32 protein-coding genes (1 of these 32 cut by a window edge) are annotated in these 43,850 nt (G+C 74.3%); 19 read left to right on the top strand and 13 right to left on the bottom strand.

Annotated features, from left to right (window positions below):
- Nucleotides 1-83: 83 nt before the first annotated feature.
- Nucleotides 84-602, top strand: coding sequence for a GNAT family N-acetyltransferase (locus ACFSJS_RS19820; RefSeq protein ID WP_380902223.1), 519 nt, complete (start codon nucleotides 84-86; stop codon nucleotides 600-602).
- Nucleotides 603-605: 3 nt separating this feature from the next.
- Here ACFSJS_RS19820 and ACFSJS_RS19815 read toward each other — a convergent pair whose 3' ends face one another.
- The 5 genes from ACFSJS_RS19815 to ACFSJS_RS19795 are packed head-to-tail and all read right to left on the bottom strand — an operon-like array spanning nucleotide 606 to nucleotide 6,103.
- Nucleotides 606-1,916: a DUF58 domain-containing protein gene (locus ACFSJS_RS19815; RefSeq protein ID WP_380902221.1), complete on the bottom strand. Its 1,311-nt coding sequence runs from the start codon at nucleotides 1,914-1,916 to the stop codon at nucleotides 606-608.
- An 18-nt stretch (nucleotides 1,917-1,934) separates the two neighbouring features.
- Complete coding sequence (locus tag ACFSJS_RS19810) at nucleotides 1,935-2,900, bottom strand: AAA family ATPase (protein WP_380902219.1); 966 nt, start codon at nucleotides 2,898-2,900, stop codon at nucleotides 1,935-1,937.
- Nucleotides 2,897-4,114 (bottom strand): DUF4350 domain-containing protein, encoded by a 1,218-nt coding sequence (locus ACFSJS_RS19805; RefSeq protein ID WP_380902217.1) that lies wholly within the window; start codon nucleotides 4,112-4,114, stop codon nucleotides 2,897-2,899. Before ACFSJS_RS19805 ends, ACFSJS_RS19810 begins: the two co-directional genes overlap by 4 nt.
- Nucleotides 4,111-4,839, bottom strand: coding sequence for a DUF4129 domain-containing protein (locus tag ACFSJS_RS19800; RefSeq protein WP_380902239.1), 729 nt, complete (start codon nucleotides 4,837-4,839; stop codon nucleotides 4,111-4,113). The genes ACFSJS_RS19805 and ACFSJS_RS19800 overlap by 4 nt, the downstream gene beginning before the upstream one ends.
- Before the next feature lie 4 nt (nucleotides 4,840-4,843).
- Complete coding sequence (locus ACFSJS_RS19795) at nucleotides 4,844-6,103, bottom strand: DUF7847 domain-containing protein (protein WP_380902215.1); 1,260 nt, start codon at nucleotides 6,101-6,103, stop codon at nucleotides 4,844-4,846.
- A gap of 145 nt (nucleotides 6,104-6,248) precedes the next feature.
- On the opposite strand from ACFSJS_RS19795, the gene mtnA reads away from it, so the two are divergent.
- From mtnA to ACFSJS_RS19760, 7 genes are all read left to right on the top strand, one after another.
- A complete protein-coding gene (gene mtnA, locus ACFSJS_RS19790) occupies nucleotides 6,249-7,439 on the top strand; it encodes an S-methyl-5-thioribose-1-phosphate isomerase (protein WP_380902213.1) in 1,191 nt (396 codons plus the stop codon).
- Nucleotides 7,436-8,113, top strand: coding sequence for a two-component system response regulator MtrA (gene mtrA / locus ACFSJS_RS19785; RefSeq protein WP_014061181.1), 678 nt, complete (start codon nucleotides 7,436-7,438; stop codon nucleotides 8,111-8,113). Before mtnA ends, mtrA begins: the two co-directional genes overlap by 4 nt.
- A gap of 1 nt (nucleotide 8,114) precedes the next feature.
- The gene (gene mtrB, locus ACFSJS_RS19780) at nucleotides 8,115-10,073 is read left to right on the top strand and encodes an MtrAB system histidine kinase MtrB (RefSeq protein WP_380902210.1); all 1,959 of its coding nucleotides are present in this window, start codon (nucleotides 8,115-8,117) and stop codon (nucleotides 10,071-10,073) included.
- Between the two features lie 79 nt (nucleotides 10,074-10,152).
- Entirely contained in the window at nucleotides 10,153-11,964 is a 1,812-nt protein-coding gene (locus ACFSJS_RS19775) for an LpqB family beta-propeller domain-containing protein (RefSeq protein ID WP_380902208.1), read from the top strand.
- A gap of 10 nt (nucleotides 11,965-11,974) precedes the next feature.
- Nucleotides 11,975-12,694 (top strand): ComF family protein, encoded by a 720-nt coding sequence (locus ACFSJS_RS19770; RefSeq protein WP_380902206.1) that lies wholly within the window; start codon nucleotides 11,975-11,977, stop codon nucleotides 12,692-12,694.
- Between the two features lie 378 nt (nucleotides 12,695-13,072).
- Complete coding sequence (hpf, locus tag ACFSJS_RS19765) at nucleotides 13,073-13,777, top strand: ribosome hibernation-promoting factor, HPF/YfiA family (RefSeq protein ID WP_380902204.1); 705 nt, start codon at nucleotides 13,073-13,075, stop codon at nucleotides 13,775-13,777.
- A 148-nt stretch (nucleotides 13,778-13,925) separates the two neighbouring features.
- Nucleotides 13,926-14,675: a response regulator gene (locus ACFSJS_RS19760; RefSeq protein ID WP_380902202.1), complete on the top strand. Its 750-nt coding sequence runs from the start codon at nucleotides 13,926-13,928 to the stop codon at nucleotides 14,673-14,675.
- A 33-nt stretch (nucleotides 14,676-14,708) separates the two neighbouring features.
- On the opposite strand, the gene ACFSJS_RS19755 is transcribed toward ACFSJS_RS19760, so the two are convergent.
- The gene (locus ACFSJS_RS19755) at nucleotides 14,709-15,878 is read right to left on the bottom strand and encodes a winged helix-turn-helix domain-containing protein (RefSeq protein ID WP_380902200.1); all 1,170 of its coding nucleotides are present in this window, start codon (nucleotides 15,876-15,878) and stop codon (nucleotides 14,709-14,711) included.
- Between the two features lie 81 nt (nucleotides 15,879-15,959).
- Nucleotides 15,960-16,544, bottom strand: coding sequence for a GNAT family N-acetyltransferase (locus tag ACFSJS_RS19750; protein WP_380902198.1), 585 nt, complete (start codon nucleotides 16,542-16,544; stop codon nucleotides 15,960-15,962).
- Nucleotides 16,545-16,735: 191 nt separating this feature from the next.
- Between ACFSJS_RS19750 and secA the strand changes: the two genes are divergently transcribed.
- Nucleotides 16,736-19,561 carry a preprotein translocase subunit SecA gene (secA, locus tag ACFSJS_RS19745; protein ID WP_380902196.1) on the top strand — a complete coding sequence of 942 codons (2,826 nt, stop codon included), beginning with the start codon at nucleotides 16,736-16,738 and terminating at the stop codon, nucleotides 19,559-19,561.
- Nucleotides 19,562-19,640: 79 nt separating this feature from the next.
- Here secA and ACFSJS_RS19740 read toward each other — a convergent pair whose 3' ends face one another.
- Nucleotides 19,641-20,132, bottom strand: coding sequence for an Rv3235 family protein (locus ACFSJS_RS19740; RefSeq protein ID WP_380902194.1), 492 nt, complete (start codon nucleotides 20,130-20,132; stop codon nucleotides 19,641-19,643).
- Between the two features lie 284 nt (nucleotides 20,133-20,416).
- Here ACFSJS_RS19740 and ACFSJS_RS19735 point away from each other — a divergent pair, with 284 nt between their 5' ends.
- The 3 genes from ACFSJS_RS19735 (at nucleotide 20,417) to ACFSJS_RS19725 (ending at nucleotide 27,083) form a co-directional block, all read left to right on the top strand.
- A complete protein-coding gene (locus ACFSJS_RS19735) occupies nucleotides 20,417-20,932 on the top strand; it encodes a DUF6912 family protein (RefSeq protein ID WP_380902192.1) in 516 nt (171 codons plus the stop codon).
- A 104-nt stretch (nucleotides 20,933-21,036) separates the two neighbouring features.
- Entirely contained in the window at nucleotides 21,037-21,720 is a 684-nt protein-coding gene (locus tag ACFSJS_RS19730) for an HAD family hydrolase (RefSeq protein ID WP_380902190.1), read from the top strand.
- Between the two features lie 350 nt (nucleotides 21,721-22,070).
- The gene (locus tag ACFSJS_RS19725; protein WP_380902188.1) at nucleotides 22,071-27,083 is read left to right on the top strand and encodes an NAD-glutamate dehydrogenase; all 5,013 of its coding nucleotides are present in this window, start codon (nucleotides 22,071-22,073) and stop codon (nucleotides 27,081-27,083) included.
- A gap of 85 nt (nucleotides 27,084-27,168) precedes the next feature.
- Here ACFSJS_RS19725 and ACFSJS_RS19720 read toward each other — a convergent pair whose 3' ends face one another.
- From ACFSJS_RS19720 to ACFSJS_RS19705, 4 genes are all read right to left on the bottom strand, one after another.
- Nucleotides 27,169-28,113 carry a carbohydrate ABC transporter permease gene (locus ACFSJS_RS19720; RefSeq protein WP_380902186.1) on the bottom strand — a complete coding sequence of 315 codons (945 nt, stop codon included), beginning with the start codon at nucleotides 28,111-28,113 and terminating at the stop codon, nucleotides 27,169-27,171.
- Nucleotides 28,110-29,474 (bottom strand): carbohydrate ABC transporter permease, encoded by a 1,365-nt coding sequence (locus ACFSJS_RS19715; RefSeq protein WP_380902184.1) that lies wholly within the window; start codon nucleotides 29,472-29,474, stop codon nucleotides 28,110-28,112. The genes ACFSJS_RS19720 and ACFSJS_RS19715 overlap by 4 nt, the downstream gene beginning before the upstream one ends.
- A gap of 22 nt (nucleotides 29,475-29,496) precedes the next feature.
- Nucleotides 29,497-30,882 (bottom strand): ABC transporter substrate-binding protein, encoded by a 1,386-nt coding sequence (locus ACFSJS_RS19710; RefSeq protein ID WP_380902182.1) that lies wholly within the window; start codon nucleotides 30,880-30,882, stop codon nucleotides 29,497-29,499.
- A 249-nt stretch (nucleotides 30,883-31,131) separates the two neighbouring features.
- Nucleotides 31,132-34,425, bottom strand: coding sequence for an FtsK/SpoIIIE domain-containing protein (locus ACFSJS_RS19705; RefSeq protein ID WP_380902237.1), 3,294 nt, complete (start codon nucleotides 34,423-34,425; stop codon nucleotides 31,132-31,134).
- 561 nt (nucleotides 34,426-34,986) lie between these two features.
- On the opposite strand from ACFSJS_RS19705, the gene ACFSJS_RS19700 reads away from it, so the two are divergent.
- The 4 genes from ACFSJS_RS19700 (at nucleotide 34,987) to ACFSJS_RS19685 (ending at nucleotide 40,575) form a co-directional block, all read left to right on the top strand.
- Entirely contained in the window at nucleotides 34,987-36,762 is a 1,776-nt protein-coding gene (locus ACFSJS_RS19700) for a serine/threonine-protein kinase (protein WP_380902180.1), read from the top strand.
- 146 nt (nucleotides 36,763-36,908) lie between these two features.
- Nucleotides 36,909-38,207: a serine/threonine-protein kinase gene (locus ACFSJS_RS19695; protein WP_380902178.1), complete on the top strand. Its 1,299-nt coding sequence runs from the start codon at nucleotides 36,909-36,911 to the stop codon at nucleotides 38,205-38,207.
- A 111-nt stretch (nucleotides 38,208-38,318) separates the two neighbouring features.
- On the top strand, nucleotides 38,319-39,434 hold the full coding sequence (gene prfB, locus ACFSJS_RS19690) for a peptide chain release factor 2 (protein ID WP_380902176.1): 1,116 nt from the start codon (nucleotides 38,319-38,321) through the stop codon (nucleotides 39,432-39,434).
- 277 nt (nucleotides 39,435-39,711) lie between these two features.
- A complete protein-coding gene (locus tag ACFSJS_RS19685; protein ID WP_380902174.1) occupies nucleotides 39,712-40,575 on the top strand; it encodes an LPXTG cell wall anchor domain-containing protein in 864 nt (287 codons plus the stop codon).
- A 180-nt stretch (nucleotides 40,576-40,755) separates the two neighbouring features.
- Here the strand turns inward: ACFSJS_RS19685 and ACFSJS_RS19680 are convergent, their stop codons facing one another.
- Nucleotides 40,756-40,956 carry a hypothetical protein gene (locus ACFSJS_RS19680; protein ID WP_380902172.1) on the bottom strand — a complete coding sequence of 67 codons (201 nt, stop codon included), beginning with the start codon at nucleotides 40,954-40,956 and terminating at the stop codon, nucleotides 40,756-40,758.
- A 295-nt stretch (nucleotides 40,957-41,251) separates the two neighbouring features.
- On the opposite strand from ACFSJS_RS19680, the gene ftsE reads away from it, so the two are divergent.
- From ftsE to ACFSJS_RS19665, 3 genes are all read left to right on the top strand, one after another.
- Nucleotides 41,252-41,941: a cell division ATP-binding protein FtsE gene (gene ftsE / locus ACFSJS_RS19675; protein ID WP_380902170.1), complete on the top strand. Its 690-nt coding sequence runs from the start codon at nucleotides 41,252-41,254 to the stop codon at nucleotides 41,939-41,941.
- Nucleotides 41,942-41,950: 9 nt separating this feature from the next.
- Nucleotides 41,951-42,868 (top strand): permease-like cell division protein FtsX, encoded by a 918-nt coding sequence (gene ftsX / locus ACFSJS_RS19670; protein ID WP_380902167.1) that lies wholly within the window; start codon nucleotides 41,951-41,953, stop codon nucleotides 42,866-42,868.
- A gap of 239 nt (nucleotides 42,869-43,107) precedes the next feature.
- Nucleotides 43,108-43,850, top strand: the 5' portion of a protein-coding gene (locus ACFSJS_RS19665) for a S41 family peptidase (protein WP_380902235.1). 361 nt of this gene lie beyond the right edge of the window; 743 of the gene's 1,104 nt are visible here — the first part of the coding sequence; it begins with the start codon at nucleotides 43,108-43,110; its stop codon lies beyond the right edge, outside the window.

Raw genomic sequence — 43,850 nt, 5'->3', positions numbered from 1 at the left:
GGGTGGAGGCCCGAGAAGCGGGCCTCCACCCCCCTCTCCTTTTTGTGTTGTGGGAGCACGAACCTCGCTGCCACCATCGGAGGATGGCGGTGTACAAGGTCAGGGTCGTGCGTGCCGGCGAATGGCGGAAGCTCAAGGCACTCAGGCTGGAGGCGCTGGCCGATCCGGTGGCCTCCGTGGCCTTCCTCGAGCGCCACGAGGATGCGGTCTCCTACCCGGACGAACTCTGGCAGCAGCGTGCCGCCGAGGGGGAGAAGCAGGAGGACAAGGTGACGTTCGTCGGAGAGGACTCCGACGGACAGTGGTGCGGGATGCTGACCGTCCTGGCCGAGGAGGCGCAGACGCAGCTGGTCGGTGTCTACACACGGCCCGAGCAACGGGGGACCGGGCTGGCGGTGCGGCTCTTCGAGGCGGCCCTCGAATGGTCCTGGACGCGCCCGGAGGTGCGGAGCGTCCGGCTGTGCCTGCACCGGGACAACCTCCGCGCCGAGGCCTTCTACCGGCGGATGGGATTCCGCCTGGTCGGGAAGGCGGTACCCGACCCGGAGGGGCCGGGATACCTGGAGCACCGGATGGTGCTGGAGCGGCCACCCGACCTCTGACGGTCAGAGGCGGCCCGCGGCCTTGAGGGCCAGGTAGGTGTCGGCCAGGGCGGGCGCCAGCTCCGCGGGGTCGGCGTCCACGACCGTGACGCCGTGACGGCGGAGCCTGGCCGCGGTGTCCCGGCGTTCACCCTGCGCCCGTGCCGCGGCGGCGGCCCCGTAGACGGCGTCGAGCGTGCCGCGGGCGCGGGCCATCTCCTCGATGCGGGGATCGGAGACCGACGCGACCACGACCGTGTGGCGTTGCGTGAGCAGGGGGAGCACCGGGAGCAGGCCCTCCTCCACGGGGGAGGCGTCGAGGCCGGTGAGCAGGACGACGAGCGAGCGCTGCGAGGAGCCGCGGAGGACGGCCGAGACCATGCTTCGGGCATCGGACTCCACGAGCGCGGGTTCGAGCGGGGCCATCGCGGTGACCAGGGCGGGCAGCAGGTCCCGGGCGGTGCGTCCCTGCACCGCGGCGCGCACCCGGCGGTCGTGGGCCAGCAGGTCGAAGCGGTCGCCGGCCCGGGAGGCCAGCGCCGCCAGCAACAGGGCGGCGTCCATCGCCGCGTCGAGGCGCGGGACGTTCCCGACGCGGCCCGCCGAGGTGCGGCCGGTGTCCAGGACGGTCAGGATGCGGCGGTCGCGCTCGGGGCGCCAGGTGCGGACGGCGACGCCCGTCTGGCGGGCGGTGGCACGCCAGTCGATGGACCGCGTGTCGTCCCCCGGAATGTACTCGCGCAGGCTGTCGAACTCGGTGCCCTCGCCGCGGGTGAGGACACTGGTGCGCCCGTCGAGTTCGCGGAGCCGGGAGAGCCGCGCGGGCAGGTGCTTGCGGCTGGTGAAGGGCGGCAGGACGCGCACGGACCAGGGGACGGAGTGGCTGCCCTGACGCGCGGCGAGACCCAGGGGGCCGTGGGAGCGGACCGTGACGCGGACCGCTCGCCGGTCGCCGCGCCGGGTGGGCTGCAGACGGGTGGTGAGGCGGCGGCGTTCGCCGGCGGGCACGGTCAGCCGGTGGCGGGAGGCGGCGGTCCCCGAACCGGCGGGCCAGCTGCTGGGCGGCCAGGCGTCGCGGAGTTCGGCGCGGAGGGGGCGGCCGGAGGGGTTCGTGACGGTGAGGTGGACCTCGGCCGACTCACCGAGCCGAACTGACGTATCACCGGAACGGGTGAAAAGGAGCTTTCGGACTGGTGCCGCGCGTCCGAGGTCGTACAGAATTGCGAAAAGCAGGGGGAGTTCGACGGCGAGCAGGCCGATCCAGCTCGGCAGCAGGAAGCCGACGAGGAGCGCGCCGAGCGCGGCGATGAGGGCTGTTCGTCCGGTGAGGGCCATCGTTCGGTCCGCGGCGTCTCAGCGGGGCACGGGGACGTGGGCGAGGAGCGAGGTGATCACGCTGTCAGCGGTGACGCCTTCCATCTCCGCCTCGGGCCGTAGCCGGAGGCGGTGGCGGAGGGTCGGCAGGGCGAGGGCCTTCACGTCGTCGGGGGTGACGTAGTCGCGTCCGGCCAGCCAGGCCCAGGCGCGGGCGGTGGAGAGCAGCGCTGTGGCGCCGCGGGGCGAGGCGCCCAGGGAGAGGGAGGGGGATTCGCGGGTGGCACGGCAGACGTCGACGACGTAGCCGGCGACCTCGGGGGAGATGGCGGTCTTGGCGACTGCGGAACGGGCCGCGTCGAGTTCGGCGGGACCCGCAACTGGGCGCACTCCGGCGGCTGTCAGATCGCGTGGATCGAACCCCTCGGCGTGCCGGGTGAGGACCCTCACCTCCTCCTCCCGGGAGGGCAGCGGGATCTGCAACTTCAGCAGGAAGCGGTCGAGTTGGGCTTCGGGGAGGGGATAGGTGCCCTCGTACTCGACGGGGTTCTGAGTGGCGGCCACCAGGAACGGGTCGGGGAGCTTGCGCGGGGTGCCCTCGACGGAGACCTGCCGTTCCTCCATGGCTTCCAGGAGGGACGCCTGGGTCTTGGGCGGAGTGCGGTTGATCTCGTCGGCGAGGAGGAGGTTGGTGAAGACCGGGCCCGGCTGGAAGGAGAACTCCGCGGTGCGGTTGTCGTAGATGAGCGAGCCGGTGACGTCGCTCGGCATCAGATCGGGGGTGAACTGGACGCGCTTGGTGTCGAGTTCGAGAGTGGCGGCCAGGGACCGGACCAGGAGGGTCTTGGCGACGCCCGGGACGCCTTCCAGCAGCACGTGTCCACGGCAGAGCAGGGCGATGACGAGGCCGGTGACGGCGGCGTCCTGGCCGACCACGGCCTTGGAGATCTCGCTGCGCAGGGCCTCGAGGGCGGCGCGGGCGCTGTCTGCGGAGGGGGCGCTCACGGGGTGCGGTCCTTGTCTGTAGAGGAGGGGGCGATGCGGTTTTCGAGGAGGTCGAGTTCGTCGGCCAGCCGGACGAGTGCGTCGTCGTCGGCCGGGGCGGGGCCGAAGAGGAGAGCGTGGACGGAGGGGCCCTCGCCCCCGGTGCGGGCGGTGAGGGCCGGAACCAGGGCCTGGGGGAGATGGGCCTGGGAGGAGGGGACCCCGACGAGCGCGGCGAGACGTCCCCGGGCGGCGGACCGCAGTGCGTCGGCGGCGCGGTCGCGCGCATTCGTCTGCCGGTACAGACGGGCCCGCCCCTCGGTGGTCTCGGAGGCCGGAACGGTGACGGGCAGCCGTTCCGGGACGAGGGGGCCGAGGCGCCGGGCCCGCCACAGGGCGGCGAGGGCGGCGGCGACGGCGAGTTGGAGGGCGCCCCACTTCCAGCCGGAGGGGACGAGCTCGGTGAAGCTGCGGTCGCCGTTGCCGGCGGTGCCGTCGTCCGGGGAGGGGAGGTACCAGACCAGATGCGGGCGGGAGCCGAGGAGTTGCAGGGCGAGCGAGGCGTTGCCCTGTTCGGCGAGCCGGTGGTTGTACAGCAGGTCCGGGGCGCCGAGCAGCACCGTGTCGCCCCCGCCCTCCTCCGGGAGCCGGAGGAGGGTGGGCAGGCCGGCGCTTGGGTAGCAGGCGTCGGCGCCTTCCAGGGAGGTGGTGTAGGTGATGCCCCCGAGGTCGGCCCGGCCGGCCCGCCGGGCGTAGGGAGCGTCGCAGGCGGGAGGCAGTCCCCGGACCGAGGTGGGTTCCACGGCCCGTGCTCCGGGGGTCAGGAGGTCCATGGAGGCGGGGCCGGGAGCCAGCAGGACGGTGCGGCCGCCGCTGCCGGAGGCCGCGGCGCGCAGGGAGGACTGCTGGTGGGCGCTCAGCAGGTCGGGACCGACCACCAGCAGGGTGGTGTCGGGCCCCGCGGCGGCGGCCGCCTCGGCGGTGGTGGTGACGACGGTGGTGTCCACGCCGCGGTCGGCGAGGAGCTCGGCGGTGGCCCGGCTGCCGTAGCGGTCGGCGGACCGGGGGTCGAGCATGCCGTGCCGGTCGCCGGAGCGCAGGGCGGCGATGGCCAGACCCGCCAGTGCCAGGACGGCGGCGGCCAGCAGCAGGCCCCGGGCCTTGGCCCACAGTTCGCGGGCGGTGGGCGAGACCGGGGCGGCCGGCGCGGGGGGAGCGGGCGCGGGGGTGGTCACGGTGTGCCTCCGCCGGTGGTCGCGGTGCCGGAGAGGCGGCCGTCGAGCCGGGGCCTGCTCCGCCGGACGGCGTCGTCGACTTCGCGCAGCCGGTCGTACGCGGCCCGGTCGGCGGGCCGGTCGGCATACGTGACCTCGTCGAAGGCCAGCGCGGCGGCGCGCAGGGCGGCGGCGTGCTGCGGCAGGGCGCGGGAGGCCTCGGCCGCGGCCTCGTCGGCGGTGCGGCCGGGGCGGGGATCGAGCAGGGCGCGTTCCTCCAGGGAGCGGACCAGGGCCCTGGTCCGCTCCTGGAGGGCCTCGCTCCAGCGGCCCTCGGCGGCGTGCCGCTCGGCCTCGGCGCGGTGCTCGGCGGCGCTGAGGGGGCGGTCGCCGAAGAGCGCACCGCGGTGCCGGGTGCCGGGGGTCCGGCGCAGGGCGCCCATCCGCAGCCGCAGGGCGACCAGCAGCAGGACGACGATCAGGATGACGACCAGGACGCCGGTCCAGCCGCCGGGGGTGACGCCGGCCGCCGCGTCGAGGAGATCGCCGACCCGCTCCCACACCCAGTCGATCAGGCGCCGCAGCAGGCTCGGGTCGTTCTCGTGGTACATCGGTTTGGACAGCTCGTCCTCGGCGGCCTCCCGGGCGGGGCCGCGCGGGATCGTCACCGGTGCCCCGCCGTCGTCCGGCGGTGCGGCGGCGGGGACGCGCCCCGTCGCCGCACCGCCCGCCGCGACCGCCGTCACCACGTCAGTTCCCCGGGGCGGGGCCGCCGGGATGCGGCTCGTGGCCGGGGACGCCCGCGGCCCGGGCGAGTTCCAGGTCGAGGGCCTCGCGGCGGATGCGCTGGTCCATGTAGAGCAGGGCGGTGACGCCGGCGGTGATGGGAAGGGTGACGGTGGAGGCCAGGACCGCGCCGATGCCCACGATGACCAGGTACGTCCAGGACATGTCGGCGACCCCGCCGGACAGGAACCTCTCGACGCCGTCGCCGCTGACCACGGGGGCCAGCAGGGTGGCGGGGAGCTGGATGATCATTCCCACCAGGAAGACCAGCAGGGCCGTGAGGACCTGGATGCCGAAGATCCGCCACCAGGAGCCCCGCACCAGCTTGGCGGAGCGGCGCAGGGCGTCGGTCACGCCCTGCCGCTCCAGCATCAGCGCGGGGGCGGCGAGGCTGTAGCGCACCCACAGCCAGGCGGCGGCCGCCAGACCGGCGAGACCGCCGAGGAAGCCGAGGAGCACACCGCCCTCCACGGAGCCCGCGACACCCAGCAGGAATCCGGGCAGGAAGCCCAGGAGGACCACGCCGACCACGATCCCCGTGACCAGCAGGGTCAGTCCGAGCAGGCGCAGCAGCCGCGGCCGGGAGTCCCGCCACGCCTCCCCGGTGGTCACCGGACGGCCCAGCACCGCGCGGCTGACGACCATCGTGAGCATCGCGGTGGCCAGGACGGTGCCGACCAGGGCGGCGAGCATCTCGACGCCCAGGGTGCTCATCGTGCCGCTGAGCGCCTCCCGCACCTCCTCTCCGGTGGGGTCGGTCTCCGTCTCGAGCGCCCGCAGGCCGCTGTTGTCCCGCAGCCAGACGCCGGTGGCGATGGTGGACACGATCTGGATCATGACCGCGACGGCCAGCGAGATGCCCAGGGCCGTGCGCCAGTGGGTGCGGGCGGTGGTGACCGCTCCGTCCAGGATCTCGCCGATGCCCAGAGGGCGGAGCGGGATGACGCCGGGCTTGGCGGCGGGCGGCTGGTTCCAGTGCCCCCAGCCGGGCTGCCCCGGCGGCGGAGGAGGAGGGGTCCCCCAGCCCTGGGGCGCGGCAGGCGGCTGCTGCGCCGACCAGTTCGGCGGCTGCTGGGGCGCGGAGGGCGTCTCGCCGGCGGGCGCCCCGTCCCCGGAGCCCCCGGGGCGGCCGGTGGGGCCGCCACCGGATGCGTTCCCACCGGCCCCCGGGTGAGGATCGGAGGGGGAGGATCCGGGCGGTACCCAGCCCGGGGAGTCACTCACTGCAGTTCACCTCGAGTTCTCGCGGTCCGTCCGTGGGAGTTCGGCTGGTTGGCAGCCATCGTGCCACGCGCCGTCCCGGAACGCGGCGGGCCCTTCGGGACCGGTCGCCTTCGACTGCGGCAGGGAGAAAGGGCAGACTGTTCGAATGGTTGACCAGACTGAGGGCCGGTCCGCGACACCGGCCCCCGATGACGCACCGGTTCCCGTTCCCGCGCTCCGCTGGGAGGAACCTCCCGAGGGGCCGGTGGTGGTGCTGCTCGACCAGACCCGGCTGCCCGCCGAGGAGGTCGAGCTCGTCTGCACCGACGTCCCCGCCCTGGTGGACGCGGTCCGCTCGCTCGCGGTGCGCGGCGCCCCGCTGCTGGGACTGGCCGGCGCGTACGGCGTCGCACTGGCCGCGGCCCGCGGTTACGACGTGACCGAGGCCGCCGAGCACCTCGCGCACGCCCGTCCGACGGCGGTCAACCTCGAGTACGGGGTGCGGCGGGCGGAGCGGGCGTACCGCGCGGTGGCCGAGGGCGGCGGGGATCTGGAGCAGGCCGCCGCCGCGGCCCTCGCGGAGGCCAGGGCGCTGCACCGGGAGGACGCCGAGGCGAGCGAGCGGATGGCCGCGCACGGTCTGGAGTTGCTGGGCGAACTGCTGCCGGGCGGCGGCTACCGGATCCTCACCCACTGCAACACCGGCGCGCTGGTGTCCGGCGGCGGGGGCACCGCGTTCGGGGTGGTGCGGTCCGCGCACCGCGCCGGCGAGCTGCGCAGGCTGTGGGTGGACGAGACCCGGCCGCTGCTGCAGGGCGCGCGGCTGACGGCCTACGAGGCGGCCCGCGAGGGCATGGCGTACACGGTCCTCACGGACAGCGCGGCCGGTTCGCTGTTCGCGGCCGGGGAGGTCGACGCGGTCCTGGTGGGCGCGGACCGGATCGCGGCCGACGGCTCGGTGGCGAACAAGATCGGCACCTATCCGCTGGCGGTGCTGGCCCGCTACCACCACGTGCCGTTCCTGGTGGTGGCGCCGGTGACGACGGTGGACGCGGGGACGGCCGACGGCGCCTCGATCGAGGTGGAGCAGCGGCCCGGCCACGAGGTCACGGAGTTCGCGCCGCCGACCGTGCCGGGCGCGGGCGCCGAGCCGGGCGGCGGTCTCCCGGTGGCTCCCCTGGGGGCGCAGGCCTACAATCCGGCCTTCGACGTCACCCCGGCGGAGCTGATCACGGCGATCGTCACCGAGCGCGGCGTGGTCTCCCCGGTCACCGGTGACGCCCTGGCCGAGCTGTGCGCGCGCCCGGCACCGGGGCCCGAGGGGCCGCCGTCGGGTAATGGGATGATGGGCTCATGAAGGGACGCGTCCTGGTCGTCGACGACGACACCGCACTGGCGGAGATGCTCGGCATCGTGTTGCGCGGGGAGGGCTTCGAACCGTCGTTCGTGTCGGACGGCGACAAGGCCCTCGCCGCCTTCCGCGAGACCAAGCCCGACCTCGTACTCCTCGACCTCATGCTGCCCGGGCGGGACGGCATCGAGGTGTGCCGGCTGATCCGGGCGGAGTCCGGCGTGCCGATCGTCATGCTCACCGCCAAGAGCGACACCGTCGACGTCGTGGTCGGCCTGGAGTCCGGTGCCGACGACTACATCGTCAAGCCGTTCAAGCCCAAGGAGCTGGTGGCCCGCATCCGGGCCCGGCTGCGCCGCTCCGAGGAGCCCGCCCCCGAGCAGCTGGCCATCGGCGACCTGGTGATCGACGTGGCCGGCCACTCGGTGAAGCGGGACGGCCAGTCCATCGCGCTGACCCCGCTGGAGTTCGACCTGCTGGTCGCCCTCGCCCGCAAGCCCTGGCAGGTCTTCACCCGCGAGGTGCTGCTGGAGCAGGTGTGGGGCTACCGCCACGCGGCCGACACCCGGCTGGTCAACGTGCACGTGCAGCGGCTGCGCTCCAAGGTCGAGAAGGACCCGGAGCGGCCCGAGATCGTGGTGACCGTGCGCGGCGTGGGGTACAAGGCCGGACCCAGCTGACATGGTGCGAGGCGGTCGACTCCTCCCCGGCGGGCTGCTGTCCGAGGGGGCGACGGGCAGCCGGGCGCACCCCGTGTTCCGGATGTTCGTCCGCTGGGTGCGCCGTCCGCTGCTGCCGGTGGCGCGGCTGTGGCGGCGCAACATCCAGCTGCGGGTGGTGGCCGCCACGCTGCTGATGTCGCTGGGGGTGGTCCTGCTGCTCGGCCTGGTGGTCATCGGGCAGGTCCGCAACGGTCTGCTGGAGGCCAAGCGGCAGGCCGCGCAGAGCCAGGCGGCCGGCGGTTTCGCGGTGGCCGAGCAACTGGCCGACGACGCCGCCGACGGCCGCGCCGAGGGGGAGAGCGGGAGCGGCCGCAGGGGCGTCCAGGACACCGGCATCTGGCTGAGCAACCTGGTGGCGCAGCTGGCCAGCGGCGGGCAGGGCGTCTACTACCCGGTGGCGCTCAGCTCCGAGGAGGAGGCCGACACCTTCGGGGCGGACGAGACCACCGGGACCCACGGTCCGCGCGCCTGGGGATCGGTGAGGCCCGAGGAGAGCGTGTCGGAGGCGATGCGCCGGGCGCTGGACGAGAGCACCGACACCCACGAGCAGCACGGCAGGGTGGTGTTCGACGACGGCCGGACGGAGGCCGCGCTGATCATAGGCAAGCGGCTCAACGACCCCAACGGCGACCCGTACCAGCTGTACTACCTCTTCCCGTTCGAGCAGGAGGAGAAGTCCCTGAGCCTGGTCAAGGGCACCCTGGCCACGGCCGGGGTGTTCGTCGTGGTGCTGCTGGGGGCGATCGCCTGGCTGGTGGTCCGGCAGGTGGTCACCCCGGTGCGGATGGCCGCCCGGATCTCCGAGCGGCTCGCCGCCGGGCGCCTGCAGGAGCGGATGAAGGTCACCGGTGAGGACGACATCGCGCGCCTGGGGGAGTCGTTCAACAAGATGGCCAGAAACCTCCAGCTGAAGATCCAGCAGCTGGAGGAGCTCTCCCGGATGCAGCGGCGCTTCGTCTCGGACGTCTCGCACGAGCTGCGCACCCCGCTCACCACGGTGCGGATGGCCGCGGACGTCATCCACGAGGCGCGCGACGACTTCGACCCGGTGACCAAGCGGTCGGCCGAGCTGCTGCTGGGGCAGCTCGACCGCTTCGAGTCGCTGCTGGCGGATCTGCTGGAGATCAGCCGGTTCGACGCCGGGGCGGCCGCCCTGGAGGCCGAGCCGGTGGACCTGCGGGACGTGGTCCGGCGCGTGCTGGAGGGGGCCGAGCCGCTCGCCGAGCGCAAGGGCAGCCGTCTGGTGGTGCGCGGCGACGAGCGGCCGGTGGTCGCCGAGGCCGACGCCCGCCGCATCGAACGGGTGCTGCGCAACCTGGTGGTCAACGCCGTCGAGCACGGTGAGGGGCGGGACGTCGTGATCCGGCTGGCCTCGGGTGACGGCGCGGTGGCCGTGGCCGTGCGCGACTACGGCGTCGGCCTCAAGCCGGGCGAGGCCAACCGCGTCTTCAACCGCTTCTGGCGGGCCGATCCGGCCCGGGCCCGCACCACCGGCGGCACCGGCCTGGGGCTGTCCATCGCGGTCGAGGACGCCCGGCTGCACGGCGGCTGGCTGCAGGCCTGGGGCGAGCCGGGCGGCGGCTCGCAGTTCCGCCTGACGATCCCGCAGACCGCGGGCGAGCCCCTGCGCGGCTCGCCGATCCCGCTGGAGCCCGCCGACTCCCGCCGCCGGCGCGAGCCGCAGAAGGCCCTGCCGGGCATGGTGCGGGCCGCCGCGCCGCCGGCGCGGAGCCCGCACGGACTGCCGGGCCCGGAACCGGCGGGGCCGCCCCGCGGCGGAGGCGGCGCCGGCGCGGCGGACGCGGGCGGGACCGGCACACCGGGCGGGCCGAGCGGGCGGAACGGAACAGGCAGGACGGGGAAGACGGGAACCGCGAGGGGGCACGGACACGATGCGGACCGGCACGACGGTGGCTGAACGCCCCGGCCCGGGGGGCCCTGCGTCCCGCGGCGCCCGCCGCAGGAGGGGCCTTCGCGCCCCGCGCGGAGCCGCGGCGGTGCTCGGCGCCCTCGCCGTGCTGCTCGCCGGCTGCGCCTCCATGCCCGACGAGGGGGAGGTGCGCCGGGTGGACCCCTCGCTCCGCACCGACACCGGCTCCCAGGTGCGGGTCTTCGGGGTCAGTCCCCGCAAGGGGGCCCAGCCCTGGCAGATCGTGCGCGGCTTCCTGGAGGCCACCACGAGCGACGAGCCGAGGTTCTCCACCGCCCGCGAGTACCTCACCGAGGACACGGCGCGGTCCTGGGACCCGTTCGCCCGCACGACGGTGGTCGACGGGGCCCCCAGCGTCTTCACGCCCGGGGAGGCCCTCACCGAGCGGCAGGGCCGCGGCGCCACGCTGGAGGTGACCGGGGACACGGTGGCGGTCGTGGACGGCGAGCACGCCTACCGGCCCGGCGAGGGCACCTACCGGGAGATGTTCCACCTGGTGCAGGTCGAGGGCGAGTGGCGGATCGACCGGCTGCCGGACGGGCTGGTGGTGGCCGAGTCCGACTTCCAGCGCATCTACCGGTCCGTCGACACCTACCACTACGCCGACCTGGGGCCCGACACCGGCGCGGTGGCGCGGGGCACGGACGTCCTGGTCGCCGACCCGGTCTACCTCAGGCAGCGGATAGACCCGGTGACCGAGGCGGTCAGGGCGGTGCTGGACGGCCCGACCGGCTGGCTGGCCCCGGTGGTCGGCTCCGCCTTCCCCGCGGGCACGCGCCTGGCCGACGGCGCGCGCGTCTCCCCGGACGACTCCGGCACCCTGGTGGTGCCGCTGGCCGGGAGGGGGCTGGACGGCGGGGGCGGCCGGTCGCAGCGGCTGGAGAACGCCCGGTGCGACCGGATGGCCGCGCAACTGCTGTACACGGTGGACGGCCAGGTGTCGGCCAGGGTCGAGCGCGTCCGGCTGACCCGGGGCCGGAGCGGGGCGGAGCTGTGCACGCTGAACCGGGAGGAGGCGGCGGCGTACGCGCCGGGCCGGCTGAACGGCGGCCGCAGCGGCCAGTACTTCGTCGACGACCGCAGCCGCCTGTCCGAGGTGGGGGAGGGCCCCGGCCGGGCCGAGCCGGTGAGCGGGCCGTTCGGCACCGGGCAGGTCCAGATGAGCGCCGTCTCGGTGAGCCGGGACGAGAGGCGCGGCGCGGGGGTGTCCCTGGACGGGCGGTCGCTGTACGTCGCGCCGCTCTCCGCCGACGTCGAGCTCGGCGCACCCGTCCTGACCAGCAAGGCGGCCCGGGAGCGGGACGGTCTGACCAACCCCACCTGGGACGGGCTCGGGGACCTGTGGCTGGCCGACCGGAACCCGGACGACCCCGGGCTGCTGCGGCTCCGCGGCGGTCAGGAGGAGCCGGAGACGGTGGAGGTGACCGGGCTGGGCGGGGGACGGATCGAGGCGCTCAGGGTCTCCTCCGACGGTGTCCGGATGGCCCTGCTGGTCAGCGAGGGGGACCGCACCGGACTGCTGCTCGGGCGGATCGTGCGGCAGGGGACCGGGGACGGCTCCAGGGCCGTGGTGGAGGGACTGCGCCCGATCGCCCCGCGGATGGACGACGTGGTGGACGCCTCCTGGGCCGGCGACAGCCGGCTGGTGGTGGTCGGCCGGGAGGCGGGCGGCGTGCAGCAGCTCCGCTACATCGCCACGGACGGCTCGCCGGCCAGCCCGTCCACCCTGCCCGGCCTCAACGAGGTGACGGGGGTGGCGGCCTCGGAGGACGAGGAGAACCCGCTGCTGGCCGACACCAAGGAGGGCATCGCCCGGCTCGCCCGCGAGGACTGGGAACTGGTCACCGACGAGGGGTCGAAGCCCGTCTACCCGGGGTAGTCATCCCGGCATGCTCGGTGTGCGGGAGTGGTGGCGGGAACTGGCCGACCTGGTGCTGCCGGCCGACTGCGCGGGGTGCGGGCTGCCCCGTGCCGCCCTGTGCGCGCGGTGCGAGGCCCTGCTGCACGGTGCGGGGGCGCGGCGGGTGGGACCGCTCGCGGGGCCCGGCGTGCTCCCGCCCGTCTACGCGTGCCTGCCCTACGCCGACGAGGCGCGGGCGGTGCTGCTCGCGCACAAGGAGCGCGGCGCCCTCCGGCTGGCCGCGCCCCTGGGTGCGGCGCTGGCCGGGGCGGTGCGGGCGGTGGCGCGGGCCCGCGGCCCGGCGGACGCGGCCGCCGGGCCGCTGCTGCTGGTGCCGGTGCCGTCGGCGCGCCGTGCGGTGGCGGCGCGCGGCCACGATCCGGTGCGCCGCATCGCCCTGGCGGCGGCCGGGAGGCTCAGGCGCGGCGGGTGTGCCGCGCGGGTGCTGCCCGTGCTGCGGCAGGGGCGTCCCGTGGCCGACCAGGCGGGGCTGGACGCCCGGGGCCGGTGGGGGAACCTGGCCGGGGCGCTGGACGCCGTCGCGGGGGCGGGGCGGCTGCTGGGGGAGGGCCCGGTGGTCGTGGTGGACGACCTGGTGACCACGGGGGCGACCCTGGCGGAGGCGGTACGGGTCCTGGGCCGCTGCGGCGGCCGGGTGGCGGGTGCCGCGGTCGTGGCGGTGGCGGAGGCGGGGACGGGGGCGGCCTGAGGGGTGCCCGATGGGCTGTGTGGAAGCGGAACCGGCAGGGAAGGCGTGTCGTTACCAGCACACGAAGCGAAGGTGTACACGATCGGAGGTACGTCCTGCCAGGGGGTGCCGACCGTCCTCCGGTGGAGGTAGGTTCGGTTGTGAGGAATGGCGGCAGCCGTTCCCTGTGGCGGGACATGCGCGCTATCAGGTGTTCGCCCGGTTTGACTGGCCGCCTCCCTGGTGGGGCGGTGTTCTTCCCGAGGGGGAGGAGGTGAAGGTCGCAACCCGACGTAGCGCCGGAAGGTGACGGGAGCTGACCCCCGCCGTCCGGCCCCAGTGCACAGAGGGCGCACTCCGCCGCCTGGAGCACGGAGGCGCCCGGGAACGGAGTTCTGCGTGGACATCGTCGTCAAGGGCCGTAAGACAGAGGTGCCGGAGCGGTTCCGCAAGCACGTGGTCGACAAGCTCAAGTTGGACAAGATCCAGAAGATCGACGCCAAGGTGATCCGCCTGGACGTCGAGGTGTCCAGGGAGCCCAACCCCCGTCAGGCCGACCGCTCCGACCGGGTCGAGATCACGCTCCGCTCCCGCGGACCGGTGATCCGTGCCGAGGCGGCGGCGGCCGACCCATACGTGGCGTTGGACCTCGCCACCGAGAAGCTCGAGACGCGGTTGCGCAAGCAGCACGACAAGAGGGTCTGCGCGCGCAAGGGGAACGGCCACCACCGAGTCCCCGCGCACGACGTGGCCGTCACGGTACCCAACGCGGCGCGCGTCGGCGAGGACGGCCGTCTCGCTCCCCGGGAGGAGCAGGCCGGGCAGGAGCCGCCCACCATCCGGGTCGGGCCGCTGGAGGTGCAGGGCGAGGGCCCGCTGGTCGTCCGCGAGAAGACCCACGCCGCGGCCCCGATGTCGCTGGACCAGGCCCTGTACGAGATGGAGCTGGTCGGGCACGACTTCTACCTGTTCGTCGACTCCGAGTCCAAGCTGCCCAGCGTCGTCTACCGGCGGCACGGCTACGACTACGGCGTCATCCATCTGGAACCCGATCCGTTCGTGGAGGAGGCACCGCAGGGCGCGGGGGACGCTCTCGGTGGCTGATAACAGTCGCTGACACCGCGGACCGCCCCGCCCCCGGCCGAACGAGGAATTCGGCCGGGGGCGGGGCATGGAATCATGGCTCCACGCCCAACCGGCGCCCTGCACCGGCCGGTTGGCGCTGCGTTGCCTGGCTGCAGGGGGAGGAACGATGGCGGACAGCTTCGGGCCCGTGACGCCCGGCGCGCACCACGGCGGCCCCGGCGCCGTCTCGGCGGACGCGCGCGGGGACGGACCGCGGGAGCCCATCCGGGTCCTGGTCGTCGACGATCACGCCCTCTTCCGGCGCGGACTGGAGATCGTCCTGGCGCAGGAGGACGACATCGAGGTCGTCGGCGAGGCCGGCGACGGGGCCGAGGCGGTGGAGAAGGCCGCGGACCTGCTGCCCGACATCGTGCTGATGGACGTGCGGATGCCCCGGCGCGGCGGCATCGAGGCGTGTACCTCGATCAAGGAGGTGGCCCCCAGCGCGAAGATCATCATGCTGACGATCAGCGACGAGGAGGCCGACCTCTACGACGCCATCAAGGCGGGGGCCACCGGCTACCTGCTCAAGGAGATCTCCACCGACGAGGTCTCCACGGCGATCCGCGCGGTGGCCGACGGGCAGTCCCAGATCAGCCCGTCGATGGCGGCGAAGCTGCTCACCGAGTTCAAGTCGATGATCCAGCGCACCGACGAGAAGCGGCTGGTGCCCGCGCCCCGTCTCACCGACCGGGAGCTGGAGGTCCTCAAGCTCGTCGCCACCGGCATGAACAACCGGGACATCGCCAAGGAGCTCTTCATCAGCGAGAACACCGTGAAGAACCACGTGCGCAACATCCTGGAGAAGCTCCAGCTCCACTCCCGGATGGAGGCCGTGGTCTACGCGATGCGGGAGAAGATCCTGGAGATCCGGTGAGGCGCGGCCGGACCGGGCGCCCGGACGGGGGCCTCAGTCCAGCGCGGCGGTGAGCGCCGCGGCCAGCTCCCGGTCGTCGCAGCGCTCGACGCGGACCGCGTCGCAGCCCACCCAGCCCGCCGCCTCCCGCAGGGCCCGCGCCATCGGCGCCACCGCCCCGCGCCCGGCCATCGACACCTGCCGCGCCACCAGGGTGCGGCCCTCGCGGGCCGGATCCACGCGGCCCAGCAGCCGACCCCCCGACAGCAGCGGCATCGCGAAGTAGCCGTGGACCCGCTTGGCCCGGGGCACGTACGCCTCCAGCCGGTGGGTGAAGCCGAAGATCCGCTCGGTGCGCGGGCGGTCCCAGACCAGGGAGTCGAACGGCGACAGCAGCGTCGTGCGGCACCGCTCCCGGCCCGCCGCCGACTCCGCCTCCAGCGCCGCCGGATCCGCCCAGGCCGGCCGCCCCCAGCCCTCCACCTCCACCGGCACCAGGCCCGTCTCCGCCACCACGGCGTCGACCTGCTCGTTCCTGATCCGGTGGTAGTCGGCCAGATCCGCTCGGGTGGCCACCCCCATCGCGGCGCCGGCCTGGGCCACCAGCCGCCGCAGGCACTCGTGGTCGGTGAGGTCGTCGTGGAGCAGCTCACCGGGGATCGCGCGGTCGGCCAGGTCGTAGACCCGCTTCCAGCCGCGGCGCCGGGTGCAGACCACCTCGCCGGTGTCCAGCAGCCACTCCACGGCGATCTTCGTCTCGGACCAGTCGTACCACTCGCCGCCGTTCTTCGCGCCGCCCAGCTCCGTGGCGGTCAGGGGGCCCTCGGCCCTCAGCTTCCCGCGGACGGCGGCGCAGGAGCGCTCGGAGTCCTCCAGCCGGTGCCAGCGGTGGCCCCGGGCCCGGTACGCCCGGCGCCGGAAGGCGAAGTGCGGCCACTCCTCGACCGGCAGGATGCAGGCGGCGTGCGACCAGTACTCGAAGGCGTGCCCGCCCGTCCAGTAGGCCGCCTCCACCGCGCCGCGGCCGACCGCGCCCAGGCGCGCGTACGGCACCAGCTCGTGGGAACGGGCCAGCACCGAGATGGTGTCCAGCTGGACGGCCCCCAGGCGGCGCAGCACCCCCCGGACCCCGGCGCGGCGGTCCACGGCACCCAGCAGGCCCTGCGACCGCAGTGCGATCCGGCGGGCCTCGTCGGCGGAGATCGAGAGCATGGCGGTGGTCATGAGCCGACGATAGAGGCCGTCACCGACAGCGGGACCGGGCCCCTGGGGAGGGGCGGCCGCACCGCGCGCCGGGCCCGCGTCCTACGGCGCGGGCGGTACGGGCGCACCCGGTGCCCGCCTACGGTCCGACGGCAGCAGCGACGCGATCCACGCGTCCCGCCGGGTGCCCCGGAAGGGTATGCGCGCCCGCAGGGTGCCCTCCATCACGAACCCCAGCCGCTCGGCCACGGCCCGCGAGGCGGTGTTGCCGACCTCCGCGACCCACTCCAGCCGCTCCACGCCCAGCTCGCCGAGGGCCCAGTCGGCCACCGCGCCGGCGGCCTCGGCGGTGTAGCCGCGCCGGCGCTGCTCCTTCGCCGTCCAGTACCCCAGCTCCGCCTCGCGTCCCGCCGGGTCCGGCGGCGTGATGCGCACCAGGCCCACCGACCCCACCAGTTCCCCGCCGTCGCGGGTGAAGGCACCGAAGGTGTAGGCGGTGTCCTCCCGCCAGCCGGAGGGGGCGATGCCCAGCACGTACTCCTGCGCGTGCCGCCGCTCGTACGGCTCGGGCAGGGCCGTCCAGCGCAGGATGTCCGGATCCTGGCAGGCCGCGTGGACCGCGGGGGCGTCCTCCGGGGCGAAGGGCCGCAGCGTCAGCCGCGCGGTGCCGATGGTCACAGGCCGCATGACGGGAGATTCTGCCAGTCAGCCGAACGGGCGGAACCGGCACCTTCCGGGGCCGACGCACGTTGGGGGGTACAGGGGCCGGTGCCCCTCGCATACGATGGCCGGTGCGGCCGGGCCCGAGGCAAGGGAGAGGCCCGCCGTGCCAGAGCACTCAGACCGTGCCCGGCCCGACCGGCAAGGAGCCAGCCTACGTGTCCGTCTTCGGCAAGATCATGCGTGCAGGTGAAGGCAAGATCCTGCGCAAGCTGCACCGCATCGCGGACCAGGTGTCGTCGATCGAAGAGGATTTCGTCAACCTCACCGACGCCGAGCTGCGGGCGCTCACGGACGAGTACAGGGAGCGCCTCGCCGACGGCGAGACCCTGGACGACCTGCTGCCCGAGGCGTTCGCGACGGTTCGCGAGGCGGCCAAGCGCGTCCTCGGCCAGCGCCACTACGACGTGCAGGTGATGGGCGGCGCGGCGCTGCACATGGGCTACGTCGCCGAGATGAAGACCGGTGAGGGCAAGACGCTGGTCGGCACCCTGCCCGCGTACCTCAACGCGCTGTCCGGCAAGGGCGTCCACCTGATCACGGTCAACGACTACCTGGCACAGCGCGACTCCGAGCTGATGGGGCGGGTCCACAGCTTCCTCGGCCTGACGGTCGGCTGCATCGTCGCCAACATGACCCCGGCGCAGCGCCGCCAGCAGTACGCCTGCGACATCACCTACGGCACCAACAACGAGTTCGGCTTCGACTACCTGCGCGACAACATGGCGTGGTCGAAGGACGAGCTGGTGCAGCGCGGCCACAACTTCGCGATCGTCGACGAGGTCGACTCGATCCTCATCGACGAGGCCCGCACCCCGCTGATCATCTCGGGTCCGGCCGACCAGGCCACCAAGTGGTACGGCGACTTCGCCAAGCTGGTGAAGCGCCTGGAGCGCGGCGAGCCCGCCAACCCGCTCAAGCAGCAGCCCGAGACGGGCGACTACGAGGTCGACGAGAAGAAGCGCACCGTCGGCATCCACGAGTCGGGCGTCGCCAAGGTCGAGGACTGGCTGGGCATCGACAACCTCTACGAGTCGGTCAACACCCCGCTGGTGGGCTACCTCAACAACGCGATCAAGGCCAAGGAGCTCTACAAGAAGGACAAGGACTACGTCGTCATCGACGGCGAGGTCATGATCGTCGACGAGCACACCGGCCGCATCCTCGCGGGCCGCCGCTACAACGAGGGCATGCACCAGGCGATCGAGGCCAAGGAGGGGGTGGAGATCAAGGACGAGAACCAGACGCTCGCCACGATCACCCTCCAGAACTTCTTCCGCCTCTACGACAAGCTGTCGGGCATGACCGGCACGGCCATGACCGAGGCCGCCGAGTTCCACCAGATCTACAAGCTCGGCGTGGTGCCGATCCCGACGCACCGCCCGATGATCCGCAAGGACCAGTCCGACCTGATCTACCGCACCGAGGTCGCCAAGTTCGCCGCGGTCGTCGACGACATCGTCGAGCGGCACGAGAAGGGCCAGCCGGTCCTGGTGGGCACCACCTCGGTGGAGAAGTCCGAGTACCTCTCCCAGCAGCTGAAGAAGCGCGGCGTGCCGCACGAGGTGCTCAACGCCAAGAACCACGAGCGCGAGGCCGCGATCGTCGCCCAGGCGGGCCGCAAGGGCGCCGTGACGGTCGCCACGAACATGGCCGGCCGCGGTACGGACATCAAGCTCGGCGGCAACCCGGACGACATCGCCGACGCGGAGCTGCGCGCCAAGGGCCTGGACCCGGTGGAGAACGCCGAGGAGTGGGCCGCCGCCCTCCCCGCGGCCCTGGAGCGGGCCGAGCAGGCGGTGGCGGCCGAGCACGACGAGGTCGTCGAACTGGGCGGCCTGTACGTGCTGGGCACCGAGCGGCACGAGTCGCGCCGCATCGACAACCAGCTGCGCGGACGCTCCGGACGGCAGGGCGACCCGGGCGAGTCCCGCTTCTACCTCTCCCTCGGCGACGACCTGATGCGGCTGTTCAAGGCGCAGATGGTCGAGCGCGTGATGTCGATGGCCAACGTGCCCGACGACGTCCCGATCGAGAACAAGATGGTCACCCGCGCCATCGCCTCGGCGCAGTCGCAGGTCGAGCAGCAGAACTTCGAGATCCGCAAGAACGTCCTGAAGTACGACGAGGTCCTCAACCGGCAGCGCGAGGTCATCTACGGCGAGCGCCGCCGCGTCCTGGAGGGCGAGGACCTGCACGAGCAGATCCGCCACTTCATGGACGACACCATCGACGCCTACGTCCAGGCCGAGACGGTCGAGGGCTTCGCCGAGGAGTGGGACCTGGACCGGCTGTGGAGCGCCTTCAAGCAGCTCTACCCGGTGTCGGTCACCGTCGAGGACCTGGAGGAGGAGGCCGGGGGCCGCGACGGCATCACGGCCGAGTTCATCGCCGAGACGATCAAGGACGACATCCACGCGCGGTACGAGGAGCGCGAGAAGGAGCTCGGCCCGGAGATCATGCGCGAGCTGGAGCGCCGCGTGGTGCTCTCCGTCCTCGACCGCAAGTGGCGCGAGCACCTCTACGAGATGGACTACCTCCAGGAGGGCATCGGCCTGCGCGCCATGGCGCAGCGCGACCCGCTGGTGGAGTACCAGCGCGAGGGCTACGACATGTTCGTCGCGATGATGGACGGCATCAAGGAGGAGTCCGTCGGCTACCTGTTCAACCTGGAGGTCCAGGTGGAGCAGCAGGTCGAGGAGGTGCCGGTCGAGGAGGCCGCCCCAACCTCCCTGGAGAAGGCACCGCAGGAGGAGGCCGTGCCGGCGGGGGCCCGCCCGGCCATCCGGGCCAAGGGCCTGGACGCTCCGCAGCGCCCGGACCGGCTGCACTTCTCCGCCCCGACGGTGGACGGCGAGGGCGGGGTCGTCGAGGGCGACTTCGCCGGTGACGGGGAGGGCCCGGTCCGTTCGCCCGCCGACGGGATGACGCGGGCCGAGCGCCGCAAGGCGCAGCGGGAGAAGGGCCGCCGCCGCAAGAAGTGACGGTGCGGGCCGCCGCCGTGTGGCGGCGGCCCGCCGGCCGGGGCCGGGTGTCCGCACAGGACGCCCGGCCCCGGCGCGTTCACCGGGCGGGCACCCGCCCGGGGCCCGGCCCGGGGGTGCGCCCCGCCGCCGTGCCGGGCGTCCCGGGGGCGTCGAGTTCGACGGCGCAGCACAGCCAGCGGCCGTCGCGCCCCTGTTCCAGGCGGAACGCCAGGGCCCGCAGCCGGTCGCCGGCGGTGATCCGGGCGAACGCCTCGACCGCCCCGGGGCCGGGCCGGCACCACCCCACCTGCCGCACCGCGGGCGCCGGCGCGCCCGCGGCGGCCGGGCGCAGCGGGGCGTGCGGGGCGAGGCGGGCCAGTTGCTCGTACGCCTGGCCGCGGGTGTGGCCGAGCAGCAGGTGGACCGGGCGCAGGCCGCTGAGGACGAGCACCAGCCGGTGGGCGAACCAGTAGTGCGGCTGCCGGTCGCGCTCGCGCTGCCGGGCGGCGAGCACGGCCGAGTGCGCCGGGCGCGCCGGGCGGCGGGAGTCCCGGCGGCCGGGCGGGGCGGTGCGGCTGGTGGACGGCATGGTGGCTCTCCCCGTGGTCTCACGTCTACTGGTCGGTAGCTTGCGGTCCGGTTCTACTGGCGGGTCCGGCGGGCGGCAACGACCGGCCACGGTGGCGCCGCACTCCTCCCGCGGTTCACCTATCCGGATGGCGGCGGCTGCGGGGCTGACGCGCCGCGCCCCTGACCTGTGGCGCCGTGCCGGGAGCCGGGGGCGCGGAGCGGCGGGGCCGGACACGGCCGGCGCACCGGGGCGGCCGTATGCTGTCGGGGCAGTCGGAGCGGCCCTACACGAAAGCGGTAGCGATGCGCGTCTACGTCCCCCTGACCCTTCCCGGCCTCGCGGACGCGCACGGGAAGGGCGAACTGGGCCCAGGACCCCTGACCGCCTACGCGGTCACCCCCGGACTGCGCGAGTGGTACGTCTCGGACGACATCGAGGAGCTGGAGTACGCGGCCCTCGGCCGTGCCGCCCAGGCGTCGCTGCGGCTGCTGGCCGTCGACCCCGGTGCCCGCCGGCGGCGGGTCGTGGTGGCCCTGGACGTGCCCGACCGGGAGGCCGTCGCCGATCCCGACCGCAGCCTGGACCCGTCGGCGCTCGGCGAGGTGCGCATCGAACGGGCCGTGCCGCTGTCCAGGGCGGCGGCCGTGCACGTGGACGGCGAGGAGGCCGAGGCGGACGTCGCCGCGGCGGCGGACGCGCTGGGCGCGGCCGACCTGGGCGACGACGACGCCCGGTTCGTCGTGGACGGGGCCGACGACCACGACCTGCTGTGGTACGCGACGCAGGAGATCGGCGTCCTTCTGGAGGAGCTGGCCTGAGCCCGCGCGCCGGGGCGCCGCCCGGGGCCGGACGGCCGTCCCCTCCCGGTCCGCCCTCCGGTCTGCCCCTCCCGGTTGTCACACCGTTCGCCTACCGTCGTCCCATGGACTCGGGCACGGGGAGATCCCACATCGTGTGGGACTGGAACGGCACGCTGCTGCACGACATCGACGCGGTCATCGCGGCGACCAACGCCGCGTTCGCCGAGCTGGGACTGCCGCCCATCACGCTGGAGCGCTACCGGGAGCTGTACTGCGTGCCGGTACCCCGCTTCTACGAGCGGTTGATGGGCCGGCCGCCGACCGACGAGGAGTGGGCCGGGATGGACGAGGTCTTCCACCGGCACTACGTCGCGCGGGTCGAGCGCGTGGGGCTCGCCGAGGGCGCGGCGGAGCTGCTCGCCGCGCGGCGGGCGGCCGGGCTGACCCAGTCGCTGTGCTCCCTGGCCCCGCACGACCAACTGGTGCCGCTGGTACGCCGCCACGGCATCGAGGAGCACTTCGTGCGGGTGGACGGCTGCCTCGGCGGCACCAGCGGCGCGAGCACCGGCAAGGCCCGGCAGATGGCGGCGCACGTGGCGGCGCTCGACGGTTTCCGCCCCCACCGCACCGTGGTCGTCGGCGACGCGGTGGACGACGCCGTGGCGGCCGCCCACGTGGGGGCGCGGGCCGTGCTGTACACGGGCGGCTCCCACAGCAGGGCGAGCCTGGAGGCCGCGGGGGTGCCGGTGGTGGACAGCCTCGCCGAGGCGGTGGAGGTGGCCGAGAGCATGGTCGCGGAGGGCTGAGGCGGGGGCGCGGACGGGAGGCGGGCGGGGGCCGGCGGCCACCGCCCGCCGGGGCCGGTCCGCGCCCGTGCGGCTTGTCCACAACGTCCAACCCCGGCGTCGGGTTTTGTACACATGCGGTGCGTGACGGCCGCCCGGCGCGGAGCGATACGCTTGGCCCGTGATCTGCGAGATAGCCGCGGAAGGCAGTGCCGCCTCCGCCCCCGGTCACCCGTGGCGCGACGCCCGGGCCGCCGCCGATCACCCCTCTTTCCCGCATGACGCCCCGCTCCGGCGGACACTTGGTGTGTCGGCGTCACACATTCCCACCCTCGACGTCACGCAACGGCGCGCGACAGGAGCCAGACGACATGCAGACCAAGCTGGACGAAGCAAAGGCCGAGCTGCTCGAACGGGCCGCCCGGGTGGCCGATAGGGGCCCTGCCGGAAGCCAACCGGTTCCCGGCCTGGACGGCGGGGCCATCGGTTCGTACCTCCAGCGCTACTACCTGCACACCGCCCCCGAGGACCTCACCGACCGCGACCCGGTCGACGTCTACGGCGCCGCGGTCTCCCACTGCCGACTGGCCCGGCAGCGCCCCCAGGGCACCGCCGGCGTCCGCGTCCACACCCCCACCGTCGACGAGAACGGCTGGACGTGCACGCACACCGTCGTCGAGGTCGTCACCGACGACATGCCCTTCCTGGTGGACTCGGTCACCAACGAGCTGACCCGCCAGAACCGCGGCATCCACCTGGTGGTCCACCCCCAGGTCGTCGTCCGCCGCGACGTCACGGGCAGACTCCTCGAGATCCTGGACGTGGAGAGCCGCGGCCAGGAGGAGGGGGAGCTGCCCGACGACGCGCTCGTGGAGTCCTGGATCCACGTCGAGATCGACCGGGAGACCGACCGCGACGACCTGCGGCGGATCGCCGACGACCTGCGGCGCGTGCTGTCCGACGTCCGCGAGGCGGTCGAGGACTGGCAGAAGATGCGCACCGCGGCACTGCGGATCGCCGACGGACTGCCCGACGAGCCGCTGCCGGCCGACCTGCCCGAGCAGGAGGTCGAGGAGGCCGGGGAGCTGCTGCGCTGGCTCGCCGCCGACCACTTCACCTTCCTGGGGTACCGCGAGTACGAGCTGGTCTCCGAGGGCGCCGAGGGCACCGAGGAACTGCTGCTCAGCGCCGTCCCCGGCACCGGTCTGGGCATCCTGCGCTCCGACCCGCGGCACGACGGGGAGGGCGCCCCCGGTTCCGCCGGGGCCCCGGACGGGGAGGGCTCCGACCGGCCGCACGAGCACCCGCACGCCCACCCGGTCTCCCCCTCCTTCAACCGGCTCTCCGCCGACGCCCGCGCCAAGGCCCGCGAGCACCGGCTGCTGGTGCTCACCAAGGCCAACAGCCGCGCCACCGTGCACCGCCCCTCCTACCTCGACTACATCGGGGTCAAGAAGTTCGACGAGGCGGGCAACGTGGTGGGCGAGCGCCGCTTCCTCGGCCTGTTCTCCTCGGCCGCCTACACCGAGTCGGTGCGCCGGGTGCCCGTCATCCGCCGCAAGGTCGAGGAGGTCGTCGCCTCCGCGGGCTTCACCCCCGACAGCCACGACGGCCGCGACCTGCTCCAGATCCTGGAGACGTACCCGCGCGACGACCTCTTCCAGATCCCGCCGGGTGAGCTGCGCGACATCGTCACCTCCGTGCTCTACCTCCAGGAGCGCCGCAAGCTGCGGCTCTACCTGCGCCAGGACGAGTACGGCCGCTACTACTCCGCGCTGGTCTACCTGCCGCGCGACCGCTACACCACCGCCGTGCGGCTGCGGCTGATCGACATCCTCTCCGAGGAACTGGGCGGCAGCACCGTCGACTTCTCCGCCTGGAACACCGAATCCGTCCTGGCCCGGCTGCACTTCGTCGTCCGCGTGCCCCAGGGCACCGAACTCGCCCAGCTCACCCACGCCGACGTCGAGCGCATCGAGGCCCGGCTGGCCGAGGCGGCCCGCTCCTGGGCGGACGGCTTCTCCGAGGCCCTGGTCGCCGAACTCGGCGAGGAGCGGGCGGCGCAACTGGTGCACCGCTACGCGGGCGCCTTCCCCGAGGGCTACAAGGCCGACTTCCCGCCCCGCGCGGCCGTCGCCGACCTCCAGCACTTCGAGAAGCTGGAGCACGGCGAGGGCGCGGGCGACTTCGCGCTCAGCCTCTACGAGCCCGTCGGGGCCGGACCGGGGGAGCGCCGTTTCAAGATCTACCGGACGGGGGAGCCGGTCTCGCTCTCCGCCGTCCTGCCGATCCTCCAGGCCATGGGTGTGGAGGTCGTCGACGAGCGCCCCTACGAGCTGCGCTGCGCCGACCGCTCCCGGGCGTGGATCTACGACTTCGGGCTCCGGCTCCCGGCGAAGCACGCGCCGAACCTCGACGGCGACGCCCGCGAGCGCTTCCAGGACGCCTTCGCCGCCGTCTGGCGCGGCGCGGCCGAGAGCGACGGCTTCAACGCCCTGGTGCTCTCCGCCGGGCTGACCTGGCGCCAGGCGATGGTGCTGCGGGCGTACGCCAAGTACCTGCGGCAGGCCGGCTCGCCGTTCAGCCAGGACTACATGGAGGACACCCTCCGTCACAACGTCCACACCACCCGGCTGCTGGTCAGCCTCTTCGAGGCGCGGCTCTCCCCGGAGCGCGCGGGCGCGGGCCACGAGCTGACCGACGGCCTGCTGGAGGAGCTGGACGGCGCGCTGGACCAGGTCGCCTCGCTGGACGAGGACCGCATCCTGCGCTCGTTCCTCACCCTGATCAAGGCCACCCTGCGCACCAACTACTTCCAGCCGCGGGACTCCTCCGGCAGGCCGCACGACTACGTGTCGATGAAGTTCGACCCGCAAGCTATCCCCGATCTGCCCGCGCCCCGCCCGGCGTACGAGATCTGGGTGTACTCGCCGCGCGTGGAGGGCGTGCACCTGCGCTTCGGGAAGGTCGCCCGCGGCGGTCTGCGCTGGTCCGACCGGCGCGAGGACTTCCGCACCGAGATCCTCGGCCTGGTGAAGGCCCAGGAGGTCAAGAACACGGTGATCGTGCCGGTCGGCGCCAAGGGCGGCTTCGTCGGCAAGCGGCTGCCCGACCCCTCGGCGGACCGCGACGCCTGGCTGGCCGAGGGCGTCGCCTGCTACAAGACGTTCATCTCCGGCATGCTCGACATCACCGACAACCTCGTGGGCGGCCAGGTCGTGCCCCCCGAGCGCGTGGTGCGCCACGACGGGGACGACACCTACCTGGTCGTCGCCGCCGACAAGGGCACCGCGGCCTTCTCCGACATCGCCAACGAGGTGGCCACCGCCTACGGCTTCTGGCTGGGCGACGCCTTCGCCTCCGGCGGGTCGGCCGGCTACGACCACAAGGGCATGGGCATCACCGCCCGCGGCGCCTGGGAGTCGGTGAAACGACACTTCCGCGAGCTGGGCCACGACACCCAGACCGAGGACTTCACGGTCGTCGGCATCGGCGACATGTCCGGCGACGTCTTCGGCAACGGCATGCTGCTCAGCGAGCACATCAGGCTGGTCGCGGCCTTCGACCACCGGCACATCTTCCTCGACCCGGACCCGGACCCGGCCACCTCCTACGCCGAGCGCCGCCGCCTGTTCGAGATGCCGCGCTCGTCCTGGGCCGACTACGACACCTCGCTGCTGTCGGCCGGCGGCGGCGTCCACCCCCGCTCGGCCAAGTCCATCCCCGTCAACGCGCACGTCCGCGAGGCCCTGGGCATCGAGGGCGGCGTCACCAAGATGACCCCGTCCGAGCTGATGAGGGCCATCCTCAAGGCGCCGGTGGACCTGCTGTGGAACGGCGGCATCGGCACCTACGTGAAGGCGTCGACCGAGTCCGACGCCGACGTCGGCGACAAGGCCAACGACGCCATCCGCGTGGACGGCCGGGACCTGCGGGTCAGGGTGGTCGGCGAGGGCGGCAACCTGGGCCTGACCCAGCTCGGCCGCATCGAGTTCGCGCAGGAGGGCGGGCGGATCAACACCGACGCCATCGACAACAGCGCCGGCGTGGACTCCTCCGACCACGAGGTCAACATCAAGATCCTCCTCAACTCGGTCGTCTCCGACGGCGACATGACCGTCAAGCAGCGCAACGCCCTGCTGGCGGAGATGACCGACGAGGTCGCCGAACTGGTGCTGCGCAACAACTACGCGCAGAACATCGCCCTGGCCAACGGGATGCGGCAGGCGCCCGCCCTCCTCCACGCCCACCAGCGGTTCATGCGGGCCCTGGCCCGCGAGGGGCGGCTGGACCGGCAGCTGGAGTTCCTCCCCGGCGACCGCCAGGTCCGCGAGCGGCTGGCCCACGGCCACGGCCTGACCCAGCCCGAACTGGCGGTGCTGCTGGCGTACACCAAGATCGCCGTCACCGAGGAGCTGGCCGGCACCGGCCTGGCGGACGACCCGTACCTGCAGAAGCTGGCGTACGCCTACTTCCCCACCGCGCTGCGCGAGCGCTTCCCCGAGCAGATCGAGCGCCACGCCCTGCGGCGCGAGATCATCACCACCGTCCTGGTCAACGACACGGTCAACACCGGCGGATCGACCCTGGTGCACCGGATGAAGGAGGAGTCGGGAGCCTCCACCGAGGAGATCGTCCGGGCGCACGTCGCGGCCCGGGAGATCTTCGGCCTGGCCCGCACCTGGGACGAGGTGGAGGCACTGGACAACCGGGTCGCCGCCGAGGTCCAGACCCGCATCCGGCTGCACTCCCGCCGGCTGGTCGAGCGGGGCACCCGCTGGCTGCTGAACAACCGGCCGCAGCCGCTGAAGCTCGCCGAGACCATCGACGTCTTCCGCGACCGGGTGGAGGTCGTCTGGTCCGAGCTGCCCAAGCTGCTGCGCGGCGCCGACCTGGAGTGGCACCAGAACGTCAACGACGAGCTGACCGCGGCCGGGGTGCCCGGCGAGCTGGCGCTGCGGGTGGCGGGCCTGTCCTCGGTCTTCCCCGCCCTGGACGTGGTCGCCGTCGCGGACCGCACGGGCCACGAGCTGCTGGACGTCGCCGAGGTGTACTACGACCTCGCCGACCGGCTGGGCATCACCGAACTCCAGGACCGGGTGAGCGAGCTGCCGCGCTCCGACCGCTGGCAGTCGATGGCCCGCGCGGCGATCCGCGAGGACCTCTACGCCGCCCACCAGCTCCTGACGGCCGACGTGCTGGCCGCCGGGGACGGCGGGGCCACACCCGAGCAGCGCTTCGCGGCGTGGGAGGCGAAGAACGCGGCCGTCCTGGGGCGGGCCCGGGCCACGCTGGAGGAGATCCGCGACTCGGAGACCTTCGACCTGGCGAACCTGTCGGTGGCGATGCGCACCATGCGCACCCTGCTGCGCAGCAACCGCTGAGGCACTGCGCGGCGGCGCGGTGCGCGCGAGGAGGGGGCGGCCCGCCCGGGCCGCCCCCTCCGGCGTTCGCGCGCCCGCCGGGCGGCTACTTCACCGCGCCCGCCATCACACCCGACACGAACTGCCGCTGGAAGGCGAAGAACACCACCAGCGGGATCACCATCGACACGAACGCGCCGGAGGCGAGGACGTCGATGTTGTTGCCGAACTGGCGCACCTGCTGCTGGAGCGCGACGGTGATCGGCGGATCGCCGGCGTCGGCGAAGATCAGCGCCACCAGCATGTCGTTCCACACCCACAGGAACTGGAAGATGCCCAGCGAGGCGATGGCCGGACCGCCCAGCGGCATCACGACCCGCGTGAACAGCCGCACCTCGCCCGCGCCGTCCAGCCGCGCCGCCTCCAGCAGCTCGCGCGGGATCTCCGCGAAGAAGTTGCGCAGCAGGAAGATCGCGAACGGCAGCCCGAAGGCGGTGTGGAAGACCACGACGCCGGCGGTGGTCTCGAAGATGCCCAGGGAGTTGAACAGCTTCGCCACCGGGATCAGGGCCACCTGCACCGGCACCACCAGCAGGCCGACCACCACCAGGAACCACCAGTCGCGGCCGGGGAAGTCCATCCAGGCGAAGGCGTAGCCGGCCAGCGAGCCGATGACCACGACCAGCACCGTGGAGGGCACGGTGATCGCCAGCGTCGTCGCCAGGGAGCCGGTGATGGCGTCGTTCTCCAGCAGCGCCCGGTAGTTGGCCGCCGTCAGCTGCGACCAGTCGCCCAGCACCGTCCACCAGCCCGAGGAGGTGATGTCGGAGCGGTCGCGCAGGGACGACAGCAGCAGCCCGGTGGTCGGCAGCAGCCACAGGAAGGCGATCACGACCAGGGTGAAGCGCACCGCCCAGTGGCCGGTGAGGGCGGTGAGCCGCGCGGCGAGCGGACGGTGCCCGCCCCGTCCCGCCGGCCGCCGTCCGCCGCCGGCGGGCGCGGGGCCGGGCCCGGGTCCGGCCCCGGAGGTGCTCTCGGAGGGAGTGCTCACGGTCGGTTCTCCCTCCTGAGGCGGCGGATGTTGAACACCATCACCGGCACCACCAGCAGCAGCAACAGCACCGCGATGGCACTGCCCGCGCCCTGGTCGGCGCCCGTGCCGAAGGACGACAGGTACAGCTGGAGGGCCAGCACGTTGGCGTCGGACTGGGTGGCGCCCGGGGCGATGATGTAGACGAGGTCGAAGATCTTCAGCACGTTGATCACCAGGGTGACGAGGACGACCGCGAGGACGGGCGCCAGCACCGGCACCGTGATCCTGCGGAAGACCTGCCACTCGTTCGCCCCGTCGACCCGTGCCGCCTCCAGCAGTTCGCGCGGCACGCCCGCCAGCCCGGCCGCGATCAGCACCATCGCGAAGCCCGCCCACATCCACACGTAGGAGGCGATGATGGCCGGGGTGACCAGGCTCGGGCCGAGCCAGTTGACGCCGTTGTAGGCCTCGGTGAAGTTGGCGGCCGGCAGCCGCAGCCGCGCCCCGTCGGCCTCGGCGGGAAGGGCGTAGGTGCCGTCCTCGCCGGTCGTGGCGGTGGCGACGACCTCCCCGCCCCTGACCGCCTCGACCTCCACCCCGGCCAGGGCCTTCTCGCCCGGGTCGATCACCCCGGGCTCGCCCCCGCCGCCCCTGGCGAAGTCCACCCAGACGGTGCCGGTGACCCCGCCGTCGCCGGAGGGCCCGGCCGGCCGGGCGTCGGCGGCGCCGGCCAGGTCCTGGGGCGGCACGCCGACCAGCGGCAGGTCGGCCGGGCCCGCGGCGTCCACCGCCGCGGCGGTGGTGTACGAGCCGTCGCCGGACTCCTCCAGGTCGCTGCCCGGCCGGGGACGGGCGCCGGGCCAGGCGGAGGCCTCGTTGAAGGTGTCGTGCACGCCGACCCAGACGGCGTTGGCCACCCCGCGGTCCGGGTCCTGCTCGTAGACCAGGCGGAAGATGATGCCCGCGGCGAGCATCGAGATGGCCATGGGCATGAAGACGATCAGCTTGAACGCGGTGCCCCAGCGCACCCGTTCGGTCAGCACCGCGAAGATCAGGCCGAGCGCGGTGCAGGCGGTCGGGGCGACGACCACCCAGATCGCGTTGTTCCTGATCGCGGTCAGGATGCCGTCGTCGGTGAACAGCCCGACGTAGTTGTCCAGGCCGACGAAGCCGGTGCCGGACGAGTCGAAGAGGCTGCGGTAGACCGAGTAGACGATGGGGTAGACGACCAGCGCCCCCAGGAGCACCAGCGCGGGCAGCAGGAAGCAGGCGGCCAGCCACGGGCGGGTGCGGACGACGGAGGTGCGGTGCGGTCTCGATGCGGCGGGCGGCCCCGGGCGGCCCGGGGCCGCCGGGCCGCCCGCTGTGGCGGTCGGCATGGCGGTGGCTCCCCGTCCGCCGTCAGTCGCCGTACGCCTTGGCCGCGGCGGCCTCCAGGTCCTTCTGGGCGCCCTCCACGTCGTCGGGGTCGGCCAGGAAGTCCTGGAGCGCCTTCCACTCGCCCTCGCCCTTGGTGCCGCCGAAGGCGGCCGGGGCCTGGTCGGACATGTCGAAGCGGAAGTCGTCGCCCGCGGCGATCAGCGCCTCGGCGATGTCGCGCTGCACGTCGTCGGGGTAGACGGCGGTGTCCAGCTCCTTGTTGGGGGAGATGAAACCGCCCCGCTCGGCCCAGATCGCCGCGGCGTCGGTGGAGGCGAGGAAGGTGAGCAGGGCGTGGGCGCCCTCGCTGTCCTTCAGCGCGACCGCCGCGTCGCCGCCGCTGACCACGGGGGAGTCCGAGCCGACCGCGGGGAAGGGGAAGACCTTGGCGTTCTCGCCGACCTTCGACTCGGTGTCGGCGATGTTGACGGCGACGAAGTCGCCCTCGTAGACCATCGCGGCCTGCGGCCCGTCGGGCTCGGCGAAGACCTGGGTGACGGACTTGGGGAACTCCGTGCGCAGCGCACCGCTGTTGCCGCCGGCCAGCAGCTCCTCGGCGCCGAACAGCTCGCCGAGGGTGGTCAGGGCCTCCTTGACGGAGGGGTCGGTCCACGGGATCTCGTGCCGGGCGAGCCGGTCGTACTTCTCGGGGCCGGCCTGGGAGAGGTAGACGTTCTCGAACCAGTCGGTGAGCGTCCAGCCGTCCGCGCCGCCGACCGAGACCGGCGGGACGCCGGAGTCGGAGATCGTGCGGGCGACGTCGAGGAACTCGTCCCAGGTCTTCGGCTCGCTCACGCCCGCGTTCTCGAAGGCGGTGGTGTTGTACCAGACCAGGGACTTGTTGGCGGCCTTGAAGTAGACGCCGTACTGCGTGCCCTCGTGGGCGCCGAGGTCCCGCCAGCCCTGGGAGAAGTTCTTGTCGAGCTGCTTGCGGGTGGCCTCGTCCAGGGGCTTGATCCAGCCCTTCTGGGCGAACTGGTGGAGCACGCCGACCTGCGGCAGCATCGCCACGTCCGGCGGCGCGCCGCCCTCGACCTTGGAACCGATGAAGGTGGCCACGTTGTCGCCGGTGGGCACGAAGCCGACCTCGGCCCCGGTGCGCTTTTCGAACTCGTCGAGCACCCGGCGGAAGTTCTCCTGCTCCGGGCCCGTCCACACGGCGGCCACCTGGAGCTTCTGCCCCTCCAGCGAGGGCAGTTCGACGGTGGGCTCCCGCTCCTGCGCGGTGTTGTTCCCCGAGCCCCCGGACTCCCCGCCTCCGCCGCCCCCTCCGCCGCAGGCGGCCGTCAGCGACAGGGCCAGCGCCGCGGCCAGGGCGGTTCCCGCTCTCAGGGCCCGCGCTCGAGTAGTACGGACAGAAGTGCGCATCGCTCACCGTCCCCCACTGTGGGCACGGCCGGCCTCGGACGGCCGTGCCGTGCGTCCCGTGCGATCAGTCCTACGCCTCAACGCTTTGCCCGGCAATACCGCTTCACATGCCGACCCGCCCTTCGTGACCGGCTCGTGACCCGCTCCCGGGGCGGATCCCGTGCGGAGCGGGCCGGTCCGCACGGGAGCGGGGCGGCGGCGTGCGGCGGTGGCGGGGCGGCCGCGGGGCGCGGGGGCGCCGCCGCGGCCTCACAGCAGCGGCTCGGGACCGGGGGCCCCCGCCTCGCGGGCCGCCCGCTCGATCGCACTGGCCAGCAGCGCCAGGTCCGTGGGCCCGTTGCCCAGTTCGCGGACCGGGCGGCGGGCGGGCGGATCCCCGGCACGCGCCCAGTCCAGGGGGACCACCGTCGGCCGCAGCGTCGCCGTCCGGGGGATGCGGCCCGAGACCCGGCCCGTCTGGAAGACCGTCACCGAACCGTCCGGCCGGTGCAGCGCGCCGCGCCCGGGAGGCGCGGCCTCGGCGGCCGGGCCGTCCTCCCCGCCCAGCCGGATCCGCAGCGGTGCGTCCTGGCCGGCGACCGTCCGCTCCGTGCGGTCCGGACGCCCGGTCGCGGCTATCAGGTGTACGCCCAGCCGGGCGCCGTCGCGTGCCACGGCCTCCAGGGCCCGCACCACCGAACCGGCCGCCGGGCGGCCGGGGTTGCCCAGGGCGGGGTCGACCAGGGTGTCGAAGTCGTCGACGAGGACCACCAGGCGGGGCAGGAGGCCGGGCGCCCCGGTGCCCGCCGCGTCCCCCGGCACCCCGGTGCCCGCCGCGTCCCCCGGCACCCCGGTGCCCGCCGGGCCCTCGCCGCGCGCCCGGAGCGCCAGGGTGCCCCGGTCGGTGCCGTACCGCCCCTGCCGGCCCGGCCGCTCGTCCACCGGGCCGCCGGGCACGGGTCCCGGACCGGGGACCTGCGCACGCTGCGGGGACCGGCCCGGGAGCCGGGACGCCTCGGCGCCGCCGGCGGCCCGGCGCTGCGCCACCACCCGGGTGGCCTGGCCGGCGGCGGCGCGGTGGCGCGCCTGCGCCTCCCGCTCCGCGTACACCTCGTAGGGCAGGTCGCCCAGCAGCTCGGCGCGGCGCTTCAGCTCACCGCTGAGGGCCTGCGCGAACTCCCGCATCCGCACCGGATCCCCCGCGGCCAGGTACGTCGAGGCGTGCGGCAGGTCGCCGCAGGCGCGCAGCCCGTCGCCGTCGCCGTCCACCAGGACCAGGGAGAGCCTGTCGGGCCGCTCCCCGGCGGCCAGCGAGGCGGCCAGGGAGCGCAGCAGCTCCGTCTTGCCCGAACCGGCCGGTCCCTGGACGAGCAGGGGGCCGTGGTCGGCCGCCAGGTCGGCGGTGACCGGGCCGCGCGTCCCGGCGCCGAGGACCGCCCCGGCGCGCGGCCCGCCGGGCCCGCCGAGGGGGCCGCCCGCGCCCGGGGCCGCCCCGTCCGCTCGGCCCGCCGGGTCGTCGGCCCAGCGGGCCAGCAGCGCGGCGGGCGTGGCCCGCGCCAGCCCCAGCTCCTCCAGCAGCCGCGAGCTGCCGGGCAGGGGCACGGCGCGGGCCGCCGACGGGACGCCGCCGGCGTCGGACTCGCGCAGCGGGGCCAGCGCCCGGGCGAGGCGCTCGGCCCAGGCGGCCGACACGCCGTCCACGGTCGCCACGGGCGCGACCGCCGGGTCCGTGCCGCGCGCCACCACCCGGACCGCCGTGGCGACGGCACCGCTGAGCAGGCCGACGGTGCCGCAGGAGCGGAAGGCGGGGGAGGCGGAGGCGGCCGCGTCCAGGGTGTCGGCGAGCGGGGAGGTGGGAGAGGCGGCCGGGGTCTCGGCCAGGCACAGCAGGTGCACCCCGGCGGCCGGGCCGTACGCGGCCAGCCGGGAGACGGCCCCGCGCAGCTCGGCGCAGCCCGGGTCCCCGTCGACCACGGCGACCGTCAGCGGGCCGCGGACCGCGCCCGGGCCGGGAGCCGCGTCCTCCAGCCGTCCCAGCAGCTCCTCGACGCGCGCGGCGGCCTGCTCGCGGTCGTAGGCCAGCAGCAGACGGCAGTCCTGGCCGTGCGCCGGACGCAGGTGCGGCAGCCAGCCGAGCCAGGACCAGTCGCCGTCGTGCCCGCCGGATCCGTCCCGCGCGCCGCCGGGAGCCCGGCCCGGGGCGATCAGCACCAGCTCCAGGGCGCCGGGCCCGTGGAGGGCGGCGAGCTGGGCGAGCACCGAGCGCGCCAGCGGCAGCAGCCGCCTGCGGGGCCCGGCCAGTCCCAGCGAGCCCGTCCGCCGCAGCTCCACCGTCACCGGCGCGACGGCGCCGCCCGCGCCGCGGACCGTGCCCAGCCGGACGGTCAGCGCGTCGGGGTGGCCGGTGCCGCGCTCCCACAGCCGGGGGCCGGGGCCCAGGGCGGTGAGCAGGATCTGCGACGGGTCGGGCCAGCGGTGGTCCTCCGGCGCGCCCGGGACCGGGGGGCCGGACCCGTCCCGCGCCGGTGCCGGCTCCTCCTCCGGCCGGGCTCCGGCCAGCCGCCGGGCCCAGGCGCCCAGCCCGCCGCGCCCGCGCCGCTCGGCGGACCGCTCGGCGCCGCCGCGGGGGCGCACGAACCCGGCGCCGTGGGTCCCGCCGCCGGCGGGGAAGGGGTGGTCGGCGCGGTCGTGCTCGATCTCCTCGGGGATCCGCTCGGCGCCGGGGACGTACGGGGTGGCCGCCGCGCCGGGGCCGCCGGGCGGTCCGGGGGGCGCGGCCGGCGCCCGCAGGAGGTCCGCCGTGCCCAGCCCGCCGACCGTCCCGGCCGCCGGGTGCGCGGCCGGCGCGGGGGAGCCGGTGCGGTCCGGTCCGGGCGCCCCCGCGGCGACCCGCAGCCGCCCCTCGCCGTCGGGGAGGGTGGGCAGGGCCCCGTCCGCGGTCCCGCCGTCCGCGCCGCCCGCCCACAGCCGCACGGCGGACTCGCCCAGCCGCAGCGTCGCGCCCGGCGGCAGCGGCACCGGGCGGTCGTGCACCGCGGTGCCGTCCACCGTCGTGCCGTTGGTGGAGGCCAGGTCGGCGACGGTGACGGCGCCGGTCTCCGAGACGGTGATGGTGCAGTGCAGCCGGGAGACGTCCGGGTCGTCCAGCGGTACGTCGGCCTCGGCCGAGCGGCCCAGGCGCACCCGCTCGCCGCGCAGCAGGTGGACGCCGCCCGCGTCCGGCCCCGCGACGACGTGCAGCCGGGCCCGCGCGCCGCCGGGGACCAGGCCGTGGCCCCAGGGGGCCGTGGGCCCGTACAGCGAGACCACCGCGCCGTCCACCAGCGGGGGCAGCCCGAGCACCTGGCGTCCGGCGTCCAGCCGCTGTGCCCCGGCGTAGACGGCCACCGCGTCGCCGGAGGGGGCGGCGGGTGCCGCGCCGGCCGAGGCGGCGGCGGCGGCGAGGGCGCCCGCGACGGCGGAGAGGGTCGTGCCGGGAGGGGCGGTCACCAGGACGTCGCACCCGCCAGCGGTCGGCTCCGCGTGGCCGCCGCGCGGCCCGAGGACGGTCAGCCGGATCTGCATCGACATCGGCCCCTCTTCAGTCCCGTGATGCTGGGTGCATCCTCGCACCGACCACTGTCACCACGTCCACGATCCTCCATCGAACGATCTTGGTTGGTCGGCTCCGGATGAAAATGTGGCTGGTATGTGCCTGTCCACTGCGCGTTTCGCTCCGATATGGATCACCGGCCGCACGGCGGTCCGCCCCTTCCGGGACGGCGCCGCGCCCGGCGGACCCCCACGCCGCTTCTGCCCGGAGCCGTCCGGAGTACGACGGGGCCGCGGCAACCGTTCGCCGTCCTGCCGCGTCCCCCAGGACGGGACGGTCCGGCCGGTCGGACGCAACCGGAAACGGGCGGAAAGCGGGCCGGGGGAGTCCCGCAGGGAAAAGAAAGTGGACAACAGGAGGCGCCGGAGGCGCCGCCTCGGAGGGGGCGGACGGGCGAGGGGCGCGCGAACCGGCCGGACAGGCCGTGCCCGAGCCCTCCGCTCCCCCCGCCTCTCCGCACTACAGTGGGCCGCCGGGGCGCCGTACAGTGGGCCGCTCCGGCAGTTCGGACCTAGGACCAGGGAGCGCATGACGTGCGGCCGGTAGGCAGCAAGTACCTGCTCGAGGAGCCGCTCGGACGCGGCGCCACGGGCACCGTCTGGCGCGCGCGCCAGAGGGAGACGGCGGGCGCCGAGGCGGCCGTGGCCGGGCACCCCGGCGAGACCGTCGCGATCAAGGTCCTCAGGGAGGAGCTGGCGAGCGACCCGGACGTGGTGATGCGCTTCCTGCGCGAGCGCTCCGTCCTGCTCCGCCTGACCCACCCCAACATCGTCCGCACCCGCGACCTGGTGGTCGAGGGCGAGCTGCTCGCCCTCGTCATGGACCTGATCGACGGCCCCGACCTGGACCGCCACCTGCGGCAGAACGGCCCCTTCTCGGCGGTCGGCGCCGCGCTGCTGATGGCCCAGGTCGCCGACGCGCTGGCCGCCAGCCACGCGGACGGGGTCGTCCACCGCGACCTCAAGCCCGCCAACGTGCTGCTCGCCGGCGCCGAGGACGACCCGGCCGGGCTGCGGCCGATGCTCACCGACTTCGGCATCGCCCGGCTGGCCGACTCCCCGGGCCTGACCCGCACCCACGAGTTCGTCGGCACCCCGGCGTACGTGGCGCCCGAGTCCGCCGAGGGACGGCCGCAGACCTCCGCCGTGGACGTCTACGGCGCGGGCATCATGCTGTACGAACTGGTCACCGGCCGTCCTCCCTTCGGGGGAGGCACCGCGCTGGAGGTCCTCCACCGCCATCTGAGCGAGGAGCCGCAGCGCCCCGGGAACGTCCCCCTGCCGCTGTGGACGGTCATCGAGCGCTGCCTGCGCAAGGACCCCGACGAGCGCCCCGGCGCCGAGAGCCTCGCCCGCGCCCTGCGGACGGTCGCCTCGGGCGTCGGGGTGCACGCCACCCCCGCGCAGGCCGAGGCCGCCCTGGGCGTCGCCGCCCTGCTGGGCCCGGACCCGTCGCCCACCCCGGTGCCGGAGGGCGCGCAGGGCCCGGCGGGCGCCGCCGATCCCACCCAGGTGCTGCCGACCACCGGAGGCGGCGGCCCCTCCCACGACCCCAACGCCGCGACCAGCGTCCTGCCGCACACCTCCGGCCCGGGGCAGGGCGGCCCCGGCGGCGCGGGGGACTCCGACCCCACCCGCGTCATGCCGCCGGTGCCCCCCGGCGCGCCGGGCGGGTCCGGCGACGGCCCGCGCCCCGAGGAGCCGCACCCCTGGCAGACCCAGATGCGCGCGGCCCGCGACCGCAACGAGCAGACCCAGGTGCAGCCGCTCGACCCCGAGCTGGATCCGATGCGCCGCCGCCCCCAGCGCCGCTCCGCGCCCCCGCCCCCGCCCCCGCCGCAGCAGCACCGGCAGCCGGAGCCGCCGCAGCCGTCCCCGCAGCCCCGGCAGCGGCCCCGCGCGCAGCAGCCCCCGCCCCCGCAGCCGTACGCCCCGGTGCCGCCCCGGCAGCCGGAGCCGCAGCCGCGCCGCTCCGAGCCCCCGCGCCCGCCCGAGCCCCGGCAGCCGCGGCGGCGCTCCTCCAGCCCCATGCGCATCCCGGGGCTGGGCTGCCTCAAGGGCTGCCTGTTCATGGTGCTGATCTTCGTGCTGGTCTGCGTCCTGGTGTGGAACTTCACCCCGCTGCCCGAGTGGTGGGACCAGGGCCGGCAGTTCTGGGAGGACACCAAGACCTGGGTGGGCGACGTCTGGACCTGGCTGGAGGAGCTGGTGGGCGCCGGGCAGGAGGCCGCCGGCACGGTGGAGGACGTCCAGAAGGACGTGCAGGACATCCGGGACGCCGTTCCGGACGTCCCCGCGGGCAACGGCTGACGCGCCCGGCCCCGGCTCCCGGCGCGGCCGGGGCCGGGGCGACCGGATTGCTTTGTCGACTTTCGAGGCGGGAAATCCACGGCCGAGACGGCGGTTGCCGCCATCCGAGGGGCGCGGACCCCCGCCTGGCGCGTAGTTTTGTCGCCATGTCACGGAAGATCGGCAGTCGGTACACCGCCCATCGGATCCTGGGCCGGGGCAGCGCCGGCACGGTGTGGCTGGGCGTGGGGCCGCAGGGCAGCCCCGTCGCCGTCAAGCTGCTGCGCGAGGACCTCGCGTCGGACCAGGAACTGGTGGGCCGCTTCGTCCAGGAGCGCACCGCGCTGCTCTGCCTGGACCACCCCCGCATCGTCAAGGTGCGCGACCTGGTGGTCGACGGCAACGACCTCGCCCTCGTCATGGACCTGGTGCGCGGCACCGACCTGCGCACCCGGCTGGAACGCGAGCGCCGCCTCGCCCCGCAGGCCGCCGCCGCCATCGCGGCCGACATCGCCGACGCGCTGGCCGCCGCCCACGCGGCCGGGATCGTGCACCGCGACGTCAAGCCCGAGAACGTCCTGCTCGACGCACACGCTCCGACCGGCCCGGGCGGCGCCCCGCCCGCACTGCTCACCGACTTCGGCATCGCCAAGCTGATCGACGCGCCCAGCCGGGGCGGCGGCAGCAAGGTGGTCGGCACTCCCGACTACGTCGCCCCCGAGATCGTCGAGGGGCTGCCGCCGCGCGCCTCCGTCGACGTCTACGCGCTGGCCACCGTGCTCTACGAGCTGCTGGCGGGCTTCACGCCCTTCGGCGGCGGCCACCCCGGCGCGGTGCTGCGCCGCCACGTCACCGAGCGCGTCGCGCCGCTGCCGGGCATCCCCGACGAGCTGTGGCAGCTGCTCAACCAGTGCCTGGCCAAGGCCCCCGCCTCCCGGCTGCGCGCCCCGGAGATGGCCGCGCGGCTGCGGGAGCTGCTCCCGTCGCTGGCCGGGCTGCCCCCGCTCGACATCGACGAGCCCGAACCGGAAGCGGAGGCGTACGAGAGGCAGGACGCCCACGGGACGTACGGCGGCGACGGGGGCGGGTACGACACCGGCACGCCGTACGCGGACGGCCCGTACGCCGCGTTCGGGCGCGGCGCCGTCCCGCTCGTCCACGGCGGACCGTCCCCCGACTCCACCCGGGACACCCACACCAGCATGCGTGTCCCCGGCGCGGACGAGCTGGCCGGCGGCGCCCACGGCACCGCTCGCGCGCCCCGCGCCCACGGCAGTCCGCGCGCCGGTTCCGCCCGCCACCGGGCCGCCGAGCGCCGCCGCCGGGCCAGACTCGGCATGACGGCCGCGGCCCTCGCGGCCGCGCTCGGAATCGGGGGCTGGTTCGCCCTGGACGGCGACGGGGGTGAGGGGAGCGGTCCGGCCGCCCCCACCTCCACCGAGGACGAGGCGCCCCCGTCGCCCTGAGCCCGGCGGCGGGGCGGCCGCCCGGTCGCGGCCGGCCGCCCCGCCACCGGCCGGCCGGGGCGCGGCGGACGCTGCGGAAGCAATGGTCCTCCCAGCCGTTAGTCTGGATGCGTGGCAGTCGTCGACGTATCCGAAGCTCTGAAGTCCCTCTCCTCCACCATGGAGTCGATCGAGGCCGTGATCGACCTCGACAAGCTGAGGGCCGACATCGCCGTGCTCGAGGAGCAGGCGGCCGACCCCGACCTGTGGAGCGACACCGAGAACGCCCAGCGGGTCACCAGCAAGCTGTCCCTGCTCCAGGGCCAGCTCCGCAAGGTCGAGGAGCTGCACGGCCGCATCGACGACCTGGAGGTGCTGTTCGAGCTGGCCGAGGCCGAGGGCGACGCCGACGCGCGTGCCGAGGCCGAGGCCGAGCTGCAGTCCGTCCAGAAGGCCGTGGACGAGCTGGAGGTCCGCACCCTCCTCTCCGGCGAGTACGACCCCCGCGAGGCCATGGTCAGCATCCGCGCCGAGGCCGGCGGCGTGGACGCCGCCGACTTCGCCGAGCAGCTGATGCGGATGTACCTGCGCTGGGCCGAGCGCAAGGGCTACCCGACCGAGGTCCTGGACACCTCGTACGCGGAGGAGGCGGGCATCAAGTCCACCACCTTCACCGTCAAGGCCCCCTACGCCTACGGCACCCTCTCCGTCGAGCAGGGCACCCACCGCATGGTGCGCATCTCGCCCTTCGACAACCAGGGCCGCCGCCAGACCTCCTTCGCGGGCGTCGAGGTGATGCCGGTCGTCGAGCAGACCGACCACATCGAGATCCCCGAGAACGAGATCCGCGTCGACGTCTTCCGTTCCTCCGGACCGGGCGGCCAGTCGGTCAACACCACCGACTCCGCGGTGCGGATGACCCACCTCCCGACCGGCATCGTCGTCTCCTGCCAGAACGAGAAGTCCCAGATCCAGAACCGCGCCGCCGCCATGCGCGTCCTCCAGGCCCGCCTGCTGGCGCACCGCCGGGCGGAGGAGCAGGCCAAGATGGACGCCCTCAAGGGCGACGGCGGAAACTCCTGGGGCAACCAGATGCGCTCGTACGTCCTGCAGCCGTACCAGATGGTCAAGGACCTGCGGACCGAGCACGAGGTCGGCAACCCCCAGGCCGTCCTCGACGGCGACATCGACGGCTTCCTGGAGGCGGGCATCCGCTGGCGCAAGCAGCAGGAGCAGAACGCCGGCTGACACCGGCCGGCGCTTGTGCAGGTCTTGTCACAACTCGGTCCCGGGGTTCCCCAACTGTCCCCCCAACGTGGACATTTCGTTTTGTTCCAGCTTGACGGGGCTGTCATGGCTGGGAAAGCATTCAGGCTGGCACGCGCGTGTTCGGGGCGCGTAGGCACGGGGGTGGGCGGAGCCCGACGGAAAACCGGTCGCAGGCTCGGCACGACGGACCCCGGCACGCAGGAAGCTCCGCACGGCTGCCCCACTGACGAAGACCACTACTGGGGGTAGTTGGCATATGACCAATTCCAAGACGCGGCTGCGTGTCGCGAGGGTCGCCGCGGGCGCGGTCTTCCTCGCCGGCCTGTCGCTGACCGCCGTCGGCACGGCGTCGGCCCTCGACGGCGACGTCGACGGGGGCCAGACCCAGGGCCAGACCGGAGGCGCGGCCGACGGCGGCGCCTCCGCTTCCGGAGGAATCTCCATCGGCGGCGCCTCCGGCGAGACGTCCGGGGTCGACCAGGGCCAGACCGCCACGGGCGGTGAGACCACGATCGGCGGTGACACCACCACGGGCGGCGACGCGACGATCGGCGGTGACACCACCACGGGCGGCGACGCGACGATCGGCGGGGACACCACCACGGGCGGTGACACCACCACGGGCGGTGACACCACGACCGGCGGTGACACCACCACGGGCGGTGACACCACGACCGGCGGTGACACCACGACCGGCGGTGACACCACCACGGGCGGTGACACCACGACCGGCGGTGACACCACCACGGGCGGCGACACCACGACCGGCGGCACCTCCGGCGGCAGCACCAGCAACGGGACCAACGGCAACGGCGGCAACGGCGGAACCACCGGCGGCAACGGCGGGACCACCGGCGGCGGCACCGACACCGACAGCACCGGTGGCGGCGGGACGGAGGCCCCGAGCACCTGCGTGCTGGACGAGTCCAGCGTGAACTGCGGTCCCGACACCGACGCGGTCGGCACCCAGCCGATCAGCCAGGAGAAGCCGAAGGAGGAGCTGGCCGAGACCGGCGCCACCGAGACGACCTTCCTGCTGATCGGTGCGGCCACGATGATCGCCGGTGGTGTCGGCTTCCGCCTGATGCCGCGCATGGTGAACCGCGGCACCGTCGCCTGAACCATCCGCACGGTCCGCGTCCGTCACACCCGGTGACGGCCGCGGGAGCGCGCACGACGAGGGCCCGGGACGCTCAGGCGTCCCGGGCCCTCGGTCGTACCGTCCGCGCGGGTCGTACCGTCCGCGTGGGTCGTACCGTCCGCGCGGGCCGTCCGGGTCGGCGGGACCGCCGGAGGCGGCCTACACGGCCGCCTGGCGCGCCAGCAGCGCCACGGCGATCAGGGTGATCAGCAGTGCGGCCAGGGCCGCGGGGGGAAGGGAGGCGAGCGAGAACGGCCCGCTCTCCTGGTGCATCCGCTCGCGGTGCGCACGGCACACCGAGCAGCGCCCCTCGTTCACCGGCCCCGCGCAGTTGGCGCACACCAGTCGGTCGCACGTCATGCGATGTCCTCCTTATGTAGCGCCAACGCCTCCGGGTGGCCTTCTGTTCCCGGCCGCCGTCGCCGGCGTCCGCCCCCGGAGGCCGGAAGCCCTGCCTCCACTGTGCCAGTCATCGGCGCGGAGCGCAGAAAGTCGTGGCCAATGCCTGTTTTGCGCCTGATGCCCCGCGGCCGGAACCGCCAAGACCGGACGCCGACTGCGGACCTCGCGCCGCTTCGCGTAGTGTCCACCACACCGACGGGGATCCACTCCGCGGCTTCCGCTGCCCCTACCCAGGTCGACGTGGTGTAAATCCGTGATCCGATTCGACAACGTCTCGAAGTTCTACCCCAAGCAGAGCCGCCCCGCCCTCCGCGACGTGTCGCTGGAGGTCGAACGCGGCGAGTTCGTCTTCCTGGTGGGCTCCTCCGGCTCCGGCAAGTCCACCTTCCTGCGACTGCTCCTGAGGGAGGAGCGCGCCAGCCACGGGCAGGTGCACGTCCTCGGCAAGGACCTCGCCCGCCTGTCCAACTGGAAGGTGCCGCACATGCGCCGCCAGATCGGCACCGTCTTCCAGGACTTCCGCCTCCTGCCCAACAAGACGGTGGGAGAGAACGTCGCCTTCGCGCTGGAGGTGATCGGCAGGTCGCGCGGCGACATCCGCAAGTCCGTCCCGCAGGTGCTCGACCTGGTCGGCCTGGCGGGCAAGGAGGACCGGATGCCCGGCGAGTTGTCCGGTGGTGAGCAGCAGCGCGTGGCCATCGCCCGCGCCTTCGTGAACAAACCGAAGCTGCTGATCGCCGACGAGCCGACCGGCAACCTCGACCCGCAGACCTCCGTCGGCATCATGAAGCTGCTGGACCGGATCAACCGCACCGGGGCGACCGTGGTCATGGCGACCCACGACCAGCAGATCGTCGACCAGATGCGCAAGCGCGTGATCGAACTAGAAAAGGGCCGTCTCGTGCGCGACCAGTCGCGCGGTGTCTACGGCTACCAGCACTGAAAGGACGCCATGCGCGCCCAGTTCGTACTGTCGGAGATCGGCGTCGGTCTCCGTCGCAACCTCACGATGACCTTCGCGGTGATCGTCTCCGTCGCCCTGTCGCTGGCCATGCTCGGCGGTGCGGTACTCGCGCGCCAGCAGGTCACCAACATGAAGGGGTTCTGGTACGACAAGGTCCAGGTGTCGATCTACCTCTGCAACGAGAACGACGCCGAGGCCGACGCCAACTGCGCCGAGGGCGCGGTCACCGCGCAGCAGAAGCGCCAGATCAAGGCGGACCTGGAAGAGCTCGACATCGTCGAGAAGGTCTACTACGAGTCCGCCGAGCAGGCGTACAAGCACTACCAGGAGCAGTTCAAGGACTCGCCCCTGGCCGACTCGCTGACCCCGGACCAGATGCAGGAGTCCTACCGGGTGAAGCTGAGGGACCCGACCAAGTTCGCGGTGGTCAGCACCGCGTTCTCCGGCCGGGACGGCGTCCTGGAGGTCCAGGACCAGCGGGCGTACCTGGAGAACCTCTTCCGGATGCTGGAGGGCATGAACTTCGCGGCCCTGGGCCTGATGGCCCTGATGCTGGTCGTCGCCCTGCTGCTGATCGTCAACACCGTCCGGGTGGCGGCGTTCAGCAGGCGCCGCGAGACGGGCATCATGCGGCTGGTGGGCGCCTCCAGCTTCTACATCCAGATGCCCTTCATCGCGGAGGCCGCGTTCGCGGGCCTGCTGGGGGCCGTCGGCGCGGCCCTGCTCCTGGTGGTCGGTCGCTACTTCCTCATCGACGCGGGCCTGTCGCTGGCGGAGCAGATGCCGCTGATCAACTTCATCGGCTGGGACGCGCTGTTCAAGGTCGTCCCGCTGATCCTGGTGGTGGGTGTGCTGATGCCCGCGCTGGCCGCCTTCTTCACTCTCCGTAAGTACCTCAAGGTGTGACGTGAGCGCGGCCAGGGGGCGCCCGGAGATCCGTCCGGCGCCCCCGGGCGTGCTCCGGGTGTGACGAAGGACGCGGCAGGCGTGTCCTCAACCTGCCGTACGACTCCCGGACGTGTCCTAGACTCCGCAGCATGTCGGGTCCGTCCATGTTCCCCCCACACGGTTCCGCCCGGTCCGCCAGCGGATCCCCGGACGGCGGCCCACGGCACCGCCGCACCCTTCGCGGAGCCGGGCTGACCCTGGTCTTCGTGACCGCGCTGGCGACCGGAGCCGTCACGGAGTCATGGGGGGGCGTCACCGAGGGTGACGCCCCGCCGCCGAGTCCGGCCCCCCTCCGCGCCGGGGTCCAGGAGTTCGCCGCCGGGACGGGGCCCGGTGAGGAGCCCCACGACGCCGAGGAACTGGTCAGCCGCAGCGGCGACCGCTGGTCCGCCGCCTACACCGCCGACGAGTACCAGGGCGTGAAGCGCTCCCTGGACGGCGAGTACGTCGGGGTCGGCGTCTCCGTGCGCCGCGCGGACGGCGACCGCACGGAGGTCGCCCGCGTCCTGCCCGGAAGCCCCGCCGACGAGGCGGGCGTCCGCCCCGGCGACCTGCTGCTGACCGTCGACGGCAGCGGCACCGGCGGCCGCCCGGTCACCGAGGTCGTCGCCATGCTGCGCGGCGGCCCGCCCGGAGGGGGCTCCGGGCCGGGCAGCCGGGTCGTCCTCGGCCTCGGCCGGGACGGCCGGCAGTGGGAGGAGGGGCTCAGACGGGAGCGGCTGAAGGTCGACACCGTCACCACCACCTCCCTCGCCCCCGACACCGTCCTCGTCACCGTCGACTCCTTCACCAAGGGCACCGGCGAGCAGGTGCGTCGCGCCGTCGAGGGGCTCCCGCCCGACCGGGGGATCCTGCTCGACCTGCGCGGCAACCCCGGCGGACTGGTCGCCGAGGCCGCAGGCACCGCCTCCGCCTTCCTCGACGGCGGGCTGGTCGCCAC

It is taken from the genome of Streptomyces desertarenae, from assembly GCF_042681365.1.
In the GTDB taxonomy this organism is placed as follows: Bacteria; Actinomycetota; Actinomycetes; order Streptomycetales; family Streptomycetaceae; genus Streptomyces; species Streptomyces desertarenae.
The sequence above is the reverse complement of the archived record's forward strand: the minus strand, read 5'-3'. Positions and strand labels throughout refer to the sequence as shown.

Coding starts and splice junctions, on each gene's coding strand:
- ACFSJS_RS19685 (WP_380902174.1), top strand. CDS start 39,712: ATGACCAATTCCAAGACGCGGCTGCGTGTCGCGAGGGTCGCCGCGGGC.
- ACFSJS_RS19710 (WP_380902182.1), bottom strand. CDS start 30,882: ATGCGCACTTCTGTCCGTACTACTCGAGCGCGGGCCCTGAGAGCGGGA.
- mtrA (WP_014061181.1), top strand. CDS start 7,436: ATGAAGGGACGCGTCCTGGTCGTCGACGACGACACCGCACTGGCGGAG.
- ACFSJS_RS19755 (WP_380902200.1), bottom strand. CDS start 15,878: ATGACCACCGCCATGCTCTCGATCTCCGCCGACGAGGCCCGCCGGATC.
- ACFSJS_RS19760 (WP_380902202.1), top strand. CDS start 13,926: ATGGCGGACAGCTTCGGGCCCGTGACGCCCGGCGCGCACCACGGCGGC.
- ACFSJS_RS19680 (WP_380902172.1), bottom strand. CDS start 40,956: ATGACGTGCGACCGACTGGTGTGCGCCAACTGCGCGGGGCCGGTGAAC.
- ftsX (WP_380902167.1), top strand. CDS start 41,951: ATGCGCGCCCAGTTCGTACTGTCGGAGATCGGCGTCGGTCTCCGTCGC.
- ACFSJS_RS19725 (WP_380902188.1), top strand. CDS start 22,071: ATGCAGACCAAGCTGGACGAAGCAAAGGCCGAGCTGCTCGAACGGGCC.
- ACFSJS_RS19815 (WP_380902221.1), bottom strand. CDS start 1,916: ATGGCCCTCACCGGACGAACAGCCCTCATCGCCGCGCTCGGCGCGCTC.
- ACFSJS_RS19735 (WP_380902192.1), top strand. CDS start 20,417: ATGCGCGTCTACGTCCCCCTGACCCTTCCCGGCCTCGCGGACGCGCAC.
- ACFSJS_RS19820 (WP_380902223.1), top strand. CDS start 84: ATGGCGGTGTACAAGGTCAGGGTCGTGCGTGCCGGCGAATGGCGGAAG.
- ACFSJS_RS19705 (WP_380902237.1), bottom strand. CDS start 34,425: ATGCAGATCCGGCTGACCGTCCTCGGGCCGCGCGGCGGCCACGCGGAG.
- ACFSJS_RS19695 (WP_380902178.1), top strand. CDS start 36,909: ATGTCACGGAAGATCGGCAGTCGGTACACCGCCCATCGGATCCTGGGC.
- mtnA (WP_380902213.1), top strand. CDS start 6,249: ATGGTTGACCAGACTGAGGGCCGGTCCGCGACACCGGCCCCCGATGAC.
- ACFSJS_RS19770 (WP_380902206.1), top strand. CDS start 11,975: ATGCTCGGTGTGCGGGAGTGGTGGCGGGAACTGGCCGACCTGGTGCTG.
- ACFSJS_RS19715 (WP_380902184.1), bottom strand. CDS start 29,474: ATGCCGACCGCCACAGCGGGCGGCCCGGCGGCCCCGGGCCGCCCGGGG.
- ACFSJS_RS19750 (WP_380902198.1), bottom strand. CDS start 16,544: ATGCGGCCTGTGACCATCGGCACCGCGCGGCTGACGCTGCGGCCCTTC.
- ACFSJS_RS19730 (WP_380902190.1), top strand. CDS start 21,037: ATGGACTCGGGCACGGGGAGATCCCACATCGTGTGGGACTGGAACGGC.
- mtrB (WP_380902210.1), top strand. CDS start 8,115: ATGGTGCGAGGCGGTCGACTCCTCCCCGGCGGGCTGCTGTCCGAGGGG.
- ACFSJS_RS19740 (WP_380902194.1), bottom strand. CDS start 20,132: ATGCCGTCCACCAGCCGCACCGCCCCGCCCGGCCGCCGGGACTCCCGC.